Source organism: Mangrovihabitans endophyticus, from assembly GCF_014646155.1.
Taxonomy (GTDB): Bacteria; Actinomycetota; Actinomycetes; order Mycobacteriales; family Micromonosporaceae; genus Actinoplanes; species Actinoplanes endophyticus.
Map to the genome: position 1 here is coordinate 1 of NZ_BMMX01000037.1, position 54159 is coordinate 54159.

The following is a 54159-nucleotide window of genomic DNA, read 5'->3' on the forward strand; positions in this document are numbered from 1 at the left end:
GGCTCGAACCCGGTGGGCCGTGCGGGGCTCGAACCCGGTGGGCCGTGCGGGGCTCGAACCCGGTGGGCCGTGCGGGGCTCGAACCCGGTGGGCCGTGCGGGGCTCGAACCCGGTGGAGCCGAGGTTACGGCATACGAACTCTTTGATCATGGCGCAGGGCTGTGACCTGGAGCTTCCTCTGGTGAGTGAGCGTCCTGCGATGCGGCCGCGCGGGCATGTTCGAGGTGCTGCTCCTGGCGCCAGCTGACGATCATGTCGGTGAGCAGCGAGACGAAGGCCTGTCGCTGCTCAGGGGTCATGGCGGTGGTTTTCGGCGCGGTCAGGATGAGCTCGGGTACGGGCGGCCGGCCAGGGCTGTGTCGTTGCGGATCGGGTTCGGCCACATGTCGTTTATATGGCGCTTGGGCCGGGTTGCGGAGCGTTTCGCGAGATCAGAAAGGTGGCACGTTGGTGCGGCAACCGACCTGGCAATGGCCGCAGGTACGGTGCGCCGCGCGTTCGAACGCTTGTTGAGACCAATCTCTGGCCGGGCGGCGTCACGGACGAGACTCCTTTCCGATCCGCGGACGGGAGTGACGTTCCGGCGATCGGGTACAAGTCGGCGATGTTCGAGGGCTTCGTCGATGAGCGCGTTGCGGTTGGGGATGTTGAGCTGCGGGTGCGCCATGCGGGAGTGGGGCCGCCGGTCCTGCTCGTCCATGGCCATCCGCGCACTGGCGCGACCTGGCACCGTGTTGCTCCCCGGCTGGTGGAGGCCGGCTTCCGGGTTGTCTGCCCGGACATGCGCGGCTACGGCGCTTCCAGCAAACCGGCTCTTGTGCCGGACCACTCGCAGCAGTCCAAGCGCGCCGTCGCGCAGGATTTCGTCGCCCTCATGGCTACCCTCGGCCATCCGGTCTTCGCTGTCGCTGGGCACGACCGGGGCTGTTACGTGGCCCTGCGCTTGGCCCTGGATCATCCGCTGTCGGTGCGGCGCCTGGTCGTGATGGACGGTGTGCCGATCAGCGAAGCCCTGGCCCGCTGCGACGCCGGTTTCGCTCGCGACTGGTTCCACTGGTTCTTCTTCGCCCAACCCGGTAAGCCCGAGGCGGCAATCGCCGCCGACCCCGACCTCTGGTATCGCGGCGACCCCGGCGCGATGGGCGCCGAGAACTTCGCCGAGTTTCACGCCGCCACCCGCGATCCGGACACCGTCCGCGCCATGCTCGAGGACTACCGCGCTGGTCTGGGCGTCGACCGAGACCATGAGGAAGCCGACCGGCAAGCCGGCCGCAGGATCGGCTGCCCGACCTTACTGTTGTGGTCGACCCGCGACGACCTCGAACGGCTCTACGGCGACCCGGTCGCGGTGTGGGAGCCGTGGGCGCCGATACTGTCCGGCACGGCGATCGACTCCGGCCACCACATGGCCGAAGAGAATCCGGCCGCCGTGACCGATGCCCTGCGGACGTTCCTATCCTGAAGGGGAGGCTCCGGCACGACGGTCCGTGCAGCCCGCGGGCACGCGGACGATCAGATGTGAGCGACCGACCCGGAATCGACTCGCCAGTTCGACCCGTTGACGAAACTGACCTGATCCGAGCACAGGAACACGATCACCGCAGCGACCTCGTCCGGTTCACCGCGCCGGCCCAGCGTCATGTGCGGCCGTTCCTCGGCCAGGAACGAATCCACCGCCTCGTCGAAGGACGTCCCCTTCTCGGATGCACGCTTGGTCATCATCGCGTCGGTCATCGGCGTGTGGACGAACGCCGGGGAGACACAGTTGACCAGCAGACCCTCGTGCGCGTACGTCTGCGACAGCCCTTTGGCGAAGGCGAGCACCCCCGCCTTGGCCGCGCAGTACGGCAGTTCGTCATCGTAGGGCTGGACCGCGTCCTCGGACGCCAGGTAGACGATGCGCCCCCACCCGCCGCGCCGCAGCCCCGGCAACACGGCCCGAGTCACCCGCACCGGAGCCAGCAGGTCCGTGGTGAGAGTCTCCACCCAGCCGGCGTCGTCGATCTGGTCGAACGTGCCTTGCGCTCCGGTGACGCCGGCCGCGTGCACCAGAATGTCCAGGTCGCCGACCGTCTCCTGCACGCGGCGGCTGAGCTCTTGTGCGGCGGCGTCGGTGTTCAGGTCGGCGGCCACGGCGTACAGCCGGTCGGCCGGCGCGTCCAGGCGGGCGGCGGCCTGGTCGAGTTCTTGTTGGTCCCGGTCCGACAGCACGACCGTGACACCTTCGGCGAGCAGAGCCCTCGCGGTTTCCCACCCGATGCCGGAATCGCCACCGGTCACCAGGGCGGTGCGGCCGTGCAGTCCAAGTTCCACGCCAGCGAACTGCCCCGGCAGAGAAGGTCAAAACCCGGTTTGGCGGGAAGTCGTGCGGGAAGCCGATAACCGACGAGAGAAGCGCGAAATGTGAAGGGACGGCCCGGACGTGGTCAGTTTCGGATATACGTTGATGACCGAACAGAGCGGCCCGAAAGATCTGGTGCGGTACGCCGTTGCGGCCGAGGAGATCGGCTTCGACTTCGAGGTTTCCAGTGATCACTTCTCGCCGTGGCTGACCGAGCAGGGCCACGCCCCGTACGCCTGGTCGGTGCTCGGCGCGGTCGCCCACGCCACCTCCCGGGTCGAGCTGGCCACCTACGTGACCTGCCCGATCCAGCGCTACCACCCAGCCGTGGTGGCGCAGAAGGCGGCGACCCTGCAGGAGCTGTCGGACGGCCGGTTCATTCTCGGGCTGGGCGCCGGCGAGAACCTCAACGAGCACATCACCGGCGAGGGCTGGCCGCCGGTCGCCCAGCGCCAGGACATGCTCGAGGAAGCCGTCACGATCATCCGCGAGTTGCACACCGGCGAACTGGTCACCTGGGAGGGCGACTACTTCCGGGTCGACTCGGCCCGGATCTGGGACGCGCCCGACGGCGGCGTACCGATCGCGCTTGCCGTCTCCGGCGACAAGTCGATCGAACGGTTCGCACCCCTGGGCGACCACCTCATCGCCGTAGAACCGAACGGCGACCTGGTCTCGCAATGGGCCCAGGCCCGCCCGGGCGGGGCGGCCAAGTCGCGGGCCATCGGCCAGATCCCGATCTGCTGGGCACCCGACAAACAGCAGGCCATCGACCTCGCCCACGAACAGTTCCGCTGGTTCGGCGGGGGCTGGGAGGTCAACGCCGACCTGCCCACCCCGGCCGGTTTCCAGGGCGCCAGCCAGTTCGTCCGCAAGGACGACATCGCCGGCTCCATCGCCTGCGGACCCGACCTCGACGAGCTCGCCGAAAGTGTCAAACCGTACTGGGAGGCCGGCTTCACCGACGTGGCGCTGGTCCAGGTCGGCGACGCGCTGCAACAGCGCTTCCTGGACGAGGCGGCCGGTCCGCTGCTGCAGCGGCTCCGCAAGATGGTCTGACCTCGACGGAGAAGGGCCGGGGCTACGGCTTCAGAGCGGCGACAGCCGAGTCGTCGAGGGTAGCCAGCAGTGCGGCGGGATCGTCGTAGACCGCTACCGCACCGGCTTGATCAGTTCGGCGGCCGAGGTGCCGCCGCAGGCCAAGCCGATGCACGGGATGTCGAGCCGGGCCGCCGCCTTCACGTCCGACACGGAGTCACCGACGAATACCGCCGAATGGGAGTCGATGTCGCTCTGGGCCAACGCCGCCTGCAAGATGTCGGGCGCGCGCTTGCTGTGCTCGGCGTCGGACGACGATGTCGCCTGGGCGATCACGTCGTCCGCGTCGATCACCCGCCGCAGCTGCTTGAGTTCCGGCTCCTTGGCCGAGGAAGCGAGCACGACCGCCAGCCCGCGTGCGGCGACCGCCCTGAGCAGGTCGGCTGCTCCCGGCAGAGGCCCCAGTCGCTCCCACCAGGCTGCGTAGAGGGTGTCGTGAGCGGCGGAGATCTGCTGGTCAAGCTCGCGGTCGCGGTGCTCGCCGAGCAGGTGATCGAGCAGATGGTCCGATCCCATGCCGACGGCCCGGTGGATGTCCGCCATCGTCACGTCGGCGTTCTGCTGACGAAACGCCTCCCACCAGGCAACGGTGTGCAGGTATGTGGTGTCGACCAAGGTGCCGTCGACGTCGAAGAGAACGCCTGATTGCATTGCCGTCTCTTACCCGGAATGAGCGCCGTCAGCCGCCGAATTCGTTGACTTTCAGGCTTCGCCCGTCCGGCGCGCGGAGCTCCGCCGGCCTCGGCCATCACGTCTCGGGTTTGGTGTCCGGAGCACAGGGCACGACTGGAGGCGTGAGCAGCGAGGACGCCGAGGCAAGCGCGGCGGTACAGCGGCAGTGGGATGTCATCGTGATCGGCACGGGGTCGGGCGGCAAGGTCGCGGCTCAGGAGTTCGCGCGCCGGGGCCGGTCCGTTCTCGCCGTCGAGGCCCACCGGTTCGGCGGCGAGTGTCCGTACGTCGCCTGTGTTCCGGCCAAGTCGATGCTTGCCGCGGCCCGCGTCGGCCTGTCGTGGCCCGACGCGGTCCGGCAGCGTGACGACATCACGGACAACCGGGACGATGCGGTTGGCCGTAAGTCGCTCGATCATTCCGGTGTCACAACGCTGCGCGGCCGGGCCACGCTTGCCGGGCCGAGCGAGGTCGAGGTCGCGGACGTGGTGCACACCGCGCCGGTGATCGTGGTCGCGACCGGGAGCACGCCCAAGATTCCGCCGCTGCCCGGCCTGGACGGACTCGATTACTGGACCAGTGACGTTGCCCTGAGTGTCCATGACCAGCCGGAGTCGCTGGTCATTCTCGGCGGCGGTGCCGTGGGGTGTGAGCTGGCGCAGGCGTTCGCCCTGCTCGGCACCACCGTGCATCTGGTCGAGATCGCCGACCATCTGCTGCCGGCCGAGGCGTCGTGGGCGGGCGAGGCCCTGGCAGCCCGGCTGAGAGAGGACGGCATCAAGATTTATCTCGGCCAAGAACCGGTGCGAGCCGGGAGGTCGGATGGCGGCTGCATGGTCGAGCTCGCCGACGGCACGGCCGTGCGCGCCGAGCGAGTCCTGGTCGCCGGCGGTCGTGAACCGTGCTTGGAGGGGCTCGGCCTTGATGACGTCACGGTCGACGCCCGCTGCCGGGTTGTGGGTCCGGACGGGACGCCGGTGGGCGGCCTGTATGCGGTCGGCGACGTCACCGGCGTGTCGACGTACACGCACTCGGCGAACTACCAGGCCAAGATCGCCGCCGCCGATGCCAGCGGCCAGGGCCGCGACGCGAACTACTCGGCCGTCCCTCGTGTCGTCTACACCGATCCGGCGGTATTCGCCGTGGGCGAATCCACCGCCGACGGCCCTCACACCCGTACGGCCCATATCGCGCTCGACGACGTCGAGCGCGCCTTGATCTTGCGTCACGCCTGCCCACCCGGCAGGAACGCCCGGTACAAGGCGGCGTCGAGCTGATCATCGACACCGGCCGGGACGTGCTGGTCGGCGCCACCTGCGTCGGCCCGGACGCCGACTCGTGGGGCGCCGAACTCGCCCTCGCCATCCGGGCCCAGGTGCCGCTGCCGGTTCTGCGCGATCACCTGCGCGCCTTCCCGACCTGGTCCGAAGCCATCACCGCCGCACTCGACTGAAAGGCAAGTGCCATGTCCGACCCCCTGAGCGGCCGCACAGTCGCATTCTTGATGAGCAACTCCGGCGTGGAACAGGCCGAACTGGTCAAGCCCCGCGACGGCGTCACCCACGCCGGCGCGACGGTCGTCTTACTGGCCCCTGAGAAGGGGACCATTCAGGCGTTCAACCACGACGTGGAGAAGGCCGACACCTTCCAGGCCGACAAAGCGGTCAAGGACACCGACCCGGACGCCTACGACCTGCTCGTGCTGCCCGGCGGCACCACCAACCCGGACCAGCTGCGCCTCGACACCGACGCCGTTGATTTCGTCCGCCAGTTCGTCGCCACCGGCAAACCGGTCGCCGCGATCTGCCACGGCCCATGGACCCTCGTCGAGGCCGGAGTCGTCGAGGGCAAAACGCTGACCAGCTGGCCGAGTCTGCGCACAGACATCACCAACGCTGGCGGCGACTGGCGCGACGAAGAAGTGTTCGTCTGCCCGATGAACGGCTGGAGGTTGATCACCAGCCGCAAGCCCGACGACCTTCCCGCGTTTACGAAGGCAATCGTCGATACGCTCAGCAGCTGATCACCCCGGCTCGTCGCCCCGAGCAGGGGTTCCAGGGGCGATACTCTGGCTGCTGGTATTGGCTGCCAGGAGCTGGGAGTGCGGAGGCGCGGGCATGACGGCTGTGTCACCTCGTCCGAACCCGTTGATCCCCTTGCTGGACGGCGACCTGCGGGCGTTGTTCGGGCAGTCGACGGCGGTGTTCGCCTCCCTGAGCGGGTCGGCACATGTGGTGGAGGCGGCCAACCCCGCGTTCTTCGCCGCGATCGGCGGCCCCGAGCGGACCCGTACCGGAGAGGCCTTGGCCGAGTTGATGCCCGAGCTTGAGGAACAGGGCATCATCGGCCTACTCGACGATGTATTTCGTTCGGGGCGTCCGTACACCGCTCGCGACGCCCGAGTGGTGCTCGGGACAGGCCCGGCGGCCCGGGAGGCGTTCTTCGATTTCACGTACGAGCCGCGGCGTGACCCCACCGGGGCCGTGGCCGGAATCCGGGTAATCGGGGTCGAGACCACCCAGAGCAAGCACGCCCAGCTGCTGATGGCCGAACAACGGGCGCTGCTGGAACAGATCGTCCGCCAGGCCCCGCTGGCCGAGATCCTGGACGGCATGGCCCGCGCGATCGAAGCCCTCGCGCCCGACCAGGTGCTGGTCTCGGTGCTGCTGGCCGACCGCGACGGCACCCACCTGCGACACGGGGCTGCGCCGAGCTTGCCCGCCTTCTACAACGAGGCGATCGACGGCATCGCGACCGGCGAAGGGATCGGCTCGTGCGGCACCGCCGCACACCGGCGGCAGACCGTCACCGTGTCCGATATCGCGACCGACCCGCTCTGGGTCGACTTCCGCGAGCTGGCCGCCCGGGCCGGGCTGGCCGCGTGCTGGTCGACACCGCTGATCGGCCGGGACGGGGCCGTGCTGGACACGTTCGCGATGTATCACCGCACGCCGCGCAGCCCGCGAGACAACGACCTCGCGCTGGCCCGGGTCTTCGCCGACACCGCGGTGCTGGCCATCGAACGGCACCGTATCGAAGAGGCGAAGGCGGCCGCGGAAGCCGATCTGTCGTTCCTGTTGACGGCGAGTACCGAGCTCGGCGCCGACCTCGATTATCTGCAGACCCTGCAGCGGCTGGCGACGGCGTGCAGTCCGGTGCTCGCGCCGCTGGCGATCGTCGACATCGTCGACGGCCCGAAAATCCGACGCGTGGCAACCGCCGCACCCACAGCGCGGGAAGAAGACCTACTCGCCGGGCACCTTCCCGACTTCGACGGCCCCGACAGCCACGTCAGCCACGTCAGCCACGTCCTGGCGTCGTCGGCCGTGGAGACCGGCGACCAGATTCCCGCCGACCGGGGTCCCTGGCGGCAACTCGGTGTCACCGCCTACCTGTGCGTGCCGCTGCTCGACCGCGGTCAGGCCTTCGGGGTGCTCACCCTGCTGACCACCGGGGACCGGCCGTTCGACCGGCACACGATAGCGCTCACCGAGGACCTCGCCCGCCGCGCCGCCCTAGCCGTACACAACTCCCGCCAGTACACCGAACGCGCGGCTATGGCCCGCGACCTGCAAGCCGGCCTGCTGCCCCCGCAGCTGCCCCCGATCCCGAGGCTCGACGTCGCCGCGCACTACCGGCCAGCCGGTGAAGGGCTCGACGTCGGCGGCGACTTCTACGACCTGTTCCCCCTGGCCGACAACCAATGGGCGTTCATTCTCGGCGACGTCTGCGGCCGGGGCGCGCTCGCTGCTGCCACCACCGCCACGGTCCGGCACACCGCGCGAGCCGTCGCGCCGCTGCTCCCGAAACCCGACATGGTCGTCCGTGCCATCAACAGGGCACTTCTCGACCGGCCCAACGCCCAGCTGGCCGGCTTCGTGACCCTGGTCTACGGCCGGCTCCAGCCGACAACAGCCGGCATCGACATCGAACTCGTACGAGCGGGTCACACCCTGCCGCTGCTACTCGACCGGCAGCACACCGTGCGCCCCATCGACGCCGCCGGCGCGCTGCTGGGTGTCACCGGCACCACCCCGCCCACGACGCGTTCCCTGCGATTGAGGCCGGGCGAAAGCCTGGTCCTGTATACCGATGGTCTGACCGAGGTCCGCAATCGCGACGGCGAGCAGTTCGGCGACCGTCGCCTGGTCGAGGTCCTCGAAGGGATGCGGCCTAGCCGGGGCGCGGCGGAGATTGTCGACCGGTTGACGGCGTCGGTCCGCGACTTCGCGCGAGGCAAACCCGCCGACGATGATCAGGCCCTCCTCGTTCTGACCGCCACCGCCGACTAGCTCGGTTCAGGCCGCCGGATAGGAGGCCTCCTGCAAAAGGCGCGCGAGGTGGGCGGTGTTGGCCGCGAGGGTCTTAGTGGTCGTGCCGGTGGTGTCCGGTTTCGGGCCGGCGTCTTTGTAGTCCACCTTTTGCATGGCCTCGCCAACCCAATACGTGGCCGCCGCGGCCGGGACGGTGAAACCGACGTCGTTGAGAGCCTGGAACACCTCGGCGGTGACGTGGTGGGCGCCGTCCTCGTTGCCGACCACCGCGACCGCGGCGACCTTGCCGTAGGTCAGCGGCCGGCCCTGCTCGTCGGTCTCCGCGAGTTCGGCGTCGAGCCGTTCGAGGACCATCTTGCAGACGCTGGACGGCTGGCCCATCCAGATCGGGGTGGCGATGACCAGGATCTGCGCGTCGAGCAGCTTGGCCCGGATCGCCGGCCAACCATCACCGTCGCCCTCATCGGTCGAGACCCCGAACCGTACGCCGTGATCGACCACCCGCACGATCTCGCCGTCGACGTCGTGGTCGGCCAGCGCGGTCAGGACTTCCCGGCCGAGCAGCTCGGAGCTCGACGACGCCGGTGAGGCCTTCAGCGAGCAGCCCAGGACGAGGGCGCGCAGAGTAGTCATGGCCAGATCATCTTCCCCGTCCCGCCGACTCCAAACCAGCAGGTCGCAGGCATGACGACGCGATTGACGGGTAGCCCAGAAAACATGAAGGCCATTGTTTACCGAGGTCCGCGCCAGGTCGCCGTCGAGGAGCGTCCGGACCCGAAGATCGAGCAGCCGGGTGACGCGATCGTGCGGATCACCACCACCAACATCTGCGGCTCCGACCTGCACATGTACGAGGGCCGCACCTCGGTCGAGGAAGGCAAGATCCTCGGCCACGAGAACATGGGCATCGTCGAGGCGGTCGGCCCCGGGATCAGCCGGATCAAGGTCGGCGACCGGGTCTCGGTGCCGTTCAACATCGCCTGCGGCACCTGCCGCAACTGCATCGGCGGCTGGACCAGCTTCTGCCTGCGGACCAACCCGACCGAGGGCATGGACGGCGCCGCCTACGGCTACGCCAACATGGGCCCGTACGACGGTGGCCAGGCCGAATACCTGCGCGTCCCGTACGCCGACTTCAACCTGCTCGAACTGCCGCCGGGCACCGAGCACGAGAACGACTTCACCATGCTGTCCGACATCTTCCCGACCGGCTGGCACGGCACCGAACTGGCCCGCATGCAGCCCGGTGACCGGGTGGTCGTCTACGGCGCCGGCCCGGTCGGCCTGCTCGCCGCCCACTCGGCGATGATCCGGGGCGCCTCGCAGGTGTTCGTGGTCGACAAGGAGAAGGACCGGCTCGACCTGGCCGGCAAGATCGGCGCCACCGCGGTCGACTTCAGCAGAGGCGACCCGGTCGAGCAGGTCCTGGACGCCACCGGCGGGCGCGGCGCCGACTGCGGCGTCGAGGCGGTCGGCTACCAGGCCCACGACCCGTCCGGCGACGAACACCCGGAACTGGTGCTCGACAACCTGGTCAAGTCGGTCCGCTCGACCGGCGGCATCGGCGTGGTCGGGGTGTACGTGCCCGAGGACCCAGGGGCCGGCAGCGACGCGGCCAAGGAGGGCCGGATCGGGTTCGACTACGGCACCTTCTTCGCCAAGGGCCAGCACATGGGCACCGGGCAGGCGCCGGTGATGCGCTACAACCGGCACCTGCGTGACCTGATCATCGGCGGCCGGGCCCAGCCGTCGTTCCTGGTCTCCCACGAACTGCCGCTGAGCGAGGCGGTCGAGGGCTACGACCGGTTCGACAAGCGGGAAGCAGGCTGGACCAAGGTGCTGCTGCGCCCCTCCGAGAGCGCCTGATTCGACGACCGGCTTCGTTTGGGTGCCCCGGCGCCGGGGCACCCAGCCAAAAGTTCAACGGAGAGCGTTTTCGCAGCTTTTGGGGGCACGATGCGGGTCCGGAAGAAGCCCTGGGACGTCGATCGTCTGGTCGGCAACGTGCGGACGGGGCACTTCGAGCGCAGCCTGTCCGCGCTGACCGCGGCCGGTGCCCTGGTCACCGCGGCGGAGATCTACTTCGAGCACGACTCGGCCAGCTTCGGCAACAAGATGATGTGGGTGCCGGTCGCCCTCGGCCCGGTCGGCGCGGCGGCCGGCGTCGCCGGCTTCTTCAGCCGCCGGATGGCCAAGACCGCGCTGCCGATCGCGTCCGCCGCGATCGTCGCCAACGGCCTGCAGGGCACTTATCTGCACGCCCGGGGCATCGCGCAGAAGCCGGGCGGGTGGCGCAACGCCCGTTACAACATGGAGATGGGGCCGCCTCTGCTGGCCCCGCTGCTGGTGACGATGGTCGGTGGGATGGGTCTGCTGGCGGCGGTGCTACGTCGTGAGCGCTGACCGTTTCCCCGGGTTCGACGTGCTGAGTCAGCGTAAGCACTGGGATCCGGTCACCGCTGGCGTGGTACTCGAGCGGATCAGCAACGTCCGGGATTTCCGGTTCTTCACCCCCGACGAGCAGGCGATCGCGACCGTTCTGTGTGACCGCCTGCTGGGTCAGGACGGCGACGACCGGATCCCGGTCGCGGCGATGATCGATGCCCGGCTGGCCGAGGAGCAGACCGACGGCTGGCGTTACGCCGACATGCCGGAGGACGGCCAGGCCTGGCGCGACACCTTGGCCGCGCTGCGCGAGGACGGGTTCGCCGACGCCACCGAGAAGGAACAGGACGCGCAGATCCAAGCCGTGCAGGACGCCGACGACAAGTGGCACGGCCTGCCCGCGGCCCGGGTCTGGAGCCTATGGACCCGGTATGCCTGCACCGCCTTCTATGCCCACCCGGACGCCTGGACCGAGATCGGCTTCTCGGGACCGGCCTATCCGCGCGGCTACAAGAACGCCGGCGTGGACCGCCGGGAGCCGTTCGAGGTCCGCGACCACCAGCCCGGCGAGGACCCCGTGCGATGAGCAAAGTACGCGAACGCAACGAGTCGGCGTGGCTGCTCCCGAACGACGGCACCCGCACCAACCACGGGCTGCGGCGCGACATGCGCCGGTTCGACGACACCGACGAGATCGACCTGGTGGTCGTCGGCTGCGGCGCCGGCGGATCGGTGCTGACCCAGCGGCTGGCCCGCGAAGGCTGGAGCGTGGTGGCGCTGGACGCCGGCCCGTTCTGGGACCCGGACCGCGACTGGGTCAGCGACGAGGCCGACTCGCACCGGTTGTACTGGACCGAACCGCGGGTGATCGACGGCGCCGACCCGGTGCCGCTGGGCTCCAACAACTCCGGCCGCGGCGTCGGCGGGTCGATGGTGCACTACGCCGGCTACACCCCACGGTTCCACCCGAGCGACTTCGAGACCTTCACCCGCGACGGCGTCGGCGCCGACTGGCCACTGTCCTATCCGGACCTGAAGGACTACTACGCGGCGATCGAGGAGGAGCTGCCGGTCGCCGGGGAGGCGTGGCCGTGGGGCGATCCGCACATATACCCGCACCGGCCGCACCCGGTCGGCGGCAACGGCGAGATCTTCCTGCGCGGCGCCGAGAAGGCCGGGATCACCGCCAAGGTCGGGCCGGTGGCGATCGTCAACGGCCGCTTCGGCAACCGGCCGCACTGCATCTACCGCGGTTTCTGCCTGCAGGGCTGCAAGGTCAACGCCAAGGCGTCACCGCTGATCACCCATATCCCGGACGCGCTGGCGCACGGCGCCGAGGTGCGGCCCGACTCGATGGTCACCAGGATCGAGGTGGATGAGCGGACCGGTCTCGCGACCGGCGTTCATTACGTACGGGACGGGATCAGCCGTTTCCAGCGGGCCCGGATGGTGGCCGTGGCCGGGTACTCGATCGAGACGCCGCGGCTGCTGCTCAACTCCGCCTCGAAGCGGTTCCCGGACGGGCTGTGCAACGACTTCGACCAGGTCGGCCGCTACCTGATGGTGCAGGGCGCGCCGCAGACCGCGGGTCGGTTCGATGCCGAGGTGCGGATGTACAAGTCGCCGCCACCGGAGGTCAGCTCGGAGCAGTTTTACGAGACCGACCCGAGCCGACCGTACAAACGAGGGTTTTCGATCCAGACCGTCTCGCCGCTGCCGATCACCTGGGCCGAACACGTCGCCGCCCAGGGGCATTGGGGCGGCAAGCTGCGCGAATACATGAGCGACTACGTGCACTGGTCGTGCCTCGGCGCGCTCTGCGAGTTCCTGCCCGAGCCGGACAACCGCGTCACCCTGGCCGACGAGAAGGACCGCCATGGCCTGCCGGTGGCCAAGTTCTCCTACACCAAGGGCGACAACGACAAGCAGCTGATGAAGGCCGCCCAGGCCGTCATGGAAGACATCCTGCACGCGGCCGGCGCCGACGAGGTCATCACCATCGACCGATACGCGCATCTGGTCGGCGGAGCGCGGATGGCCGCCGACGAGCGGCACGGCGTGGTCGACGCCGAGTGCCGCACGTTCGCCGTACCCAATCTGTTCATTACCGACGGCAGCGTGCTGCCGACCCAGGGCAGCGCCAACCCCGCCCTGACCATCATGGCCGTCGCGGCCCGCGCCGCGGACAGACTGAAGGGAAGCACCCGATGAGCAAGCCCACCGTCGGCGACCACATCCTCGAACGCCTGCGCGAGTGGGGTGTGGACAAGGTCTTCGCCTACCCCGGCGACGGCATCAACGGCATCCTCGCCGCCTGGGGCCGGGCCGAGGACCAGCCGCAGTTCGTGCAGGCCCGGCACGAGGAGATGGCCGCGTTCGAGGCGGTCGGCTACGCCAAGTTCACCGGGAAGGTCGGCGTCTGTATGGCGACCTCCGGTCCGGGCGCGATCCACCTGCTCAACGGCCTGTACGACGCGAAGCTCGACCACGTGCCGGTGGTGGCGATCGTCGGGCAGACGGCTCGCTCGGCGATGGGCGGTTCCTACCAGCAGGAGGTCGACCTGCTGAGCCTGTTCAAGGACGTGGCCAGCGAGTACGTACAGATGGTGACCGTGCCCGAGCAGCTGCCGGGGGTGCTGGACCGGGCGATCCGGACCGCGCTCGCCTCGCGGGCGCCGACGGCCATCATCATCCCGTCCGACGTGCAGGAGCTCGAGTACTCGGCGCCGACGCATGAGTTCAAGATGGTGCCGTCCAGCCTCGGCATCGACTGGCCGTCGGTCGTCCCCGACGACGCCGCTCTTCATCGCGCAGCCGACATCCTCAACGCCGGTGAGAAGGTCGCGATCCTGGTCGGCGGCGGTGCGCGCAACGCCCGCGCCGAGCTCGAGCAGGTCGCCGAGCTGCTCGGCGCCGGGGTGGCGAAAGCGTTGCTGGGCAAGGACGTGCTCTCCGACGAGTTGCCGTATGTGACCGGGTCGATCGGGCTGCTCGGCACCCGGCCCAGCTACGAGATGATGACGGACTGCGACACGCTGCTGACCATCGGCTCGAACTTCCCGTACACCCAGTTCCTGCCCGCGTTCGGCCAGGCCCGGGCGGTGCAGATCGACATCGACGGTCGGTACATCGGCATGCGGTACCCGTACGAGGTCAACCTGGTCGCCGACGCGACCGCGACCCTCCGGGCCCTGATTCCCCTGCTGCGCCGCAAGGAGGACCGGTCCTGGCGGGAGAAGATCGAGTCCAACGTGGCCCGGTGGTGGGAGGTGATGGCGGCCGAGGCGATGGTCGACGCCGACCCGATCAACCCGATGCGGTTGTTCCACGAGGCCTCACTGCAGCTGCCGGACGACGCGATCGTCGCCGCCGACTCCGGGTCGGCCGCCAACTGGTACGCCCGCCACCTGCGCTTCCGCGGCCAGATGCGCGGCTCGCTGTCCGGCAACCTCGCCACGATGGGACCGGCCGTCCCGTACGGGATCGGGGCGAAGTTCGGGTGTCCCGACCGGCCGGTGATCGTGTTCGAGGGCGACGGGGCCATGCAGATGAACGGCCTCGCCGAGCTGATCACGATCAAGCACTACTGGCAGCAATGGGCCGACCCGCGGCTGATCGTCGCGGTGCTGCACAACAACGACCTCAACCAGGTCACCTGGGAGATGCGGGCCATGCAGGGCGCGCCCTCGTTCGCCCCCTCGCAGACCCTGCCCGACGTCGACTACGCCGCCTTCGCCACCTCGCTCGGTCTCAACGGCGTCACCGTCGACAAACCCGACCAGCTCGCCACCGCCTGGCAGCAGGCCCTCGCCGCCGACCGGCCGACCGTCCTCGACGTCTACACCGACCCGGACGTGCCGCCGATCCCGCCCCACTCCACCTTCGAGCAGATGAAGGACGCCGCCAGCGCGCTGATCAAGGGCGACAGCAGCCGCTGGGGCATCATCCGCGAGGGCGCCAAGACCAAGATCCAGGAGTTCCTGCCCCACAATGATTAGCTCCGTCGACGTCAGCGTCTACACGGTGCCGACCGACGCGCCCGAGGGTGACGGCACGCTCGCCTGGGACTCCACGACGATGGTGCTCGTGCGGGTCCACGCCGGCGAGGCGGTCGGCACCGGCTGGACGTACGGGTCGGCCGCCAGCGCGACCCTGATCCGCGACACCCTCGCCGGCCTGGTCACCGGACGCGACCCGATGGACATCGGCGGCACCTGGCAGGCGATGGTCCGCGCGGTTCGCAACGACCCCCGCCAGGGCGTCGCCGGCTACGCGATCTCGGCCGTCGACGCCGCCCTCTGGGACCTCAAGGCGCGCCTGCTCGGCCTGCCGCTGCACCGCCTGCTCGGCGCCGTCCGCGACGACGTGCCCGTCTACGGCAGCGGCGGCTTCACCACGTACTCCCACTCTCAACTCGAGGCCCAACTCGCCGACTGGCTCGACCACGGCTTCTCCTCGATAAAGATCAAAATCGGAGAATCCTTCGGTACGCGGGTGGACCGCGACCTCGAAAGAATGACCGCCACCCGGCACCTGATCGGTGACGACATCGAGCTGTTCGTCGACGCCAACGGCGGCTACCAGCGCAAACAGGCCATCCGCGTGATGCGGGCGGCCCGCGACCTCGACATCACCTGGTTCGAAGAACCGGTCTCCTCCGACGACCTCGAAGGACTGCGGGAGGTCCGCGACGCGGTCGACGCCGACGTCACCGCGGGCGAATACGGCTACGACCTGGCCTACTTCGCCCGCATGTGCGCGGCCGGCGCCGTCGACTGCCTGCAGGCCGACGTCTCCCGCTGCGGCGGCATCACCGAGTGGCTGCGGGTCGCCGCCGTGGCCGCCGCCCACAACCTGCAGATCTCCGGCCACTGCGGCCCCCACCTGCACGCCCACGTCGCCGCCGCCACGCCGAACCTGCGCCACATCGAATGGTTCCACGACCACACCCGCATCGAGACGCTGTTCTTCGACGGGGTTTTAAAGCCGGCCGGCGGGATCGTGCGCCTCGACGACACCGCGCCCGGCCACGGCCTGACCCTGCGCGAACCTGACGCCGCGCGTTTTCTCCAGGGCTGACCTGGGAATTCTTTCCGTGTTGACCACACCCACCCGAGGAGGCAAGCATGCCGGCCGGATCCAGCCCGAAACGCGAACGTCAGTACGAGCACATCAAGGACGGCGCCGAGAAGCGCGGCACCTCGACCAAACGGGCCAAGGAGATCGCCGCCCGCACGGTGAACAAGGAACGGGCCCGTTCTGGCGAATCGAGGACCGCGAGCCGATCCTCCACCCACGACGTCTCCTCCAGCCACCGCGGCGGCAAACGCTCCCACACCGGCTCGCAAGGGCGCACCAAGGAACAGCTCTACAACGAGGCCAAGAAGCGCAACATCAAAGGCCGCTCGTCGATGAGCAAGTCCGAGCTGGAGAAAGCCCTCGCTCGTTGACCACGACGTCGTTTACTGCCGGGCGGGTTGCGGTAGTCATAGGCCAAGCGAGCTCACCGTTTGGATCACAGCCGTGCCCCGGTGCTGGACGCGGTGGCCGACTACCACCGCCAGGGCCGATACGGGTTCACCCCGCCCGGGCATCGGCAGGGCCGCGGCGCCGATCCCCGGGCCCGCGAAATTCTCGGCGCTGAATCTTTCCGTGCTGATCTGCTGGCCTCGGGTGGCCTGGACGATCGCTCGTCGTCGAATGGCTACCTCAGTGACGCCGAGAAGCTGATGGCTGACGCTGTCGGATCCGATCAGGCGTTCTTCTCCACCGCCGGAAGTTCCCTGTCGGTCAAGGCGGCCATGCTGGCCGTCGCCGGTGGCCGGGGACAGTTGCTGATCAGCCGCGACGCCCACAAGTCAATCGTCGCGGGGCTGATCTTCAGCGGTGTCGAGCCGCGCTGGGTCGACGTCCGCTACGACCAGCGGCTGCATCTGGCCCATCCGCCGTCGCCGCGCGAACTCGACGAGGCCTGGGATCGCCATCCCGAGGCGGCCGGCGCGCTGATCGTGAGTCCCACCCCGTACGGGACCTGCGCCGACATCGCCGCCCTGGCCGAGATCTGCCACCGCCGGGGTAAGCCGCTGATCATCGACGAGGCGTGGGGTGCACACCTGCCGTTCCACGACGACCTGCCGACCTGGGCCATGGACGCCGGCGCCGACATCTGCGTGGTCAGCGTCCACAAGATGGGCGCCGGCTTCGAGCAAGGATCGGTGCTGCACTCCCGAGGCGACCTGATCGACGCCGCCCACCTCGCCCAATGCGCCGACCTGCTCATGACGACCAGCCCCAACAGCATCGTGTACGCCGGGCTCGACGCGTGGCGCCGGCAGATGGTCGAACACGGCACGCAGCTGCTGAGCGACGCGCTCGCGCTGGCCGGGGACATCCGCGCCCGCCTCAGCAAAACCGGCGGCCTGCACGTGCTGCACGACGAACTGCTGCACCAGGAGGCCAGCCATGACCTCGACCCGCTGCAAGTTCTCGTCGACGTCAGCGAGCTCGGCATCACCGGCTACCAGGCAGCCGACTGGCTGCGCGAGAACTGCCTGATCGACGTCGGCCTGTCCGACCACCGCCGCATCCTGGCCACCCTGTCCATGGCCGACGACTCACCAACGGCCGACCGGCTCCTGGACGCCGCACAGCACCTCGCCGCCGCCGCGCCCAACCTGCCCCGGGCCCGCCCGGTCGACCTGCCGGCGCCGTCGAGCTTCGAGGTCGAGCCGGTCCTCACCCCTCGAGACGCGTTCTTCGGCCCCACCCGGGCGATTCCGATCGCGCAGGCCGCCGGCCGGGTCTGCGCCGAGCAGATCACCCCGTACCCGCCGGGCATCCCCGCCCTGATCCCGGGCGAGCGCATCTCGCCCGAACTCATCGACTACCTGCGCAGCGGGCTCGCCGCCGGCATGGTCCTGCCCGACCCGGCCGACCCGACACTCGACACCATCCGCGTCGTGGACCTATGACACGTCCGCGGACCTAAGACAAATCCGGCCGGCCGCCGGCCTGAGTCACCGTCGCTGCGGCCGCCGCAGTGGCGAGATGGGCGGCCTGCTCGTACGGAAGTTTCCGCAGCAGCGCGGCCGTCAGGGCCGCGGTGAACGCGTCTCCGCCGCCGGTGGTATCGACGACCTTGTCCCCGGTCACCGGCATCTCCAACCGGCCGCCCGCCCAGAGGAACAGGTTCGCATCGCCCTTGGCCACCGCCAGCAGCGACGGCCCCCGCTCGAGAACGCTCTCATCCAGACCCTGGGCCTCGCGCTCATCGGCCCGGACCACGTCGGCGAACCCGAGCAGCGCTCGTCGGTGACCTCACCGTCGAGCACGACCAACCGGCCGGCCTCATGGCCGATCCGGGGGGCGGCCGGCGCCAGAGCATCTCGCGCCGCAGCATCCGAGATGCCTCTCGACCGGCGTGGCGGCGCGCCCGATCGACCGCGGGCTCCGTGCTCACGGGCCGGCGTGGGTGATGTAGAGCAGGGCGGTGTCGTCGTTGTGCCGGCCGTCGTTCTGCTGGACGGCGGCCAGCAGGGCGTCGATGTAGGCGACCGGGTCGCCGATGGTGGCCAGCCGGGTGGCGAGCTCGATGAACCTGTCCTCGCCGAGGCGGGTGCCGTCGGCTGCGAAGCCTTCGAACGCGCCGTCGGTGTAGAGCAGCAGCCCGGCGCCCGGGGGCACGGCGATCGTGGTCTCGTGCCAGCGGCCACGGCCGGGGAACATGCCCAGGCTCAGACCGCCCCGCACGTCGACCGGCTGCGCGCCGTCCCGGGTGACGATCAACGGGGGTGGGTGCCCGGCGCTGGTGACCACGACCTGGCCGCGCTGGGGGTCGAGGCGGGCGCCCAGGACGGTGGCGAACATGCCGTCGTGCGGGCGTTCGGCGACCAGCACGTCCTCGAGCAGGCGCATCCGCTCGGTCTTGGGTACTCCGGCCAGGGTCAGGGTGCGCCAGCCGACACGTAGCGCGACGCCCATCGCGGCCTCGTCGGGGCCGCTGCCGCAGACGTCGCCGATCACCGCGTGGACCGCGCCGTCGGCGGTCTGTACGACGTCGTAGAAGTCACCCCCGAGCAGGGCCCGTTGCCGGCCGGGTACGTACCGGCTGACCAGCCGGACGGCCGGGTCGGCCAGGATCGGTTTGGGCAGCAGCCCGCGCTGTAGCCGGACGTTCTCGTTGGCCAGCAGCCGGCTGTCGCGTAGGCCTTGCTCGGCGTTCTGTGCGCGTTTGCGGTGGATGGCGTACCGGATGGTGCGACCGAGGACCGTATCGTCGATCTGCCCCTTGACCAGGTAATCCTGGGCGCCGGCGGCGACCGCCGTCGTAGCCGTTGCGGCGTCGTCGAGGCCGGTGAGTACCAGCACTGCGGTCTGCGGCCACCGGTCGAGGACCTGCTGCAACGCGCCCAGGCCGTGCCCGTCCGGCAGGTGCAGGTCGAGCAGAACAACATCCGGGACGAGCTCGGATCTGAGCGCCTGAGTCAAGGTCGGCGCCACGTCGAGGCGGGCGGCACGGTCGCTGTCCGTCAGATATTCGCGAACGAGCAGAGCGTCGCCCGGGTCGTCCTCGATCAGCAGCAGCGTGTAGCCGGCCGACAACTGGTCGGCGCCGTCGGCGTGCCGCGTCGGCACGACACCGCCGTGCGTCCGTGCGGGGGAACGGCGGTCGACACCGGTCATCGGCGCCCCGGTCGCGGGCCGGCTGCGGCATGCCCGATCAGCGTGAACCCACCCATCGTCCTCACCAATCCTCACCGACCAGGCCAGTATGCCGCAGCCAGGTGGCATCGCTCCAGGCTGCGTCGCCGAGTCGAGACCGTCCGTTCCGGATGAACGACAGCGCCAGGCGGCAAGGCGGTGTGACCGGTGCCCTTCACCGATCCGGGAATGAGGACGGATGAGGGAAGGCTCTCGTTGCTGGGGCCCTGGCCGGGCTATGCGGAGCCCGGGCCGTCAAGCGCCTGCAGGACCGCCCAGGTGACTGCGCCGTAGATCAGGTGCGGGACGACGTCGCTGAGCCAGTCGGTTGACGACCACGTCCGGGGGTCGCTCACGCGCAGCGCCGCCATCGAACCGTCGGTGGCCGCCATCGCGCCCAGCCCGGTCAGCGCCGCACCGACCGGGAACGAGAGCCGCAGGCCGGTGCGGCGCAGCAGGCCCGCTACGGCGCCGATCCCGACGCCGGTGACTATCCCGGACAGGCTGCCCAGCCCGGCAACCCGGTTCTGGTGCTGATCGCCGTCGCCGGGGATCGAGGCGGGAAGCCGCTGCTCGATGGCCTCGACGGTCTGCTGCGGGGTGTCGCTGGCCGGCCGCGCCCGGGCCGTCATGTCGGTATAGGTGGCCGCGTTCAGTGCGGTCGTGCCTGCCGCCCCGGCCGCCATGCCGTGAAGGATTGATCTCATGGCCATGAGCATTCCCATTCCCGATCAGATGTCACCGGCGTGATCCTCCTGACCGGTAGGTCAGGCGTCGACGATGTCGATGTGGCGGCGCAGCTTCGCGAGGGCCTTGATGAGCAGGCGGGAGACGTGCATCTGGGAGATACCGACCTGTTCGGCGATCTCGGTCTGGGTCAGGTTGCCGTAGAACCGCAGGCTAATGATCTTCTGTTCGCGCTCGTCCAGCCCGGCCAGCGCCGGACCGAGCGCCACCCGCATCTCGGCCAGCTCGAACCCGGCGTCCTCGCCACCGATCGTGTCGCCCAGACTCGTCGTGCCGTCCTCACTGATCGGGGTGTCCAAGCTGGCCGAGCTGTAGGCGCGGGCACCTTCAAGGCCTTCGAGGACCTCTTCCTCGCTGATCTTCAGATGCGCGGCGATATCGGCCACAGTCGGGGGCCGGCCCAGCGAGTGGGTCAGCGTGTTGTTAGCGGCCGTGATCTCCAGCCGTAGTTCCTGCAGACGACGCGGCACCCGCACCGACCAGGTCCGGTCCCGGAAATGGCGTTTGACCTCGCCCGCGATGGTCGGGATGGCGAACCCGGCGAAGTCGATACCCCGATCGGCGTCGAACCGGTCGACGGCCTTGATCAAGCCGACCATCGCAACCTGCTGCAGATCATCCAGCGGCTCACCCCGGCCGGCGTACCGGCGGGCGAGATGGTGGGCCAGCGGCTGCCACGCCTCGATCGCCCTGTCCCGCAGCCCGGCTTTCGAGGGATGCCCGGCCGGCAGGGCGGCCATCGTGTTCATGAGTTCGCTGGCCACATCCGGGGTCGCGGCCGAGTCCAGGACAGTGGCCTCGGGCGACGCATCGGTGGCAACGGCGACGGCGGTCATGAGACTCCCTGCATTCGGTGCCGGCACGAGAGCGGACAGGAGGTGTTCTCACATCCGCGTGGTAACCCGGTCCGACACGCCACCAGGAAACCGTGGGACCAGGCGTTCCCCGATCTCGACGCCGCCAAACCACCCCGAGCAGCGGAGGATGCAGCAGGCCCGCTGCCACCGTTGATCATGCTGCTCACCCCTTATGCGGGCAAAACCGGTGCCAGGGGGTTTGGCCGGTCAGCCGGTTCGACCGGGGCCCACGGCGCGGCGGTGTTGTCGCTGTCTCCGTACGGCGTCGACAAGGGCGGGGCACTGAGGTGATCCAAGCGGGTCAGCGAGCCAGCGCGAAGGCTGCCCATACTCCTTTGCCGCCCGCGGCGGTCGGATACCAGCCGACATTCTCAGCCAGGCGCTCAGTCAAAACGAGGCCGAGACCGCCCTCGCCGGGCGCCCGCTCGACGACCGCGGGCACGCTGTGAGAATCACCGTCGAGGACGTCGACGACCAGACGGTTCTGCGAACGTTGCAGCACCACGACCGTCGGCGGATGCCCGTGGCGCAGCGCGTTGCCGGCCAGCTCGGTGGCGACGATAGCGATCCGCTCGGCAAGATCCACACGGTCGGCCACCTCGATCTCATCAAGGTCCGCGTGATGTAGGACGGCATCCTGCAACCCCGCCCGCAAGAGCTGCAGCTGCGGGGCCTGGGCCACTGTCCACCGTGCCAATTCCTCATCGCTGGCCGGCGGGCGCCGCACTCCCCACTCGCTCATGACTGAGTATCTGCCCACAACGCAGCCGCCCACGCCGAATTCCGGCGCCGCGTTCATGACCCGTCCGAGTCGCGCACCGCAGCTCCGGGACTCAGGCGGTGTCACACAGCCCACCGCTCCCGGTCAATCAACCGGACCATAACCTCGACCGCATCAATACACGAGCAGCCCCCAGCAGGACTGACCTCGGCATGCCGACCCTGCCCACGTAGGCGGTCGATGAGGCCCGTGAGACACGAACCCCTCTTCTGGCAACACGCCGGAGCAAGAGCTACGGCGGGTAAAGAGCGTCGGTGGCCAGCGCGCACGATCGGCGGCAAATCCGGACATCCTCTGTCTGCCTACGGGCCCTGGACCTCGACCTCGACCTCGACCTCGACCTCGTAGATGATCTCCAGACCGTCAGTCCGCCCGGACCCCTGCGCGTGCGCCGCAGCGGCCGGGTGCAACACCCGTGCACTCGCGTTTCCGCAGGTCACTGCCTTGCTTATGGGCATCACAAAATGGACATTCTTCGCGAATGCCGTACGGTGGGCCGTGCGGGGCTCGAACCCGGTGGGCCGTGCGGGGCTCGAACCCGGTGGGCCGTGCGGGGCTCGAACCCGGTGGGCCGTGCGGGGCTCGAACCCGGTGGGCCGTGCGGGGCTCGAACCCGGTGGGCCGTGCGGGGCTCGGAAAGCCTTGCCGTCGCGACGAAACCCGTGCCCGACCGCAGATAGGCAACCACGGCGGTACGCGCGTCGATCGGCACGCTGTCATCAATGAAGTCATGGAGGTCCCGTAAAGCGTCCGGTGTGGAAGCGTCACGCCAATACCCGATGGCGCGAAGGGTTTGTAGATTGTTGTTCCTGCGTTTTCGGGCATCCACGCCAGTGACCACCTTTCGATCTTGCCGCGGCGGTTCGTGTGTAGCCGCCCCTGGTGGCGAGGTGAATTCCTACGAGGATGCGGTCGCTCGCGCGGGGTTGTTCCGGTGTCTGTTGGCCGGCGTGCCGGATTGATGTTCGGTGGTGTGGATGCCACCGGAACGGGTGACCCTGTGCCGGTTGGTGGTCGGCCACGATGGGCTGATGGGGAAGCGGCTTACGTATGTGGATGCGGTCCGGCTTCTCGGCGGCGCAGGTTCGGGGGTGGCGGTGGCCGATCTGGCGCTGGGCGGGGCGTTGTTGGCGGGTACCGCGGCTGGTGTGCCCGGGGTGTTGGGTCTGTTCGGTGCCAAGAGTGAGTTGATCCGGGTGGGTCGTGTCCTCGTTGGCGGTCTGGGTGACCGGGTGCGGGGGTCGGGTCGGCTGGATCGCACCGCCCGGCTTCATGCGGCGCACGCGGTGATCGTGGTGACCGCGTACTTCGAGGCGTTCGATCTGGTGGATGCCGACCTGACCCGCGAGGATCAGCTACGTCTTGCCGGCGCCGGCGCCGGCGCTGGGGAGGGAGCCGGGGGATGGATCGGTGACCTGCTCGCGGTGGAGGTGCCGACGCCGGCTCCGGAGGCGCCGTACGAGGTGCTGCTGCGCCAGTTGAACGGCTGGTACGCGGATCTTTCCCGCCGGTTCGCCGCTTTCCTGGCTGGTCTGGCAGTGTGGGACTCGCTGGACGACGGTGCCCGCGCCCGGGTGGCGGAGGGGTTGCTGGAGCGTGTGCCGGGCGCGGCGGTCCGCCGCTACGAGGTCCTGCAGCGGAGGCTGGCCGCTGAGGTGATCGAGTTCCGGCTCTGGACCCGTGCTGTGGACGATCAGGCAACCCGCGATGGCGTCCGCGCGGTGACGCGGGGTCTGCAGGATTTGGAGGTGCTGCTGCGCGAGGCTGTCTCTACCCGCGAGCCGGAACGGCACCGGGCTGCGCTGATCGCCTGGCATCGTGCCGAGTTGGAGGAGCCGGTGCTCGCCGATGAGGGCCTGCAGCACGGTGTGCGGATGCCGGCGCTCGGCGAGATCTACATTGACCCGGTCTTTCGGGCGCGCCCCGGCGGTCCCGGTGATCTGCCGTCCGCCGAGGAATGGTGGGCCGATCCGGAGGTGCGCGACGACCTGCCCTCGTTCCTGGCCGGCTATCTGACCAGTGCGGGTGCGACAGTCGCCCCGCTTCTGGTGCTCGGCCAGCCCGGGGCGGGCAAGTCGGCGCTGACCCGGGTGATCGCGGCGCGCCTCCCGGCGGCTGATTTCGTGCCGGTCCGGGTGCCGCTGCGCGAGGTGCCCGCCGATGCCGCCCTGCAGGATCAGATCGAGCATGCGTTGCGCGCGGCAACCGGGCAGGTGATCACCTGGCCCGCCTTGGTCACCGGTGACGAGGGAGGGGCGCTTCCGGTCCTGCTGCTGGACGGCTTCGACGAACTCCTGCAGGCGACCGGCGTCAGCCGCTCGGACTTCCTGGAACAGATTGCCGCGTTCCAACGCAGGGAGGCGGTCCAGCGCCGCCCGGTGGCGGTGATCGTCACCAGCAGGATCGCCGTGGCCGACCGGGCCCGGTTACCGCCGGACAGCACCGTTCTGCGGCTTGAGCCGTTCACCCCTGCCCAGGTGGCCCGCTGGTTGAGTGTCTGGAGTGACGCCAATACGGCCATCCTGGCCGGGCACGGCCTCACCGTCCTGCCCGCCGAGGTGGCGAACACGTTCCCGGATCTCGCTGGGCAGCCACTGCTGCTGCTCATGCTGGCTCTGTACGACGCGGAGGCCAACGAGGTGCAGGCGATGGGTGAAGAACGTCTCGATGCCGCAAACCTCTACGAGCGCCTGCTTCGCAGCTACGCGGCGCGGGAGGTGCGCAAGAGCACCGATGACGCCACCGAGGCCCTGGTGGAGAGCGAGCTGCAGCGCCTGTCGGTGGCGGCCTTCGCCATGTTCAACCGGGGACAGCAATGGGTCACCGCACCCGAGCTGGACGCTGACCTGACCGCCCTCGGGATCGGGCCGGACCGTCCTGCAGTGGCCGGTTTCCGGGCGCCGCTGACCCCGGGACAGGAACTGCTCGGGCGGTTCTTCTTCATCCAGGACGCGGGGACGGTAAGCGGCTGCAAACGTACGAGTTCCTGCACGCCACTTTCGGTGAGTTCCTGATCGCCCGGCTCGCTTTCCAGATCCTCGGTGTGATCACCGCCCGGGAATCGGCCGCCAGTCTGTCACTCCGGCCCACCTCGACCACCGACGACGGGCTGCTGACCACGTTGCTGAGCTACGCGCCGCTCACCGATCGGGGCGCGGTTCTGCAGTTCCTGCAATCCGCGGCTACCCGATCCCGCGAGGACGGCCACCGGTTCGGTCCCCTGTGCATGCGGATCTTCCGTGCGGTCGTCGAGATGGCCGAGATGCCGGTGGCGTCCTACCGGCCACGCCACCTGATCGCCGCCGACCGGCAAGCGGTCTGTGCCCTGAACCTGCTACTGCTGACCATGGCCTGCCGGCCGGTGACCGCCGGCCAGTTGTTTCCCGACAGCGATGATCCCGTCGACGAGTGGCGCCGCTGGATCGAGCGCTGGCAGGCCGCGGTCGGCAGCGACAGTTGGGGCACCTTCAACCAGGCCGTCATGCCCGAGCGCGGATGGTCCGCCGAGGGGCGAGAACTCACGGTGCGCCTGTGCGACAGTGCGGGCGGTCCTCCGCTTCCGGCACCGATCGATGCGTACTGGACACACAGCATGCCTCCCGCCAGCACCGCCCGCGATTACCTCGGCTTCCGACTCGGCGACGACCTGGACGCACGGCGTACCTACAGCCTTCGCTGCCACCCGATCGACGACGTGGTGATGCACGCCGCCGAGCCGATGCTGAACGCCTTCGGCCCGGCGATGAGCCACTTCGCACCGGTGACCCCGGACGATTTCCCGTCCGCAGCCCACGTGCTCGCCGCAACATGGCTCGCATCCGGACCCGAGCACGACGGTGATGCGCTCACCGCGGCCTACCGGCGCGCCGTCCACGTTCTTACCCGGTGCTGGGCTCCACGCCGACTCCCGCAGTCGCCCGGCTACGAACGGGCCGTAGCCAGCTCCATGACTACGTTGTTGCGGCTGCTGAGCCGCGACGCCAGCCGCCTATCGCCCGTCGACGTGGACCGCTGGGCCATAGAAATCACCTTCTGGGAATATGCGCAGGCCGACCACCTCATGTGGATCCTGGACTGCCGGCTCACCGCAGCGCTGGCCGACACCATCGTGCGGGACACCGGCCGGCCGGGCCTGCGCGACATCTGCCGCAAGATCGGTAAGCAGATGCCGGTACGCCGCGGGGAGGGCGAGCTCGCCGTACGGGTCTGGGCTGGTCTTCACCTCATCGCACTGAACACCGAGGCCAGAGGCATCTTCGGCGATCGTGAGTCCTTCCTGGCGGACCGGTCCGTGGCGGCCGCCCTTCGCCGCGACCCGCGGCTCGGGCTGCAGGTGGACGCTGTTTTCCGCCGCCACGCCTGAGCCCCTACGCGGGCCGGGACGTCTCCGGCGGACCGCCACCTCCGCTCCCATTGACGGCGGGCAAGTGACTACTGGACGTAAGACAACTGGTCGCGTATAACCTCCCGGTATGGACTCCACTGTGATCCGGCTCGTCGGCATCCACGAGATCCGCTACCTGCTCGGCGGAGTGTGCCGGCAACGGGCCAACCAGATCGCGGCCGAGCCAGGCTTCCCACGGCCGCTGCTCACCCTGGAGATGGGCCGGATATGGCTGCGACGCGACGTCGAAGCCTGGATGGCCGCCAACCCGGATCGGCGTGCCGCCCCCCAAAGGCCGGGCGTCGCCGGGTGGAGATCGTGCGGTCGGCTCCTCGGCGGGGTGCGTTGCGTACGGCTGCGAGACCGGGGCGGGTGGGTGAGTGGCTGTCTGCGGGTTTCAGCCCAGGAGAGCGTCGAGCGGGTTCTGCTCCGGTGGTGGTGTGAAGGAGAGGGCGGCGGCCATCTCGACGGTCATCGGGCGGTATTGCGGTCCGTGGTCGGCGAACGGGGTGGTGGTTTCGATGGTGGCGAGCCGGTCGCCGCGCGGGGACGGTATCGAGGCGGTCAGTTGCCACACCGGTGATTGGTCGTCGGTGAGGGGGTGTTGTCCGGGGAGGGTCGGGGTCGGCATCAGCCGGGTGCGTTCGACGAACAGGGCCGGGCCGTGGGGCAGATCGACCAGGTCGACCTGGGCCGGTGCGCCGGTGCGGGCTTCGGCGTCGAGCAGGTCGCGCAGGACGAGCTTGGGGTTCCGGGTGTCGGGGAAGTCGAGCAGGGTGACGACCAGCGATGAGGTGATCGGTGAGCCGTCGACTGCGGAGCGGTGTCGGCCGAGTCCGCAGTAGACGGCTCGTCGGTCGCGCAACAAGGTGAGCAGGACGGTGAGGGAGTTCAGGACGTAGCCGGCGGCGTGTTGCTGCTGCGGTGTGCCGAGCCCGTCGATCAGGGTGGCGGTGGCGTCGGTGGTGGCCTTGATGTCGGTCAGGGGCAGTTCGGCGTACCCGTCGGGGATCGTCAGCCAGACGGCGGCGGGGTCCGGTTCACTGGCTGTTGCCACCGGTCGCCTCGTTCCAGGCCGTGGTGGCGGTTTTCTGGATTCCGCCGCGGGTCTTGTTGAGAAGGTTGAGCATGTCGGCGGTGGCTTCGGTGTCGGCGCCCAAGGTCGGTTCGAGCAGTCTGATCTTCTCCAGGGCGGGTCCGGCGGCCGGGACGCGGTCGGCGACGGTGCGCATCAGCACGCCCGGGTCGTGGGAGACACGGGAGGCGACGTCGACGACGGTGGGGAAGCCGCGTCCGGCATCGGCCATCAGGTTGCCGGCCTTGGCCATTTTGACGCCGGCGGCGACGCCGGGCACCAGGCCGAGGGCGTCGCCGGTCAGCTGCAGCCCGGCGTGCCAGTTGCCGGCGACGTGTCCGTGCAGCAGGCCGTTGAGCTGGCCGCGCATCGCCGGGTCGGCCAGGGTGGTGGCCAGCGCGCCGGCGCCCGCGACCATGGAGACGGCGAAGGCGACCGCGTCGATCGGCGGCGGCGTGCACAAGGCGACCAGCCCGGCGACGGCCGACACGGTGCTCAGCACGGAGTGGATGTCGTCGAGGTGGTCGGTGACCCAGTCACCCACGCCGTCGACGGCGTGGCTGAGGTCGCTGCCGATGCGCGCGAGCAGGCCGGGCTGGTGCGGGGCGAACCGGGCTGCGTCGGCCAGCCGTCCCGCTGCCGCGCTGGACGCCTGGTCCCATTGGTCGTGCAGGTCCTGCGCCTTCTTGCGGATGGCGTCCAGCTCGTCGGTGGCCGCGTCCAGCCCGGTGGTGGCGTTGCGCAGGGTCAGCGCCGCCGCGTCGATGCGCTGTTGCGCGTCGCGCAGGGCGGTCTCGGTGGTGAAGTACCGCCCGGCCAGCTTCAGGTCGGGGTTGGCGGCGGCATTCTGGTAGGCGGTGGTGGCCGCGGCGACCTTGTGCTGGGCGTCGGCGGCCTGGTGTTCGAGGGTGGCGGCCTGCTGCTGGAAGCCGGTCAGGCGCACACCCCAGTCCTGCAGGGCGCCGACCGCCTGGTTCAGCGACTGGTTGGCCTTGCCGAGGTCGTCGATCAGCGTGGCGTCCAGATGCGCCCGGAACGCGTCACCGGCCGGGCCCTGCCACGCGCCCGAGGTGTCGTTGCGCAGCCGGTGCATCAGGTCGTTGGCCTGGCGCAGGGAGGTGGCCGCCTGGGAGATCTTCTGCCGCAGACCGGCGACGCTGTCCGTCGATCCCGGACATGGATCAAAACCCAGGTTCGAGTACGCCATGACAGTCATCGCCTGGCTCCTACGGTTTCGTACGCCCGAAGCGGGCCTGCCGGCCGCCGGGCCGGTAGTGGTGTGCCCGGTAGGCCGCCTTCCAGTCCGGTTTGCCCGGCGGCTTGTCCGGGCTGTGGGTGAACCACACCCGCGCCCCGTCGAGCACGTCAAGGTCGAGGGGCGGCTGGGCCGGGGGTAGCCGGTCCGCGGCACCCGCGCGCAGCATCTCGATCCCGCCGCGCAGCGAGCCCAGGATCAGCCGCGGCGTCCAGGAGAACCGCAGCGTGCTGGCATCGCCGCCAGGCGTACGGTAAACGCCCACGCTGCCCGGGTCCCCGGCGAATTCCAGCGTCCCGCCCGGCTCGGCCACCACGTCCGGTTCGTCGCCCGGCGGCATCGCCTTGCTCCGCAAATATTCTCGGGAGTAGAACTCGCCGACCCGCTCACCCGAATGTGGATTGAGCAGTTGGAACGAGCCGGTGTCGCGCCGCCACCGGTAGGACTCCCACGCCTCGAACGTGATCAGCGCCCGCCACAGGATGACGTCGGCCTGCCACCGGCCGTACCGGTAGTTGAATCGCTGCCACGGGTAGGCCGCCAGCACCGACCAGGTGTCCCGGGCGATCTGCAACGCGGCACCCGCGCGGGGTCCGGCCGCTGCGAGCACCTCCAGCCGTGCCTGCAGCCCGGCCCGCAAATCTGGGTCGTTCAGCGCCGCGCCAGGCCGGATCGGATCCGTCGGTGTCACCCCGCCCTCGCGCATCACACGCCCCCGGAGTGGTTGAGCTGCCCGGCCGCCTGGCCGATGACGCCGAGCGGCTGCTGCAGCGACGACACCGCCGCGCGGACCGCGCCGTCGGTCGAGGCGTACGCCGTCTGCACGTCGCGCACCACGCCGGTCGTTTCGCTGACCGCCTCGCCGAGCTGCTTCGCGCCGTACTCCCAGCAGCCCTGAAACTCGTTCGCGGCGTCGTTGAGCCTGTCGTTGCCCAGCATCGTGTCATTGCCCGACAGCAGCGACGGGAGCGCGGCCAACTGCTGCTGCGCCTGTCGCAACGAGGCCACGTACTGCCCGAGCGTGCCCAGCTCGACCTGGAAGAAGTCGGTCATGACCCTCCCGCCCATCGATGACCGTCCGTGGCCCAGCACCCTACCAAGGCGCAACCCACCCGCCCCTTGCGATCGACACGCGGACGGCTTGATGCGGTGGATGATCTGGGATACCCGGCAAGCCTGTGCTAGAGCTAGGCCGTGTTTCGGAGTGTGTTGATGTGTCGGCGTGGCGGTGATCGATAACTGACGAGGTCTCCGGTAGTTGGTTCAGCGACCAAGCAGAACTGCACACCGGAGACCTCGTGCCGAGCGTAGCGGCAGCGAGGCGACATGATCTGACCGAGCCCCGTCCAAGTGGAGCGGATCGCCCCGGGTGACCCGCGACGCGGCTCTGGTGGTCCCGCTGGTCGACCAGCTCGGAAACACCCTCTCGACGGACCAGATCCTCGCAGTCCTCGCGAACCTCGGGAGCCCGTATGCCGCTCTGGCCACCCCTGCCGCATCGCCGACCTTCCCGCACGACACCCATCACTTCCGGGTCCTCAACCGGCTCAAGCAGGAGGGCTGGCTGTCGAAGGTGACCCGGCGCGTCTCCAAGTCCCAGATCGGCGTCACGGTCGAATGAACGTCGGCACGCTGGCTGTAGCCGCCGGAGTCCTCGTGATGTGCGAGGACTACTTCGCCGTTAGCCCCGCAGGCTGCCGCGAGCTGGCCTTCTTGTGGCTATAGATCTTTGCCACGTACTACAACGACCTAGAACAGGCCGCACGGAATAGATGGCCGCCGCCGCCCAGCATCAGCTCGACGAGCTCCGCGACGGCCCGGCGGGCGGCGGAGCCCGACTTTAACCGTGGTGTTGGCCTGTTCTAGTCGTGTTTGAGGGACCAGTCGGCGTCGCCGTCGAGGACCGTGGCGTCGGCGTAGCGGTTGGTGTTGGTGGTGGGCCAGGCGCCGTGGGGGAAGCTGGTGGGGTCGACGGCTTCGCCGTGGAGGGTGATCATGGCGGTGGCTTGCGCGGCGAGGAACGCGGCGAGGGTGGAGACGGCGGCGACGATGACGGCCGTGCTCACGCCGGCTTCTTCGAGGAACAGGGCGATGCCGGGGGCGGTGAAGATGCCGGAGCTCATGCCGGCGATCGACACAGCGAGCGCGGCGATCAGTTTGGCGAGGACGCCGGCCAGGACGATGTAGAAGGCGAGCCCGGCGGCGGCGCAGTAGAGCAGGTTCTGTGCGGTGTTCGCGGCGATGGAGCCGATGCGTGCGGCGGCGGTGGATTGGGCGACGGCGGCGGTGAGGTAGGCGTCGCGGGCGGTGCCGGACCAGTCGGTGTCGTCGATGACGAGGTTCTGGCGGGTGAGGTCGGTGGCGGCGGTGTTGGCTTTGCCTTTGATGTCCATCCAGCGCCACGAGTCGATGAACATGAAGATGGGCGCGGTGGCGCCCTTGAGTAGGTCCTGGAACCAGTCGAGGATCGCCCGGCCGACGGCGACAGTTTCCTCGGCGATCCACCGGAAGCCTTGGGCGACGGGTGCGGGCACGAACCGTTGGCTGGCGGCGGTGTTCGCGGCGGGTACGACGTAGGCGAGCTGGTGTTCGAAGGTGGCCAGCCCAGTCTCGATCTCGTGGATGACGGCTTCGTGCTGTGCCTGGGAGAACGCTGCCATGGTCGCCCCGGTTCAGTAGATGTTGCGTAGGCGGTGTGCGTTGGCGTGGTCTTCGGCCTCGTAGGTGTCGGCGACGTGGCGCAGGGTGGCGGCGATGTCGTTCATGGCGGTGCCACCTTCACGGCAGCGGGCGGACACGGCGTGGATGACGTCGTTGTACGGGCCGACCATCAGTTGGAACAGGCCGGCTTCCAGCCGTCCGAACTCCATGCCGGCGACGTGGGTGGCGAGGTCGTCGAGGGCGGTGCTCTGGGTGGTCCATTCGGTGGCTTCGGTGCGCAGCGCGTCGGTCGCGACGGTGACCTGGTGGGGGCTGGGAGGTTGCGTCATGGTCTTTCACCGTCCGGGGGCGGGTCGTTGGTCAGGGCGGTCAGGGTGGCCAGGGCGTCACCGACCAGCGCGTCCAGCCTGGCACCGGGGTCGGGCCGGTCGGCACGTGCGCTGGCCGCCTGCGACAGCGCGGTGGCGAGGGCGCGGGTGATGGTGTCGCCGGTGCGGTGGTCGGCCCAGTGCGCGTCAATGCTGCAGGCGGCCAGTCCGGCGGGTCCGAGGGTCAGCGTGACGTGGTGTTCGTCGTCGTGTCCTTGCGCCTGTGTCGAAGTCGCGGCGCGCGGTTCTTGCGCGGCGTGGAGTTGGGTCAGGACGTCTTCGGCGAGTTCGCTGGTGTCCCTGGCGTGGCCGTGGGGCAGGTCGGGTGGCGCGGGGCCGCCGGCAGCGTTGTCGGCGTCGATGGTGTCGGCGGGTCCGGCCCGCTGCCGCCAGCCGGTGGCGTCCAGCGTGCCGGCCCACCTGATCGCGGCTTGTTGCAGGGCGTCGGCGTGGGCGTCCATGACCGCGGGGCCGAGCCGCTCGGGTCCGAGATGCTGCTGCCAGCCGGGGTGGATGCGGATCTCGGCGGGGACGCCGTCCGGGCCGAGTACGACCTGGGCCTGCCCGGTGTTGTCGTGTCCGCTGGCCTGCTCGGGTGCTGCGGCGGCGAGTTCCCGCGCGAGCCGGGCGAGGTCCGCCGTGTGCTGGGGCTGCGGTGGGGGTGCCGGGTCGGGTGGCATGGTGGTCACCGTTGCGGTCCGTGTGGTGCGGCCTGGAGCAGGGCACGTCCGATCATGGCCAGGGAGACCGTTGCCAGGGCGGTCAGGGACGCGGCGCCGAGCGCGGACCCGGCCGCGATCAGAAGGAACACGGTCAGCGCCGCGGCGACTGCGGCGGCGAGGAACAGCACGGCGGCGGCGATGGTGCGGGTGCTGCCGACTGTGCCGCGCCAGGCGAGGACGGTCCCGGCGAGCGCGACCACGGCGAGCACGGCGCAGGCCAGGACGGTGCCGGGCCTGCCGACGGGTGAGGCGTCGGCGACCTGGTCGAACCCGGCGCTCGCGACGGCCACGGAGGCCAACGGGATGACCGCTGTCACCAGCAGCATTCCTAGGGCGAACCCGCTGGTCTGTGGTTTTCGGGGTGCTGGTGGGACCATCACGTCTCCCCGACGTCTAGAAATGAAATGGTCTCGGAACTGGTGACGCTGTCGCAAGGACGTGTCGCGCTTCCGATCCACCTGCGCCGATATCTGGCATTCGAGCCGCGGCGCTGCGCGGGATGCCGTGTGGACAGTCTGGGGAGCGCTTCCCTGCGGGAGGCGGTCAGCGGTGGCGCCGTAGGGGGCGGCCTTCAGGGGCGGTGGCTGCCGGGCGTGGCGTCGCCGGTGGCCAGGTGGGTGAGGTCCAGGCCCATGGAGGTGAGAGTGGGGGAGTCGGGGAAGGGCTTCTTGGTGCCGATGATCGTCCATCCCCACCGGTGGTACGCGGTGAGGGCGGGCTGGTTGTCGGTGCGTACGAGCAGGTTGGCGGCGGTTTCCGGTCGTGTGCGCAGCAGTTCGTGGTGGATGCGGGTGCCGTGGCCGTGGCGCTGGTGCTCGGGGTGGACGGCGAACTCGCGGAAGATGTAGACCGGCCCGGTGTCCGGGATGGTGGGGATCTGGGTGTGCAGCAGGTGGCGCAGCGGTTCGTCGGTGCGGGGGCTGCCGAACGCGTACCCGATGACTTGGTCGTTGAGCTGGCCGGTGACCAGGTCGAAGTCGTCGGTTTTGGCGTAGAGGGTGACCAGGCGTTCCCAGAACTGCTCGGGGGAGAACCAGGGGAGGTGGATCAGGTCGGCGTGGCTGGCCGTGTAGACGGTGAGCAGGTCGTCGCGCATGCGCAGGGCTTCGCTGGGGCCGTGGTGGCGTAGCTCCAGCGGGTGGGGGGTGGTCATGCTTCGATCTGGGTGGTGGTGCGCAGCAGGTCGCGGTAGGCGAGTGCCTCCGGCCGTTCGTGCTCTGCGGGGGCGATGGACGACAGCACGCGTTGTCCGAGATCGACGATGGGGCGGATGCGGTCCGCGGGTGGCAGGGCGGTGAGGGTCTGCTCGGCGTGGCGCAGGGCTTGGGTGGTGTCGCCCATGCGGGCGAGGCAGAGAGCGCGCTGGAGCTCGATCTGTGCCGGCCCGCGAGTGTGCGTCTCGGGATAAAGCGCGATGGCCGTGCGCTGGGCCTCGTCGGCTCTGACGTAATCGCCGCCAAACGAATACACGAAGGATTCGGCGAAGCGAAGTCGGTGCTCGGGCCACGAAAAGGTTGTCAGGCCGTCGGATGTCATGGAGTGAGGCAACTCGGAATACAGCTCACCCAGTAAGACCACGCTGGCGTTCGCCTCATCGGCACGTCCGGCCAAAGCGAGTGCCTGGGCTTTGCTGCCGATGAGTTCCGGCAACGCCTCGCGTGGGGCGTCCGGAAACCGCGTCTCAAAGGCGTCTACCAGGCTGAGAACGGCGCCGATCGGACGGTTCTCGTACAGTCCGCGGACGATCTCTCGGCCGCGGACCCAGGCGATGGTGCGGATGTCGGTGGACGCGTCGGCGAGTTTGCGGGAGGTGCGCCACCAGCGGCGGGCTTCGTTGAGGTGTCCGAGGTTGGCCAGGGTCATGGCCATCAGGGTGGCCATGAGCGCGGCGATGCGGCGCAGGTCTCGTGCGGCACCGGTGTCGCCGGGCGGGAGGGCGTATTGGAGGGCGACCATGTCGACGGCCAGCGACTCGACGAGTTGTTCGGGTGGGGTGGACATGTATCCGTACCCGTGTTCCTGAACGATCTCTTCCCAGTCGTCGGTGTTGTTGTCGAGGCGGTCGGACAGTGCGATGCCGAGCCCGTGCCGGGTGGCTTCCAACGCCAGGGCGGCGGGGATCGCCACGCTGGCGCTGGCGCCTTGGAGGAAGGTTCGTCGGTCCACTGCGCTGACTCCTCGTGGCTCGATCCCGGCGTGCAGCAGGCTGACGGCGAGATCGGTGTAGCGGTTCGGCCCGTGCGCCCTCGCGGGGGCCAGTCTCGGCAGCATCGCCGTTCGGTCTCGCTGCGCCGCTGCGCCCAACGTTACGCCCGAACGGAGTATCTGATCCAGACGTGTCGCGTCCTGCTCGTCGACGTTGCGCCCGTCCTGGGTCTCCAGCATCTGCAGTTTGGACTTGGAGATGTTGGCGGCGGCGGCGAGCTCCCGCAGGCTGAGGCCCCGGTCGATGCGTAGGTGCCGGAGCGTCCGTCCGAAATGTCGAGCCGGCTCGGTCATGATCGCCTCTGCAAAAAGGGATGGCTGCTGTCCATGTGTCCCGGACGCGAATGGGACGCGAACGGTCTTCCGTGCCGTCACCGTACCGGCCAATATGGAATCTGGAAACGGCGTCAGCGACATGGGCCCGACTATTCCTGTCGTGCTGGTGCCGTCTGTTGACGCTGCCCACAAGGCAGCGGAAAGCAATTCCGGTCAAACCTCACCGGGTCTTCGGCACCCGCGGCGGTGTCACCCCGAAAGCCGTTGCCACACGAAAATAACGGCAATGGTAGGCACGTGTATAGGCGAGCCTGGGGGAGATCCCGGGGAATTCTCTGGAAAACGACCTGACAGGAGAGTCGATCTCGTGTTGGCGGATGTTGCTTATTGGTTGACGCAGGACGAGTACACGGGTGTGCTGCACACGTCGCGGCGCGCGGCCGGGGTGATCGTGGCGGCGGCAGTGTTGTCCGACCGGGTGGAGGCCGGTGCGGTGGTGGTTCAGCGGTCGCGGGTGGTCGTGCTGCACTCGACGCCGGGGACGCCTGCCGGATCGGATGTCCGGGTCGGCGCTGATGGTGGCCGCCGCGCTCGGGTCGCGGTGCCGGACGTGGTGGACGGGCTGGGTCGTGAGGTGCTGGCGCAGGTGGTGCGGGAACCGGGAATGCTGCCCGGTGACGTGATCGCGGGGCTGGGCGTTGATGTGCGCTCGCAGGTCGCGCGCCGGTTGGTGGTGGCGGGGCGGGCGCAGCGTCGCCGGAGCTGGTGTCGTCGCCGGGAATGGGTGGCGGTGGCGCGGGATCACGATGTGCGTCCGGCGTGGACCAGTACGGGGTTGGTGGTGAAGGTGGCCCGTGGGGAGCCGCTGGGGGCGGGGGAGCGGTTCCTGGTGCAGGTGGTGGCGTCGTCGAGCCTGGGTGAGTTGGCGTTCGCCGGGCTCAACCGGGACCGGTTGGCGCGGGCGCTGGGCCCGGTGGACACGGCGTGGCAGGAGTTGCTGACGGCCACGGTGGGTCAGTTGCGGGACATGGCCCTGGCTCGCTGATCTTCCTCAATTCCGTTGGTGTGCAGAGGTTCGCGTGATTGCGGGCCGGGTTCGTTGTGTCCTTGTTGCCGGAGAGAGGGGGTGTGTGGTGCCGGGTGGGCTGCGGTCGTTACAGGCCGGGCTGCGGGCGTCGCGGTTGTCGGGGTGGCGGCTGTTCGCTTACGGGATCGGCGCGGTGACCCCGTTGACGGTGATCGTGGGGGCGGTGTCGCTGGGGTTCGGCCGTGTCGGTCAGGTGGGCACCCCGGTGGGTTACCTGCTGGCGGCCGGGGTGTTGGGGGTGTTCACGACCGGTCTGGCGGCGATGGCCGGGCGGGTGCCGAACGCGGGCGCGTTCTACTCCTACGCCGCGGCCGGGCTGGGTAAGCCCGCGGGCGCGGCGACGGGGGTGATCGCGTTGCTGGCCTACACGGCGATCCATATTGGCCTGTACGGGGCGTTCGGGCTGGCGATGCAGGCGGCGCTCGGCCTGGCAGGGGTGCGCGGCTGGTGGGCGTGGTGGGCGGTGCTCGGCTGGGCCGCGGTGACCGTGCTGAGCCAGCTGCGGCTGCGGACCAACACGAGCGTGATCGGGGTTTTGGTCGCTGCGGAGATCGCCGTGGTGCTGCTGCTGGATGTGGCGTTGCTGGCGCATCCGGCGGGCGGACAGGTGCGGTTCACCGCGCTGGATCCACGGCTGCTGGCCAACCCGGCCGGGGTCGCGTCGCTGGTCGGGGCGATCACCGGGCTGGTCGGCTTCGAAGTCCCGCTCGCCTTCGCGCAGGTCGCGATCCGGCCGCGGACCACGCTGCGGCGGGCGGTGCAGGCGATTCTGCTGGTGGTGGCGGTGCTGTACGGGGGTTCGGCGTTCGCCATGACGGTGACCGCCGGGCCGGGCCGGATCGTGGGCGTGGCGGCCGGGCATCCGCACGACCTGTTCTTTCACCTCGCCGCCCCGTACGTGCCCGGCATGGTCATCGCGGCGGCGGTGGTGTTGTTCGCGACTAGCCTGTTCGCGGCGATGCTGGCGTTCGCCGCCACGGTCAGCCGGTACGCGCTCACCCTGGCCCGTGAGGGTGTGCTGCCCGGTTGGCTGGCGATCACCCGAGCTGACGAGGTCCCGGTCACCGCCGCCCTGACTCAGGCGGGGGTCGTGCTGGCCGTCCTCGTGGTGGTCGTGGTGGCCGGGCTGGACCCGACCGTGCACCTGTTCTTCGCCGGCACCGTGTCCGGCGGGCTCGGCGTGCTGATCTGCATGACCGTGACCAGCCACGCTGTGCGCCGCTACCTGCGCCGCCACGGCGCCGGGCACGGCTGGGCGCGGCGGCGCCTCGCCCCGATGCTCGCGGCGGTGCTGCTGACCGCGATCACCGCGATCAGCGTGGCCTTCTTCGGGGACCTGCTCGGCACCACCAACCCGGCCGCCGCCTGCGCCGCCCCGGCCGTCTACCTGCTGGCCGCGGCAGGCGGGGTCGGGTGGGCGTGCTGGCTGAAGACGCACCGGTGGCCCGTGTACGCGGCGATCGGGACCGGCAGCCCCGCCTCTGCCGCCGGAACCAGCCCGGCACGGCCACCGGTGTTCTCCCGCAACCACTGAATTCCTCAGATGTGAAACCTCTTGGTGTAAGGAGTGTTCAACGTATGTCCACTGTGCTCAATGCCGTGGTGCGTGACGCCACCACGAGCGACCACACGACCGCCGTCGAAGTGCTGGTTGGCGCGTTCGCCGACGGTGCGACGGCGTGCTGGGCCGCCCCGGATCCGTTGCTACGCACCGCCGTCCTGGACGGCTACTTCACCGCTCTGCTCGGCCACACCCTCGCGTACGGGACGGTGCGGCTGGCCGAAATCCGGCAGCAGGTCGCCGGGGTCGCGGTGTGGCTGCCCTACCCGCCGGCGCCCGGCACCCCGGACGTGCACGACCTCGGCGACGAGGCCGCCGACCTCACCGACCCGGCCGTGATGCAGGCCGCGCAGCGCCTGCACGCCCTGGAACGGCTTCTGCGGCACCGGCACCCCACCACCGCCCACCACTACCTGGCCTACCTCGGCGTGCATCCCGCCCAGCAGAACCGCGGCGTCGGCAACCTGCTCCTGCACGACCACCTGACCCGCCTCGACCCCGATGCTCCGGCGTATCTGGAGGCCGGCAACCCGCGCTGCCGGCGGCTGTATCTGCGGCACGGGTTCACCGACCACGGCGAGCCCGTCACCACCTTAGGCAGCCCGGCTGTCCATCCGATGTGGCGGCCCGCCACCGGCAGCCGATGACCGCCGCGCCTGGGCCGGCGACCATGACCGGAGCCGACCGGCACCACCACCGTCGTGACCCCGTGCTGGACACCCGCAGCGTGGCCAGCGCCCGCCGCTACAACTACTGGCTCGGCGGCAAAGACAACTTCGCCGCCGACCGCGCCAGCGGCGACCGGCTCGCCGTGCTCATCCCCGGCCTACGCGCCGCAGCCGCCGCCAACCGGGCCTTCGTGCACCGCGCCACCGCCTGGCTCGCCGCCACCACCGGCATCAGTCAATACCTCGACCTGGGCTGCGGCCTGCCCGTGCACACCGACGACCTGACCGTGCACCGCATCGCCGTCCAGCACGGGCCGCACGCCCGCACCGTCTACGTCGACCACGACCCCATGGTCGCCGTGCACGCCCGCGCCTGGTGGACACACCCCGACCGGCAACAATGCCGCTACGTCCACGCCGACCTGCGGGACCCCGACCGGCTACTCGCCGACCCCGACCTCACCGCGCTGATCGACCTCACCCGCCCCACCATCGTGCTGGCCTGCGCCGTGCTGCACTACCTGCCCGACCACCACGCCTACCCCGCTCTCGACCACCTCATCGACCGGCTCGCCCCCGGCAGCCATCTCGCCATCACCCACGCCACCCTTGACTTCCTCGCCCCCTACACTGCCGACCTCGTCCGCGCCCAACCGGCCGCCGAGCACGGACCATGCCATCCCCGGACCCGCCCCGACATCCACCGGTTCCTCACCGGCCTGCACCCGGCCGAACCGGGTCTCGTGCCCACCGCCCAATGGCGGCCCGACAACCCCGCCGCCGAGCCCGGCCCCAGCCACGCGTACGCCGCCGTAGCCGCCAAACCATGACCCCCCTGCCCTGGCCACCCGACTCCGCCGCGCCGCCACGCGACGGACGACCGGCGGGCACGACCAACCCAGCCCCCGTCGCGCCCGCCGGTCACCCCCAAACCCCCACCCGCCCGTCGACGAACGCTGGTCCTGCGGCATACGGCAGGAGCGTGGACTCCGGCCGCAACGCCGGGAAACCACTCAGGCTGGTCGGATTCAAAGAAATCTGCGACATGTTCCCCGACATCAGCCGGCAACGCGTCCAACAACTCACCGCCAAACCCACCTTCCCCGCGCCGCTGGCCGAACTCATCCAAGGCCGCGTCTGGCACGCCCCCGACATCGAAACCTGGATCCGCGACCACCGCCCCGCACGCGCGTGCGGTGGACCGGACGCTTAGGGCCACGGGATTTTGGGAGTGACGCGCGGTCTGGTCGGATCAGGTCCCATTGGACATCCACCGCTGCGGCAGTGCCTGGTCGGCCACCTCCAAATCACCCGTGGGGATGCCGGCGCAGCCAGTCCGGATTTTGCAGGCCCACGGTGGCCAGCCGCTGGACCTTGCCCCGCCGCTGACGGTGAACCACAGGTCGAGCCAGCACATCCAATCCATGATCGGCGAACCGGGAAGCAGCCGCTGCACCGCAAAACGGCTGCGAGGTCGTGTCCGGCTCGGCCTCGCGAAGCTTCGTAGCGCCAGGGCGCCCGTGAGGCCGACGCCCGGTCGGCTGCCTCGCGCGCGGTTGGTGGTCCTGGTAGCGCAGCAGCAGCGGCTTTGAGGGTCGTGGATGTGGGCCGCCTCGCCGTCGGCCGCCGTGATCCGGCGAGTGTCACGTTCGGTCACGGCGGTCCTGTCCGTCACCCGGGCAGAGTTTCCGGATTTGCCGATGTGAGCTCACTCGATCAAGCCGATGTGAGTGAAGTGCGAACCGAGCTCGCAGTCGCGTCTAACTTTTCGGTGCGGCGTTCGATTTGGCGGTGGTCGGTCATTCGGCGGAACCTGATCGCGCGATAGCTAGATAGTCGCCGTCATCCTAAGCTGGGGCTCGGATAGTTTCGCATAAATTTGGACGTGGACTGATGCGCCAGACACTGAATCGGTTGATGCCTCCGCCAGGATACTGCTTTTGTTGAGCAGCTTTGCGGTCGCGGCGCCGAGCCGTTCCGATTGTTGTTTTCAACCATGCGCCGATTCGAAGTAGAGGAATACTTACATTGCAAAATTCACGTCTACGGAAGGGCGCCACGTGAACCTCCGACTGCCCCCGTCACTGCGTCGGGGCACGATTTTCGTTCTCGCTCTCTTTACGGCCGTCACGTCCCTGGCGGTGGTCGGGCCCTCGCCAGCCAGCGCCCACATCAACCGGCCCAACGTGGCCGAGAACGAGATCCACGCCTACTACGAGGAGATGCTCGGACGCCCGGCTGACTCCGGCGGCTACACCACGCGCATCAACAAGGTCTACGAGGACTGCCGTCAAGGCATCCTGGCCGCGGGCATGATCATCCTGGACTCGCAGGAGGCCCACAATCGGCGCCCCAACCCGGACAGCTTCACGGTCGCCATGTACCGCGCGCTGCTCAACCGCGATGCCGATGGCGGCGGCCGGCACCACTACGTGATGAACGTCATCCCGCAGCGCGGCTACCGCTGGGCCATCCGAGATTTGCAGTCGTCGCCAGAGTTTCGGAGCCGCCTGGCCGCCATGTGCGACCACCGGCGGACCTCGTCCGCTAACGTCCTGCCGGCCGGCCAGGCCGTTGGGGCCGCCGTCGGCATCATCGACGCGGGTATGACGCTCTTGGTCCAGTGCGGCGTGGCACAGGTACTGGAGCTGGTCGGACCCAACCGGATCAAGACGATCTATCAGGCGACCGAGGCCATTAAGACCGCCAAGTTCATCCTCAGTAAGTCCCTCAACAAGAGCGACTCCTGCCGCGCGGCTTACAACACGCTAACCATCGCGGACCACATCGTTCGCATCGCCGACTACGAGCGCGGCAACCATCCCACGTACGTCGGCATCAAACAGCGCGACTACTGGGTGCCCGCCGGCCACTACTGCGACGTCGAGATGTGGGGCGGACCGTCCGGGTCCGAGCTCATTTACCGCAAGATTAACTTTCGCTGCTAGTCCCAGTAGCAGCACGGCAGACAGCCCAGCTTGAGCGCCGCTCCGGCTGGGCTGTCTGACGATTGAGCCGTATCTACCAACGAGCGGCCCCAGTAAAATAACCAGGCCGCAAACAGTAACGCGCTGCCAAGCAATATGCGAGTCGTATGCGTCGTGCACGCTTAAAGAACGCACGGGCTGCACACCGTTTGCACAAGCTGGCGGTAGAGCCCTACCAAACGCCTGCGCAAATCCACTCGAACAGGCTTACCGGCATTCCCAATGTCGGTGGTCGCAAGGACCACCGACAGCGAGCCGACAGCAAGCGCGAAAGTCTGAGGTGACGTCGCCATCTCACTCATCTGCCGCGATCCGCGCTCGGTCCGGGCCACCGCCGTCACGGTCGGTGGACGACCACGGCAGGCCGGCCTCCTGTCGTGCCGATCAGGGGATGTCTGCAGAACGGCGTCGTACGCTCACCGCAGCTAACGGACAGTGTCTGAGCCAGCCGCTGGACATGTTTGCAGTTGCCGACCTTCCCGGATCAGGGTCATCGCACCGGTCACGCCGAATCCTCGCGGAGAGCCAGATTCCCGGGGTCACCGGGGACCCTGAGGCGAGATCGTCAGTAACAGCATGACCGCTCCCTGCCTGGGAGAATTCCGGTCAGCTATGAAGCCTCGGCGATGGCGGTCGCGCGCACCCGGTCGAGCACGGCGATCAACGCACTGATCTCCGAGTCGGGGAAGATGTCGCCGGGGCCGCCCGGAGCGAGGGCAGTGAACGGTGCCTCGTAGAGGTCGGCCGGGTTGACGAGACCACGGCGGGCAATCACGTCGGTCAGCAGGTTGAGGAAGTCGAGCTGACTGGCAGAGAGATTCTTCCCTGTCTTGAACGCGTCCAAGGCTGCGCTGGCCGCTCCCCGATCGAGGCCGGTAAGTGAGCGGAGAAACAGCCCGAACCCTTCGTGTGCGTCGGTGACCGTGGCGATATCGTGTTCGGTGCCGAACCCGGCGGCGACGAAGACTTCTTCCAAGGTGCTCAGGTCGAGGCTGGTGATCTGTCGGTTGCGGTGCAGCTTCTGTACCGCTATCTGATCTTTGTGACCGCGCAGGTAGACCCGCACCTTCGCCTGGAATCGATCCTGGTCGGTACCTACCACGCTGCCCGGCAGGGCAACCTCGCCCAGCTCACCGAGCTGGTCCTCGAAATCGGTGTAGACCACCGCTCGGCGGGTCTTCTCGATCAGGCGCACCAGACCACGCACCTTGCGGCGCATCGTCTCCAGCATCGGTAGAGTGACGTCCTCCCACCACTCGTCACCCGCCAGCTCGTCGAGCAACTGCTGTTGTGCGGCTACCGCCGGAATGCTGGTCTGGTTGAGCAGCGCGTTCGCGATGTCCTGCACCTGCGCCTGCAATGTGGCGTATCCGGGCTCGGCTTCGAGCACGGCGAGCTGGAGGCGCAGAGCGAGCAGATCGAACCGTTTCGCCTCCTCACCGTCGTCCTGACCATGGAATCCCGACGGCAGCGGCGCGAGGTGTTCGATCATCTCCTGGTGCTTCTCTGGTGTTACCAGGTTCCAGTGGTCGATTTCGCCGTAGTACTCGACCTGCCGTCGGTGTGGGCGCACCAGGACGTTCTGCGGGTCCATTCCCAAGATCTCCGCGTTGAGCCGGCGCACCACCTCCCACCGCAAGTCGAGATCGCTGACGGGACCCGCGGGTCGCTCCTCCGGGAGCTGCCCGATGTCTTCCAAGATCTTGTCGAGTGCGAGGACCAGATCAGCGCGCCGGCTGAACAGGCGCTGGCTCAACGACGGCGCCACCCTGCCCTCGGAGGTAGCCAGGCCGGCCTGGAAGAACTCGACGTTCTGACACAGGTCGAACACGAGGAACCCCTGCTTGTCCCGGCCCGGCCCGAACAGGTCGGGGCACAGTCGGGTACCACGGCCGATCATCTGCCAGAACTTAGTCTTGGACCGGACCAGCTTGAAGAACACCAGGTTGACGACCTCGGGGACGTCGATACCGGTGTCGAGCATGTCGACCGAGATCGCGATGTGCGGCGCGGATTCGCTCTGGGCGAAGTTTTCGATCACCGAGTCCGCGAACGCGGTCGCGTGCGTGATGACCTGGGCGAAGGTTCCGGCGTGCTCCGGGAACGCGATGTCGAAGCGCTTGTGGATGAACTCCGCGTGTGCCTGGTTCTTCGCGAAGATGATGGTCTTCCCGAGCCGGTCACCACCGGCAACCCTCGCTCCATGCGTCATCAGCGTCGCGAGGGCCTTGTCGACTGTGTCCGCGTTGAACAGGAACTTGTTCACGTCCTCCGAACTGACCTCGGTCGGCACGGCGCCGTCTTCATCCCAGTCGAGGGCGTCCCACTCTTCCTTCTCCTGCTCCGACAGGTCGTCGTAGCGGATCCCTTCGCGCTGGAACTTCAGCGGCACGCCCACCGTCCGCGGCGCGACGAGATACCCCTCGGAGACGGCCTCCTCCAAGCTGTATGAGTCGGTCGGTACACCGCTCTCCAACTGGAACAGCCGGTACGTGTTCCGGTCGATCTCGTCCTTCGGCGTCGCGGTCAACCCGACCAGCAGCGCATCGAAGTAATCGAAGATCGTCTTGTACTTCTGGTAGATCGACCGGTGCGCCTCATCCACGATGATCAGGTCGAAGTAGCCGGGGCCGAAGCGCCGCAGGTCCCCGTCCATCTCATTGATCAGGCCCATCATCGTCGGATAGGTGCTGACCAACACGCGGGCGTTCGGATCCCGTTCGTCCAGCAGGTTCACCGCCGGCACCCCCGGCAGGTGCGTCTTGAACCCGTTCACCGCCTGCTTGACCAGAGCCCTGCGATCGGCCAGGAACAGCACCCGCTTGACCCAGTTCCCCCGGGCCAACTGATCGACCAACGCGATCACCGTACGGGTCTTACCCGAGCCGGTCGCCATCACCAGCAACGCATGCCGCTGCTTCTTCGTGAACGCCTCACCGACGCTGCGGATCGCCCGCTCCTGGTAGTGCCGGTCGGCGATGTCGTCGTTGATCGACACGCCGGACAGCGCCCGCCGGTTGGCTCGCCGCTGGATCGTCAGCCGCAACTCGTCGCGGGTGTAGAAGCCCTGCACCTGCCGCGGCGGGTAGAAAAGATCATCCCAGAGGTACGTCTCGTAGCCGTTGGTGTAGAAGATGACTGGCCGCTGCCCGAACCGCCGCTCCAAAGCGTCCGCGTACACCTTCGCCTGCTGCTGGCCCCGGGCCGCGTCATACGAGGCACGTTTGGCCTCGACAACGGCCAACGGCATGCCGTTGTCATCCCAGAGGACGTAGTCGACCTTGCCCTTGCCGGTCTTGCTCACCGACTCGGGCAAACTCTCGACGGGGAACTCCCGATCCTGCGCGTTCAGCAGCAGCCAGCCGGCTTCCCGCAACAGCAGGTCGATGACGAACGTCCGGGTGTCCGCCTCGTTGTAGTCATGCGTGTCCGGACGCGACTCATTGGCCTGCCGCGCCGCCTTGATCTGTGCACGAAGCTCAGCGATCTCCGCATTCAGATCCTCGCTGCGCCGTCGCGCCTCCGCTAACGCCGCCTGCTGCTGGGCGAACTCCTCTGCCTGCCGCTGCAACTCTGCCAACTGCTGCTGACGGCGCTGTACCGGTCGAGGAATCAGACCCGCGTCGAAAGCCAAGCCAGCGTCGGGAACTTTGCCAGGATCGCGGGCGTAACGACGAGCGATCCAGTACATGACCTGGAACAGCTCTCCGACCACCCGCAGCGAATCTGTCTCCGGTACCCGTGCGCTGCGGTGCACGGCATGATTGCCTACCCGACGGATCAGATCCATCTTCGTCCGAATGCCCGGACCTACCAGCACCAACAGCGACGGCTCCGAAATCATCGCCGCAAGATCATTTCGGTACGGGGTACTCAATGCCCCTTCAGCCTGATAGAGCCAGGTCAACGCGAGTTCGAGGCACCGGCGAGCGTAGAAACACGAGGCGCGTGGGTCGGCAACCGCGATGTGCTCGGCGCGAGCGGCCTCATCGAACAGGTCCGGCCACTCAGCCTCAAGGAACCCGAAGTTACCCATCCGCGCCACACTCCCCGATCAGCGCCGACGATCCACTCCCGACACTCTACAGCTCACCACGGAACGCCCGATGCTGGAGAGCGCTAAATAAGCCATCGAGGTGAGACAACTGGCGCGTGTATCGCTCTCGCAATTCTGCTATGAATTCCACACGCTTCGCGAACTCTTGCTGCAAAAGTAGTGGCGGCACTGGGATGGAGATTCCACTCAATCCGTCAATGTTAATGTTGTACTGGCCTGCCGAGGTTTTACATGACGAGCGCAGTGATCGCCTACCTGTCGACCCGAGTAGAAACTCGCGAACATATACCGGGTTAACTTTATCCAGGTGGAGGCGCGCCCGAATGAGATAAGAAGCATATATGAAACTATCCGACGCATGGCCGCTTGAAGAAACTAGATCTTCAGAGAAGACTGCGCAGCGCCCAACGTACTCGGGGTTCCCGTTGCTCCTTACGAAAAGGAGATCACCTTGCCGCAGACGCAATCGCGTCAACTCGGCGGGCGTGACCGGAACAAATTTCAAATCTCTAACGTCAAGGCTTCCTCCGACGACGTTCGGGATCCGTAGGGTTGGGTGCCCTCGATCCTCTGATTTGACTGACGTTCCGTACCGAAATTCCGAAGTGAGTTCTCCAAGTGTGGCTGAATCCAAATTCGCTGTCCGCCTTAGAGGGTCGCCAAATGTTCCAAAGGTTTCAATGAAGAGCGCCTGAGTTAGGCCATCAAGATTGGTGATCGCCTGCCTTCGCTTGATTCGCAGCTCGTATGCTTGATCCAGAAGACCTACGATGCGCTGTCTTTCACCTGCTGGAGGTAGTGGTATTTGCCAAGACGCCAAGGCTTCTTTGCCAAGGTGATTGATACCGACGCCACGTGAAGCCTCCGCAAATTTTCCGACACTGGCAGCATGGCGGAAATAGTGAAGGAGGAACTCTGGTTCGATATCTTTGGGCCTTACTCGAATAAGAGTATTCTGAAACGCGCAGTCAGTGATCTCGTCTTGCCAAAGAGCCGGCTTTCCGACCTCGCGGGCACTGCCGGACGCTTCGTTTAGTAGAAGATCCCCCTTGGAAAGTCGGTATACCTCCATTTCGGCGTCAGTGAAATTCATGGTTTTGATATCGCCGAGCCGTAGACCGTCCCAGTCGACGTTGGCCGCCCGAAGGTATGGACGCATTTGGTCGCCCTCATGATTCTTCGGAGACCTTTGCCTTCCGAGTCGCACTTCGGCAATCGTGTCAAGTCGAGCCATTCGCCAGTCATTGGGCAGGCTGGTCACAGCATCCCCTTTAGGTTCGACAGACCTTGCTGAATTTCGGATTCCAGGCGTTCTAGATCCTCCAGAAATTCAGAAGGGCGCCGGTGAATAACCTCTTGGTGTGCAACCTCCTTATAGCGGCTAAGGCTAAGGTCGTAATCTTGGGCTGCGATCTCATCGCGGGATACGCAGAAGCTCTGTTCGGTACGCTGCCGCTCGCGCTCGCTGCCGTTACGGCGAGTCCAGCGCGCCTGAACATCAGGCAGGTTATTTTTTGCGTGATCATCTTCCGAGAGCGGCTCGACTGGGGTAACACTGAGCTTTGCTGCCCCCAGCAGCGGCGCTCGTTTGTCGTCGAGGCTGTATCCGTCGGCGGTTACCTCGTAGAACCAGACGTGGTCGGTTCCGCCGCTATCGGTGCGGGTGAAGAACAGGATTGCGGTAGATACCCCCGCATACGGCTTGAATACCCCACCTGGAAGCTTGACTACTGCGTCGAGCTTATGTTCCTCGACCAGTTTTCGCCGTAGATCCTTGTGCGCTTTGGTTGATCCGAATAGCACGCCGTCAGGGACGATAACCGCAGCGCGCCCGCCCGGCCGAAGTAGTCGCAGAAACAGCGCCAGGAAAAGTAGTTCAGTCTTTTTGGTTTTGACAACTGTTTGCAGGTCCTTGGCGGTGGTCTCGTAGTCGAGGCTACCAGCGAACGGTGGGTTAGCCAGAATAATCGAGTATTGGCCAGCATCCTCGGCGGAGCTTTGCGCGAGGGAGTCGCGGTTACGGATATCCGGCTGCTCCACCTCGTGGAGTAGCATGTTCATGCTCGCGATGCGTAGCATGGTGCGGTCGAAGTCAAAGCCGTGGAACATGCTGTTGTTGAAATGCCGCCGCTGTTCAGCATCCAACAACGCATCGCGGTAGTTGCGGCTCAGATACTCCGCGCTTGCCACCAAGAAGCCGGCTGTGCCGCAGGCCGGGTCGCAGATCTCATCACCGGGTCGAGGCTCCATCATCTCCACGATCAGTTGGATGATGTGTCGAGGAGTGCGGAACTGGCCATTCTGTCCAGCAGTAGCGATCTTGCTGAGCATGTACTCGTACAAGTCGCCCTTGGTGTCTCGGTCAGCCAGCGGGAGTGTACCAATCATGTCGAGAACCTTCGCCAGCAGGTTCTCCGTCGGGATGGTGAACCGGGCATCGCTCATGTGCTGCGCGTAGGTCGAGCCGTCCCCACCGAGATCCCTCAGCCATGGGAAGACCTCGTCACGAACGACCTCGAAGGTGTTCGCCGGGTGGTTCAGGCCGGTGAACTCTGTCCACCGCAGGTGATTGGTGGCGGCGGTGTAGATCGGGTCTTTGATTGGCTGCCGGGTGTGGGTGGCGAGCCCTTCCTTACGGCGCTGTAGGTCGTCCAGCCGCTTGATGAACATCAGGTAGGTGATCTGCTCGATCACCTCCAGCGGGTTGGAGATGCCACCTGACCAGAACGCGTCCCAGACTCTGTCGATCTTGCTCTTGAGCTCGCCGGTAATCACGCCGGGAGCGTACTCGCGACCACCCGGAGATCAAGGACCAGTAGTCCGGAGTCGTGTCGTGGCCGGAGGCCGTGCGGCCAGTCGGCCTCGAACCAGCCGGACGCCCCGACGTGACCGGCTGGGCGGTGGCGACCAGGTTCAGGCTGCTTCACCCTTCCTGCTCAGCGATCATGGATCATCAGGCGATGCTGACGCGACGTTTCAGCCGGACGGGGCGTCGCAGTTCTGTTCTGGCTCCTGCCGATGGTTCGAGCCCTCGACTGAACGCTCGCCCCCACCGCTCTCGACGAGGGTTTTGACCTGCGGGAAGACCGCCGCTGGCGTGACACCGGCGAGTCGCTGGTGTTCGAGGAGGGCACTTGTACCTGCGACGCGATTGCCCGAGACGACTCTCGCTCGCGAGCCTATCGACCGGCTGCGGGACCGTATGTCCAGAAGTCCGCGAGCAGGGGCATTCCTGCGGCTGCCAAGTCGGTGTCCAGCCACTGTGGCTCCTTGTCGTACGCGTCGCGCCACTGCTGCGCGGTGATGTGTGCGGCCGGCCCGAACGGCAAGATCACCGTCTCCCGGAGCAGGCCCGGGGCGGTTAGCCGTCGCAGGAAGGTTCCCTGGTTGGTGTCGGCTGTGACGGTTTCGGCTTCGGCGGAGGTCGCCCCGAGGGAGGTCGCGTCGCCGCTGGACAGGACGACGCCTTGCGCGCAGCTTGGCCACGACACGTCGGAGCTGATGGCTTCTGCCATGGCGGCGATCCGATCGGGAGGCGGCAGGCGGGGCCAGTCAGTGAACTGGAACAAGCCGTCGCGGCAGTCAATGCGCACCCACACCGGCAGCGGCCCATCGATCTGCCGCGCCTTGCCGGCGAGCGCGCGGCGCAACCTCTTCCAACCATCGCGTTCCTGTACCGCTCCGCTGAACGTGGTGGTGCCGGCCGGCACCGATTCCGGGTAGACAGCGATCCATCCGTGGTCGGCGCGCACGATCTGCGGTGCCCGGGTGGTCCGCGCTGCTGCGGCGGCGCGCTCGGCGGTCGCGAGCCAGACCTCCGTGGTGCGGCCGAGGCCGCCATCGCCGGCGGCGTCCAGCGGATGGCTGTCGAGCGAGACAACGCAGTTCACGTCATGGCGATGCTCGATGCCGCGTACCGCACGCTTGATCGCGTCTTCGTATCGTTCCCAGGACTTGTCGGCGTCGCCCCGGAGGATGGCGGTGACCTCCACCAACCACGGCGCACGATCGGCGTCGACCAGCAGGTCCGCCTTCCGGTCCGTTCCCGGAATGTCCGGCTCATAGGTCACAGAGACGTCCATAGCCCTGCAGGCCCGCGCGGCTTCCAATTGCAGCCGTAGGTGGTACCAGGCCGGTATGTCCACGCCGTCGACCGCCCCGTTGAGCACCGGGCGGAACGTCGGTTCAGATGCCGCATCACGCAGATGAAGCGCGAATGTCAGGAACATCGGGAGAACGGATCGATGGCTCGCCGACAGCAGGAACTCCGGCGGCAGTCCACGGAACTTCCGAAACGTCCTGGCGGGGAATTCCTCACCCAAGATCGTCTTAACGTCCGTCAACAGGTCCCGCACGACACGATGCCCGGTCTCCGACAAGGCGCCACCGCTCGCCAGGCGACCTATCACGTCCCACGTAGGCTCGTCCGGAAGATCCACTGCAGCAGCATCTCGCAGCAGGATCAGCGCGTCACATCCGGGCCGGAACGGCTACTCACCCTCGCCGGTGTTCGACGCAACACCGCGACCGAAGCCATGGCCTCGCGCAACGGTGCGCAGCGACGAGCGGTCAGGGTGCAGCCGGCCGAGCCTGAGCTGCCCCGGCCTGGACCCTCGCGATCGCGGCGACGACAGCCATGACAATCCCCATGGTGATCGGGCCGAGCGACATACTGCTCACCTTGGGCGTGCGGTCCGGGACGACATACGTCAGATGCACATTCCGCCCATGGGGCTCGACCGTCACCGTCACGGTCGCCGCGACCGGCCAGGAAACGGGGAAGGTGCACGTGACCGGTTCGGTGACCGCGCGGCGCTGCTGTGCGGAGGCCATCAGCCGACGATAGAAAACAGGACCACACGTCGATGGACAGCTTGTGCGACATCGGCAGCCGCGGGAGCGGCGCGGCGTATCTGATTGCGGGGCGGTACCACACTCGTCCGGCTGGTTCTGGTTCTTCAGCCGGTGGCACCCAGCGGGGTGACACCTGAACGGTGGTCATCTGACTGGGCGGCCATTTGCGCTGTTCGCGGCTGGTTAGCGTGCCCGGGTGGCACTCGTGAATCTGAGCCGCGCTCACCTGCGGGTACTCAAAGTCAGCGTCACCCTCGCCCGGCGTGCAACGTCTTGTGCCAGCGTTCGATCTTGCCGGTCGTGGTGGGTGACCGCGGCTTGGTCAGCCGCTGCAGGATGCCGTTCTCGCGGCAGACCTTCTCAAACATCACCTCGACCGGCTGCGGCCGGTTGTGCCGGCCGGTGAATTGCTTGCCATTGTCGGAGAGCACCTCGAACGGCACGCCGTAGCGGTGCATCGCCGCGGTGAACGCGGCGCAAACCGCCCGACCGGAGGGAACGGCGACGACCGCGGCAATCACGATGAACCGGGAGTGGTCGTCGATGCCGGTGACCATCTTGCATTCCCGACCATCCGCGAGAGGGATCCCACCGACCAGGTCGAGCTGCCACAGGTGCATCGGCGCGTCCCGCTGCCAGCGACGGTACTTACGCGGATGTTGTTGCTCCTCCGCGGCGGCCAGCCCATTACGAACGAGTACGCGGTGCACCGTCGCCCGCGCCGGCACCGCCTCGAGCAACTGCTGAACGGTGATCTCGTGGACGATGCGCCGGGCACCCCACCGCGGATGCTGCTGACGCAGCTCGCAGATCAACGACTCGACTGCGGGCAGCTGTCGGGGTACTCGTTGAAGTGCAGAGTTGAGTACGGCTGATCTTGCAGAGCTCACCCGCGGTGGTGGGATTCCCGGCTGTCGTGGGAGGTGTGGTTCTGCAGGCGGTGGCGGTTCAGTGCGAGCATGTCGATCAGCCAGCCAGGACCACCGGTGATACCGCGAGAACGCAGGAGTACGTCGAGATCGTGGTGAACAGCGGGGCTGGCGTCGGCGAGGAACTCTTCGCAAATTTCGAGCAGCTCGGGCAGCGGATCGTCGCCCGGCGTGGATGCGGTCACCGACGTCCTCGCTGGCCTGGTCGGGTGTCAGGCGACGTTCTCGATGGCGGTGAGCCTGTTCTTGAGCCGGTAGCTGGGCCCGTTGATCGGGACGACGTCGCAGTGGTGCAGGAGCCGGTCGAGGATGGCGGTGGCCAGGACCTCATCACCGAAGACCTGACCCCATTCGCCGAAGCCTTTGTTCGACGTCAGAAGCGTCGAGCCCTTCTCATATCGCTTCGAGATGACCTGGAAGACGAGGTTGGCCTCGGCGCGTTCGAGGGGCTGATAGCCGACCTCGTCGATCACGAGAACGTGCGGGCGCAGGTAAGTGCGGAGTTTGCGGGCGAGCCGGCCGATCGCGTCGGCGGCTTTAAGCTGGCGGACCAGGTCGTCGAGGGTGGAGAAGTAGACGGTGAACCCGGCCCGGCAGGCAGTGACCGCGAGAGACACGGCGATGTGGGTCTTGCCGACGCCGGGCGGCCCGAGCAGAGCGACGTTGGCTTTGGCCTGGACGAACGCGAGGGTGGCCAGGTCACGGACTTTGCGGGGGTCCAGGTCAGGCTGGAAGCTGAAGTCGTAGTCGTCGAGGGTCTTGTGGTGCGGCAGCCGAGATAGGCGCAGCCCGGTCCGGAAGCGGCGTTCGTCGCGGACGGCGAGTTCTTCTTCGAGGACCAGGTCGAGGAACTCGAGGTAGCCCATGGACTCGGTGTCGGCGCGGGCGGTGAACTCCTGCAACGTCTTAGCCAGGTGCGGCAGGCCGAGTTTGGTCGCGCTGGCGTGGATGCGGTTGGTGACCAGCTCAGTCACTTCGACACGTCCTTGAGGTGGGGCCGGCTGGTGAAAGGGCTGGCCTGGGCGATCTGGTCATAAACTGACAGCGGGCGGGCCTCAACGGTGACCTGCGCGGCCGGGGCCCGGGTGAGTAGGTCCTGCAACGGCCCCCGACCGCTGCCGGGCTGACGCCGTGACACCTGCTGAGGGTGGGGCTCGCCGGTGGTGACGGCTCGGGTGTGCCCATCGGGCAGGCCGTCCCAGTGCGCTTCGTCGACGACGCGGGCGCCGCGGCCGACCGCCCGCTGGTGGACGGCCAGCAGCGTCTCGCCGTCCAGACCGGCGAGCGTGGCGTGGATCGTGACCGTCGCGGCGGTCGCGCGGATCTCCACGAGCTGGCGGTGCCGGACCCTGCGGGCGGGAACCGAGTAGAGGTTCCCGGAGTAGGCGACCAGGCAGTCCTTGCCGACATGGCGCAGGTGCCGGTCGGCGACGACATACGGCTTGGCCGGGACCAGCCGTAGCGCGTTGTGGTCGCGGATCGCGCGGACACCGATGATCTCGCCGTGGGTGCGGTGCCGTAACGCCCGCCGCTGTGACACCCACGCCATGAACGCGGCATCGAGCTCGTCCAGCGACGAGAACGCCCGCCCAGCCAGAACGTGGTCGCGGACGATGGTGACCTGCCTTTCCACCCGGCCTTTGCCTGTCGGCCGGTAGGCGGCCAGCACATCAACGGCGAAGTCGTAGTGCCCGGCGAACGCGACCGCTTCCGGATGCAAAGGCACTGCTTGGCCGGGGGCGACGTGCCGTCGGACGACGGTCTTGGTCCGGTCATAGACGATCGAGCCGGGCACCCCGCCGAAGTGTGTGAACGCCCGCCGGTGAGCACCCCAGAACGCGGCCAGGTCCTGGCTGGTGGTGAAGCAGCAGAACGGGTCGCGTGAATACGACAGCACCATGTGGAACGAGTAGACCTTCGGAATCCCGACATGCGCCAGGATGCCGCCCTCGTCGCCCCAGTCCACCTGGGCCTGGGCGCCGGGCACGACCTCGAACCGGCGGTGCAGCCCCGCCAACTGGTCCGGGCTGATCCCCAGCTCAGCGGCGACCCGGGGCCTTGCCTGCTGCAGATACAGCTTCACCCGCTGGTAGTTGCCGGTGAAACCGTACTGCTCCACCAGCCGTTCATGGATCACGGTGCCCTTGAGCAGCAGCTCCGCCCGCAACCAGGCGTCCACCACGTGCGCGAACGCGTCAATCACCTGCCCACGCGACGGCCTGACCTTGCGTCGAGGCGGTGCCTCACCGCCTTCAGAAGCGAGGTACTTCTTGACCGTCCGCCAGTTCAGGCCGGTCTCGCGAGCGATCTCCGAGACACTCGCGCCGGCCTCGTGCAGGGTCCGGAACCGGCGCACATCCAGCCACCGCTGCTCATCCAGAGCCCCCATCGCCAGCCGCCCAACCTCTGCCCGACAACGACCCGAGCAGCGTCACGCCCAGCACCTCGCGTACGACGCACAAACCGTGCTCACCTCTGCACGTTCACCCGTACGCAGCTCTGCACTCATAGCCGTACGCCGACAGCAGCAGCCGTCTGGGACTGGTCCGCGGACGCCGGGACCGATCCTCCAGCCCGGCCTTTGCCCTCTGCCTCGAACCGAGACCGCCACGTATGCAGCGACTGCCGCGACGTCCCGTACTGGGCGGCGACCTGCGTGATCGGTGACCCGGCCAGCACTTCACGCACCGCCTGATACCGGTACTCCACCAATGCCTGCTGATCCACGACCGCCTCGACTCCCTGAAATGGACGCCGAGAAGAAGATCAACAGTCAGGCGCGCCCGTCAAGCATCTCCCGATAACGAACCGTCAAGCATGTTCTGAGACCCCACATCGACAAGGAAGACCCCCGCGCGTGCGGGGACGACCGATGGGGCAGCACGTGAGGTCCGTAGTCAGCAGGAAGACCCCCGCGCGTGCGGGGACGACTCTCGGCGGGTTCGCCTGCGGTGGGCGCCTCGGGGAAGACCCCCGCGCGTGCGGGGTCTGGCGTCCGCGAATGCGGTCGGCGTGCGCCGGTTGTCGTCGGCTCCGCACGTGCGGGGGTCGTCCGATGCGCCGTTGGATTCTCCGCTGCGCGCACTCGGGTTGACGCGAGCCTCAGCGGCCCGGGCCTTAGGTGTGGCTGTGTGGGGTTTTTCGGCGGGTGGTGAGTCGTTCGATGATTGGTGTTTGTCGCATGGTGGTCAGTTCGATCAGCTTCGCTGGTGGGG

At 68.2% G+C, this 54159-nt stretch carries 52 protein-coding genes and 1 pseudogene; 23 read left to right on the forward strand and 30 right to left on the reverse strand.

Annotation, left to right across the window (positions count from 1 at the left end):
- Positions 1 to 146: 146 nt before the first annotated feature.
- Entirely contained in the window at positions 147 to 383 is a 237-nt protein-coding gene (locus IEY73_RS26425; RefSeq protein ID WP_189082032.1) for a hypothetical protein, read from the reverse strand.
- 221 nt (positions 384 to 604) lie between these two features.
- Between IEY73_RS26425 and IEY73_RS26430 the strand changes: the two genes are divergently transcribed.
- Positions 605 to 1462 (forward strand): alpha/beta fold hydrolase, encoded by an 858-nt coding sequence (locus IEY73_RS26430; RefSeq protein ID WP_189082033.1) that lies wholly within the window; start codon positions 605 to 607, stop codon positions 1460 to 1462.
- A gap of 50 nt (positions 1463 to 1512) precedes the next feature.
- Here the strand turns inward: IEY73_RS26430 and IEY73_RS26435 are convergent, their stop codons facing one another.
- Positions 1513 to 2313, reverse strand: a complete 801-nt coding sequence (locus IEY73_RS26435) for an SDR family NAD(P)-dependent oxidoreductase (protein WP_189082034.1) — start codon at positions 2311 to 2313, stop codon at positions 1513 to 1515.
- Positions 2314 to 2422: 109 nt separating this feature from the next.
- Here IEY73_RS26435 and IEY73_RS26440 point away from each other — a divergent pair, with 109 nt between their 5' ends.
- Positions 2423 to 3400: a TIGR03557 family F420-dependent LLM class oxidoreductase gene (locus tag IEY73_RS26440; RefSeq protein ID WP_189082035.1), complete on the forward strand. Its 978-nt coding sequence runs from the start codon at positions 2423 to 2425 to the stop codon at positions 3398 to 3400.
- A 93-nt stretch (positions 3401 to 3493) separates the two neighbouring features.
- Here IEY73_RS26440 and IEY73_RS26445 read toward each other — a convergent pair whose 3' ends face one another.
- Entirely contained in the window at positions 3494 to 4090 is a 597-nt protein-coding gene (locus IEY73_RS26445; RefSeq protein ID WP_229716176.1) for an HAD family hydrolase, read from the reverse strand.
- A 143-nt stretch (positions 4091 to 4233) separates the two neighbouring features.
- On the opposite strand from IEY73_RS26445, the gene IEY73_RS26450 reads away from it, so the two are divergent.
- From IEY73_RS26450 to IEY73_RS26465, 4 genes are all read left to right on the forward strand, one after another.
- Entirely contained in the window at positions 4234 to 5388 is a 1155-nt protein-coding gene (locus tag IEY73_RS26450; RefSeq protein WP_189082036.1) for a dihydrolipoyl dehydrogenase family protein, read from the forward strand.
- Positions 5389 to 5408: 20 nt separating this feature from the next.
- On the forward strand, positions 5409 to 5564 hold the full coding sequence (locus IEY73_RS26455) for a hypothetical protein (protein ID WP_189082037.1): 156 nt from the start codon (positions 5409 to 5411) through the stop codon (positions 5562 to 5564).
- 12 nt (positions 5565 to 5576) lie between these two features.
- Positions 5577 to 6134, forward strand: coding sequence for a type 1 glutamine amidotransferase domain-containing protein (locus IEY73_RS26460; RefSeq protein ID WP_189082038.1), 558 nt, complete (start codon positions 5577 to 5579; stop codon positions 6132 to 6134).
- Positions 6135 to 6228: 94 nt separating this feature from the next.
- Complete coding sequence (locus IEY73_RS26465) at positions 6229 to 8403, forward strand: SpoIIE family protein phosphatase (RefSeq protein WP_189082039.1); 2175 nt, start codon at positions 6229 to 6231, stop codon at positions 8401 to 8403.
- A 6-nt stretch (positions 8404 to 8409) separates the two neighbouring features.
- Here IEY73_RS26465 and IEY73_RS26470 read toward each other — a convergent pair whose 3' ends face one another.
- Complete coding sequence (locus IEY73_RS26470; protein WP_189082040.1) at positions 8410 to 9018, reverse strand: flavodoxin family protein; 609 nt, start codon at positions 9016 to 9018, stop codon at positions 8410 to 8412.
- 84 nt (positions 9019 to 9102) lie between these two features.
- Here IEY73_RS26470 and IEY73_RS26475 point away from each other — a divergent pair, with 84 nt between their 5' ends.
- From IEY73_RS26475 to IEY73_RS26510, 8 genes are all read left to right on the forward strand, one after another.
- The gene (locus IEY73_RS26475) at positions 9103 to 10251 is read left to right on the forward strand and encodes a glutathione-independent formaldehyde dehydrogenase (RefSeq protein ID WP_189082041.1); all 1149 of its coding nucleotides are present in this window, start codon (positions 9103 to 9105) and stop codon (positions 10249 to 10251) included.
- Between the two features lie 90 nt (positions 10252 to 10341).
- Positions 10342 to 10788, forward strand: a complete 447-nt coding sequence (locus IEY73_RS26480) for a hypothetical protein (protein WP_189082042.1) — start codon at positions 10342 to 10344, stop codon at positions 10786 to 10788.
- Positions 10778 to 11356, forward strand: a complete 579-nt coding sequence (locus tag IEY73_RS26485) for a gluconate 2-dehydrogenase subunit 3 family protein (RefSeq protein ID WP_229716177.1) — start codon at positions 10778 to 10780, stop codon at positions 11354 to 11356. The genes IEY73_RS26480 and IEY73_RS26485 overlap by 11 nt, the downstream gene beginning before the upstream one ends.
- On the forward strand, positions 11353 to 12981 hold the full coding sequence (locus tag IEY73_RS26490) for a GMC family oxidoreductase (protein ID WP_189082044.1): 1629 nt from the start codon (positions 11353 to 11355) through the stop codon (positions 12979 to 12981). Before IEY73_RS26485 ends, IEY73_RS26490 begins: the two co-directional genes overlap by 4 nt.
- Positions 12978 to 14768, forward strand: a complete 1791-nt coding sequence (locus IEY73_RS26495; protein WP_189082045.1) for a thiamine pyrophosphate-requiring protein — start codon at positions 12978 to 12980, stop codon at positions 14766 to 14768. The genes IEY73_RS26490 and IEY73_RS26495 overlap by 4 nt, the downstream gene beginning before the upstream one ends.
- Positions 14761 to 15849, forward strand: a complete 1089-nt coding sequence (locus IEY73_RS26500; RefSeq protein ID WP_189082046.1) for an enolase C-terminal domain-like protein — start codon at positions 14761 to 14763, stop codon at positions 15847 to 15849. The genes IEY73_RS26495 and IEY73_RS26500 overlap by 8 nt, the downstream gene beginning before the upstream one ends.
- A 47-nt stretch (positions 15850 to 15896) precedes the next feature.
- Positions 15897 to 16220 (forward strand): plasmid stabilization protein, encoded by a 324-nt coding sequence (locus tag IEY73_RS26505; RefSeq protein ID WP_189082047.1) that lies wholly within the window; start codon positions 15897 to 15899, stop codon positions 16218 to 16220.
- Positions 16221 to 16280: 60 nt separating this feature from the next.
- Positions 16281 to 17741, forward strand: a complete 1461-nt coding sequence (locus IEY73_RS26510) for an aminotransferase class I/II-fold pyridoxal phosphate-dependent enzyme (protein ID WP_189082048.1) — start codon at positions 16281 to 16283, stop codon at positions 17739 to 17741.
- A 13-nt stretch (positions 17742 to 17754) separates the two neighbouring features.
- On the opposite strand, the gene IEY73_RS26515 is transcribed toward IEY73_RS26510, so the two are convergent.
- The 6 genes from IEY73_RS26515 to IEY73_RS26540 all read right to left on the reverse strand — a co-directional run bounded on the left by IEY73_RS26515 (position 17755) and on the right by IEY73_RS26540 (position 22295).
- Entirely contained in the window at positions 17755 to 18054 is a 300-nt protein-coding gene (locus tag IEY73_RS26515) for a PfkB family carbohydrate kinase (protein WP_189082049.1), read from the reverse strand.
- A 171-nt stretch (positions 18055 to 18225) separates the two neighbouring features.
- Positions 18226 to 19452, reverse strand: coding sequence for a PP2C family protein-serine/threonine phosphatase (locus IEY73_RS26520; RefSeq protein ID WP_189082050.1), 1227 nt, complete (start codon positions 19450 to 19452; stop codon positions 18226 to 18228).
- 254 nt (positions 19453 to 19706) lie between these two features.
- Complete coding sequence (locus IEY73_RS26525) at positions 19707 to 20177, reverse strand: hypothetical protein (protein ID WP_229716178.1); 471 nt, start codon at positions 20175 to 20177, stop codon at positions 19707 to 19709.
- 60 nt (positions 20178 to 20237) lie between these two features.
- Positions 20238 to 21053 carry a SigB/SigF/SigG family RNA polymerase sigma factor gene (locus IEY73_RS26530; RefSeq protein ID WP_189082052.1) on the reverse strand — a complete coding sequence of 272 codons (816 nt, stop codon included), beginning with the start codon at positions 21051 to 21053 and terminating at the stop codon, positions 20238 to 20240.
- Between the two features lie 322 nt (positions 21054 to 21375).
- Positions 21376 to 21816, reverse strand: coding sequence for an ATP-binding protein (locus IEY73_RS26535; RefSeq protein ID WP_229716179.1), 441 nt, complete (start codon positions 21814 to 21816; stop codon positions 21376 to 21378).
- 341 nt (positions 21817 to 22157) lie between these two features.
- Positions 22158 to 22295 carry a hypothetical protein gene (locus IEY73_RS26540; protein WP_189082053.1) on the reverse strand — a complete coding sequence of 46 codons (138 nt, stop codon included), beginning with the start codon at positions 22293 to 22295 and terminating at the stop codon, positions 22158 to 22160.
- A 591-nt stretch (positions 22296 to 22886) separates the two neighbouring features.
- Here IEY73_RS26540 and IEY73_RS26545 point away from each other — a divergent pair.
- Both IEY73_RS26545 and IEY73_RS26550 read left to right on the forward strand, forming a co-directional pair.
- Entirely contained in the window at positions 22887 to 24869 is a 1983-nt protein-coding gene (locus IEY73_RS26545; protein ID WP_189082054.1) for an NACHT domain-containing protein, read from the forward strand.
- A 29-nt stretch (positions 24870 to 24898) separates the two neighbouring features.
- Positions 24899 to 26218 carry a hypothetical protein gene (locus tag IEY73_RS26550; RefSeq protein ID WP_189082055.1) on the forward strand — a complete coding sequence of 440 codons (1320 nt, stop codon included), beginning with the start codon at positions 24899 to 24901 and terminating at the stop codon, positions 26216 to 26218.
- Positions 26219 to 26636: 418 nt separating this feature from the next.
- Here IEY73_RS26550 and IEY73_RS26555 read toward each other — a convergent pair whose 3' ends face one another.
- The 4 genes from IEY73_RS26555 to IEY73_RS26570 are packed head-to-tail and all read right to left on the reverse strand — an operon-like array spanning position 26637 to position 29622.
- Positions 26637 to 27296, reverse strand: a complete 660-nt coding sequence (locus IEY73_RS26555; RefSeq protein ID WP_189082056.1) for a hypothetical protein — start codon at positions 27294 to 27296, stop codon at positions 26637 to 26639.
- Entirely contained in the window at positions 27280 to 28530 is a 1251-nt protein-coding gene (locus IEY73_RS26560) for a hypothetical protein (protein WP_229716180.1), read from the reverse strand. The genes IEY73_RS26555 and IEY73_RS26560 overlap by 17 nt, the downstream gene beginning before the upstream one ends.
- Positions 28531 to 28540: 10 nt before the next feature.
- Complete coding sequence (locus IEY73_RS26565; RefSeq protein WP_189082057.1) at positions 28541 to 29260, reverse strand: hypothetical protein; 720 nt, start codon at positions 29258 to 29260, stop codon at positions 28541 to 28543.
- 14 nt (positions 29261 to 29274) lie between these two features.
- Complete coding sequence (locus IEY73_RS26570) at positions 29275 to 29622, reverse strand: hypothetical protein (protein ID WP_189082058.1); 348 nt, start codon at positions 29620 to 29622, stop codon at positions 29275 to 29277.
- A gap of 316 nt (positions 29623 to 29938) precedes the next feature.
- On the opposite strand from IEY73_RS26570, the gene IEY73_RS26575 reads away from it, so the two are divergent.
- On the forward strand, positions 29939 to 30190 hold the full coding sequence (locus IEY73_RS26575; RefSeq protein WP_189082059.1) for a hypothetical protein: 252 nt from the start codon (positions 29939 to 29941) through the stop codon (positions 30188 to 30190).
- A gap of 241 nt (positions 30191 to 30431) precedes the next feature.
- Here IEY73_RS26575 and IEY73_RS26580 read toward each other — a convergent pair whose 3' ends face one another.
- The 6 genes from IEY73_RS26580 to IEY73_RS26605 form a co-directional block, all read right to left on the reverse strand.
- Complete coding sequence (locus IEY73_RS26580) at positions 30432 to 31229, reverse strand: hypothetical protein (protein ID WP_189082060.1); 798 nt, start codon at positions 31227 to 31229, stop codon at positions 30432 to 30434.
- A 12-nt stretch (positions 31230 to 31241) separates the two neighbouring features.
- Positions 31242 to 31559 (reverse strand): hypothetical protein, encoded by a 318-nt coding sequence (locus IEY73_RS33770; RefSeq protein WP_229716181.1) that lies wholly within the window; start codon positions 31557 to 31559, stop codon positions 31242 to 31244.
- On the reverse strand, positions 31556 to 32287 hold the full coding sequence (locus tag IEY73_RS26590; protein WP_189082061.1) for a hypothetical protein: 732 nt from the start codon (positions 32285 to 32287) through the stop codon (positions 31556 to 31558). The genes IEY73_RS33770 and IEY73_RS26590 overlap by 4 nt, the downstream gene beginning before the upstream one ends.
- Positions 32284 to 32637: a hypothetical protein gene (locus IEY73_RS26595; RefSeq protein WP_189082062.1), complete on the reverse strand. Its 354-nt coding sequence runs from the start codon at positions 32635 to 32637 to the stop codon at positions 32284 to 32286. Before IEY73_RS26595 ends, IEY73_RS26590 begins: the two co-directional genes overlap by 4 nt.
- A 254-nt stretch (positions 32638 to 32891) precedes the next feature.
- Positions 32892 to 33473 carry a GNAT family N-acetyltransferase gene (locus IEY73_RS26600; protein ID WP_189082063.1) on the reverse strand — a complete coding sequence of 194 codons (582 nt, stop codon included), beginning with the start codon at positions 33471 to 33473 and terminating at the stop codon, positions 32892 to 32894.
- The gene (locus tag IEY73_RS26605; protein ID WP_189082064.1) at positions 33470 to 34942 is read right to left on the reverse strand and encodes a helix-turn-helix domain-containing protein; all 1473 of its coding nucleotides are present in this window, start codon (positions 34940 to 34942) and stop codon (positions 33470 to 33472) included. Before IEY73_RS26605 ends, IEY73_RS26600 begins: the two co-directional genes overlap by 4 nt.
- A 226-nt stretch (positions 34943 to 35168) precedes the next feature.
- Here IEY73_RS26605 and IEY73_RS26610 point away from each other — a divergent pair, with 226 nt between their 5' ends.
- From IEY73_RS26610 to IEY73_RS26635, 6 genes are all read left to right on the forward strand, one after another.
- Positions 35169 to 35846, forward strand: coding sequence for a hypothetical protein (locus IEY73_RS26610; protein ID WP_189082065.1), 678 nt, complete (start codon positions 35169 to 35171; stop codon positions 35844 to 35846).
- 88 nt (positions 35847 to 35934) lie between these two features.
- Positions 35935 to 37422 (forward strand): APC family permease, encoded by a 1488-nt coding sequence (locus IEY73_RS26615; protein ID WP_189082066.1) that lies wholly within the window; start codon positions 35935 to 35937, stop codon positions 37420 to 37422.
- Positions 37423 to 37466: 44 nt separating this feature from the next.
- Positions 37467 to 38096, forward strand: a complete 630-nt coding sequence (locus tag IEY73_RS33775; protein WP_229716182.1) for a GNAT family N-acetyltransferase — start codon at positions 37467 to 37469, stop codon at positions 38094 to 38096.
- Positions 38093 to 38947, forward strand: coding sequence for an SAM-dependent methyltransferase (locus IEY73_RS26625; RefSeq protein ID WP_189082067.1), 855 nt, complete (start codon positions 38093 to 38095; stop codon positions 38945 to 38947). Before IEY73_RS33775 ends, IEY73_RS26625 begins: the two co-directional genes overlap by 4 nt.
- 152 nt (positions 38948 to 39099) lie before the next feature.
- Positions 39100 to 39330 (forward strand): helix-turn-helix transcriptional regulator, encoded by a 231-nt coding sequence (locus tag IEY73_RS26630; protein ID WP_189082081.1) that lies wholly within the window; start codon positions 39100 to 39102, stop codon positions 39328 to 39330.
- A 973-nt stretch (positions 39331 to 40303) separates the two neighbouring features.
- Entirely contained in the window at positions 40304 to 41065 is a 762-nt protein-coding gene (locus tag IEY73_RS26635) for a hypothetical protein (protein WP_189082068.1), read from the forward strand.
- Positions 41066 to 41714: 649 nt separating this feature from the next.
- Here the strand turns inward: IEY73_RS26635 and IEY73_RS26640 are convergent.
- The 10 genes and pseudogenes from IEY73_RS26640 to IEY73_RS26685 form a co-directional block, all read right to left on the reverse strand.
- The gene (locus IEY73_RS26640) at positions 41715 to 45140 is read right to left on the reverse strand and encodes a DEAD/DEAH box helicase family protein (RefSeq protein ID WP_189082069.1); all 3426 of its coding nucleotides are present in this window, start codon (positions 45138 to 45140) and stop codon (positions 41715 to 41717) included.
- A gap of 46 nt (positions 45141 to 45186) precedes the next feature.
- Positions 45187 to 46422 carry a restriction endonuclease subunit S gene (locus IEY73_RS26645; protein WP_189082070.1) on the reverse strand — a complete coding sequence of 412 codons (1236 nt, stop codon included), beginning with the start codon at positions 46420 to 46422 and terminating at the stop codon, positions 45187 to 45189.
- On the reverse strand, positions 46419 to 47936 hold the full coding sequence (locus IEY73_RS26650) for a type I restriction-modification system subunit M (protein ID WP_189082071.1): 1518 nt from the start codon (positions 47934 to 47936) through the stop codon (positions 46419 to 46421). The genes IEY73_RS26645 and IEY73_RS26650 overlap by 4 nt, the downstream gene beginning before the upstream one ends.
- Positions 47937 to 48340: 404 nt before the next feature.
- Complete coding sequence (locus IEY73_RS26655; protein ID WP_189082072.1) at positions 48341 to 49600, reverse strand: hypothetical protein; 1260 nt, start codon at positions 49598 to 49600, stop codon at positions 48341 to 48343.
- Between the two features lie 130 nt (positions 49601 to 49730).
- Entirely contained in the window at positions 49731 to 49994 is a 264-nt protein-coding gene (locus IEY73_RS26660; protein ID WP_189082073.1) for a hypothetical protein, read from the reverse strand.
- Positions 49995 to 50281: 287 nt separating this feature from the next.
- Positions 50282 to 50857 (reverse strand): annotated as a pseudogene (locus IEY73_RS26665) (DDE-type integrase/transposase/recombinase); the annotation flags it as partial.
- A 44-nt stretch (positions 50858 to 50901) separates the two neighbouring features.
- Entirely contained in the window at positions 50902 to 51129 is a 228-nt protein-coding gene (locus IEY73_RS26670) for a hypothetical protein (RefSeq protein WP_189082074.1), read from the reverse strand.
- A 27-nt stretch (positions 51130 to 51156) separates the two neighbouring features.
- On the reverse strand, positions 51157 to 51918 hold the full coding sequence (istB, locus tag IEY73_RS26675; RefSeq protein WP_189082075.1) for an IS21-like element helper ATPase IstB: 762 nt from the start codon (positions 51916 to 51918) through the stop codon (positions 51157 to 51159).
- A complete protein-coding gene (istA, locus tag IEY73_RS26680; RefSeq protein ID WP_189082076.1) occupies positions 51915 to 53333 on the reverse strand; it encodes an IS21 family transposase in 1419 nt (472 codons plus the stop codon). Before istA ends, istB begins: the two co-directional genes overlap by 4 nt.
- A 116-nt stretch (positions 53334 to 53449) precedes the next feature.
- Positions 53450 to 53671 carry a helix-turn-helix domain-containing protein gene (locus IEY73_RS26685; RefSeq protein WP_373292882.1) on the reverse strand — a complete coding sequence of 74 codons (222 nt, stop codon included), beginning with the start codon at positions 53669 to 53671 and terminating at the stop codon, positions 53450 to 53452.
- Between the last annotated feature and the right edge of the window lie 488 nt (positions 53672 to 54159).

Excerpts from the sequence above, each read along its gene's own strand:
- IEY73_RS26570 (WP_189082058.1), bottom strand. The coding sequence starts at position 29,622 with ATGACCGACTTCTTCCAGGTCGAGCTGGGCACGCTCGGGCAGTACGTG.
- IEY73_RS33775 (WP_229716182.1), top strand. The coding sequence starts at position 37,467 with ATGTCCACTGTGCTCAATGCCGTGGTGCGTGACGCCACCACGAGCGAC.
- IEY73_RS26605 (WP_189082064.1), bottom strand. The coding sequence starts at position 34,942 with ATGTCGCTGACGCCGTTTCCAGATTCCATATTGGCCGGTACGGTGACG.
- IEY73_RS26530 (WP_189082052.1), bottom strand. The coding sequence starts at position 21,053 with ATGACCGCCGTCGCCGTTGCCACCGATGCGTCGCCCGAGGCCACTGTC.
- IEY73_RS26660 (WP_189082073.1), bottom strand. The coding sequence starts at position 49,994 with ATGGCCTCCGCACAGCAGCGCCGCGCGGTCACCGAACCGGTCACGTGC.
- IEY73_RS26505 (WP_189082047.1), top strand. The coding sequence starts at position 15,897 with ATGCCGGCCGGATCCAGCCCGAAACGCGAACGTCAGTACGAGCACATC.
- IEY73_RS33770 (WP_229716181.1), bottom strand. The coding sequence starts at position 31,559 with ATGACGCAACCTCCCAGCCCCCACCAGGTCACCGTCGCGACCGACGCG.
- IEY73_RS26465 (WP_189082039.1), top strand. The coding sequence starts at position 6,229 with ATGACGGCTGTGTCACCTCGTCCGAACCCGTTGATCCCCTTGCTGGAC.
- IEY73_RS26480 (WP_189082042.1), top strand. The coding sequence starts at position 10,342 with ATGCGGGTCCGGAAGAAGCCCTGGGACGTCGATCGTCTGGTCGGCAAC.
- IEY73_RS26560 (WP_229716180.1), bottom strand. The coding sequence starts at position 28,530 with ATGACTGTCATGGCGTACTCGAACCTGGGTTTTGATCCATGTCCGGGA.
- IEY73_RS26525 (WP_229716178.1), bottom strand. The coding sequence starts at position 20,177 with ATGAGATCAATCCTTCACGGCATGGCGGCCGGGGCGGCAGGCACGACC.
- IEY73_RS26460 (WP_189082038.1), top strand. The coding sequence starts at position 5,577 with ATGTCCGACCCCCTGAGCGGCCGCACAGTCGCATTCTTGATGAGCAAC.
- IEY73_RS26580 (WP_189082060.1), bottom strand. The coding sequence starts at position 31,229 with ATGGCAGCGTTCTCCCAGGCACAGCACGAAGCCGTCATCCACGAGATC.
- IEY73_RS26495 (WP_189082045.1), top strand. The coding sequence starts at position 12,978 with ATGAGCAAGCCCACCGTCGGCGACCACATCCTCGAACGCCTGCGCGAG.
- IEY73_RS26545 (WP_189082054.1), top strand. The coding sequence starts at position 22,887 with ATGGGGAAGCGGCTTACGTATGTGGATGCGGTCCGGCTTCTCGGCGGC.
- IEY73_RS26490 (WP_189082044.1), top strand. The coding sequence starts at position 11,353 with ATGAGCAAAGTACGCGAACGCAACGAGTCGGCGTGGCTGCTCCCGAAC.
- IEY73_RS26470 (WP_189082040.1), bottom strand. The coding sequence starts at position 9,018 with ATGACTACTCTGCGCGCCCTCGTCCTGGGCTGCTCGCTGAAGGCCTCA.
- IEY73_RS26445 (WP_229716176.1), bottom strand. The coding sequence starts at position 4,090 with ATGCAATCAGGCGTTCTCTTCGACGTCGACGGCACCTTGGTCGACACC.
- IEY73_RS26600 (WP_189082063.1), bottom strand. The coding sequence starts at position 33,473 with ATGACCACCCCCCACCCGCTGGAGCTACGCCACCACGGCCCCAGCGAA.
- IEY73_RS26500 (WP_189082046.1), top strand. The coding sequence starts at position 14,761 with ATGATTAGCTCCGTCGACGTCAGCGTCTACACGGTGCCGACCGACGCG.
- IEY73_RS26520 (WP_189082050.1), bottom strand. The coding sequence starts at position 19,452 with ATGACCGGTGTCGACCGCCGTTCCCCCGCACGGACGCACGGCGGTGTC.
- istA (WP_189082076.1), bottom strand. The coding sequence starts at position 53,333 with ATGGGGGCTCTGGATGAGCAGCGGTGGCTGGATGTGCGCCGGTTCCGG.
- IEY73_RS26475 (WP_189082041.1), top strand. The coding sequence starts at position 9,103 with ATGAAGGCCATTGTTTACCGAGGTCCGCGCCAGGTCGCCGTCGAGGAG.
- IEY73_RS26625 (WP_189082067.1), top strand. The coding sequence starts at position 38,093 with ATGACCGCCGCGCCTGGGCCGGCGACCATGACCGGAGCCGACCGGCAC.
- IEY73_RS26640 (WP_189082069.1), bottom strand. The coding sequence starts at position 45,140 with ATGGGTAACTTCGGGTTCCTTGAGGCTGAGTGGCCGGACCTGTTCGAT.
- IEY73_RS26535 (WP_229716179.1), bottom strand. The coding sequence starts at position 21,816 with ATGAGCGAGTGGGGAGTGCGGCGCCCGCCGGCCAGCGATGAGGAATTG.
- IEY73_RS26430 (WP_189082033.1), top strand. The coding sequence starts at position 605 with ATGTTCGAGGGCTTCGTCGATGAGCGCGTTGCGGTTGGGGATGTTGAG.